General features: G+C 43.6%; 47 protein-coding genes (2 of these 47 cut by a window edge). 2 read left to right on the forward strand and 45 right to left on the reverse strand.

Annotated features, from left to right (window positions below; all coding sequences use genetic code 11):
- Positions 1-1,446 carry the 5' portion of a GspE/PulE family protein gene (locus NSQ91_RS29655; protein ID WP_076303609.1) on the reverse strand. 219 nt of this gene lie to the left of the window's left edge, so the window shows 1,446 of its 1,665 coding nt (coding positions 1-1,446); the start codon lies at positions 1,444-1,446; the stop codon falls past the left edge of the window.
- Between the two features lie 364 nt (positions 1,447-1,810).
- Between NSQ91_RS29655 and NSQ91_RS29660 the strand changes: the two genes are divergently transcribed.
- Positions 1,811-6,433 (forward strand): DUF5057 domain-containing protein, encoded by a 4,623-nt coding sequence (locus NSQ91_RS29660; protein ID WP_076303608.1) that lies wholly within the window; start codon positions 1,811-1,813, stop codon positions 6,431-6,433.
- A 76-nt stretch (positions 6,434-6,509) separates the two neighbouring features.
- Here the strand turns inward: NSQ91_RS29660 and NSQ91_RS29665 are convergent, their stop codons facing one another.
- Genes NSQ91_RS29665 through NSQ91_RS29675 form a run of 3 tightly spaced genes read right to left on the reverse strand, consistent with a single transcriptional unit; the run spans position 6,510 to position 9,328 of the window.
- Positions 6,510-8,240, reverse strand: coding sequence for a hypothetical protein (locus NSQ91_RS29665; RefSeq protein ID WP_143763837.1), 1,731 nt, complete (start codon positions 8,238-8,240; stop codon positions 6,510-6,512).
- A gap of 55 nt (positions 8,241-8,295) precedes the next feature.
- Positions 8,296-8,817 (reverse strand): PulJ/GspJ family protein, encoded by a 522-nt coding sequence (locus NSQ91_RS29670; protein ID WP_076182130.1) that lies wholly within the window; start codon positions 8,815-8,817, stop codon positions 8,296-8,298.
- Positions 8,801-9,328, reverse strand: a complete 528-nt coding sequence (locus NSQ91_RS29675; RefSeq protein WP_076182128.1) for a type IV pilus modification PilV family protein — start codon at positions 9,326-9,328, stop codon at positions 8,801-8,803. The genes NSQ91_RS29670 and NSQ91_RS29675 overlap by 17 nt, the downstream gene beginning before the upstream one ends.
- Before the next feature lie 188 nt (positions 9,329-9,516).
- Between NSQ91_RS29675 and NSQ91_RS29680 the strand changes: the two genes are divergently transcribed.
- A complete protein-coding gene (locus NSQ91_RS29680; protein WP_076123851.1) occupies positions 9,517-10,305 on the forward strand; it encodes an alpha/beta hydrolase in 789 nt (262 codons plus the stop codon).
- Positions 10,306-10,418: 113 nt separating this feature from the next.
- Here the strand turns inward: NSQ91_RS29680 and NSQ91_RS29685 are convergent, their stop codons facing one another.
- From NSQ91_RS29685 to NSQ91_RS29885, 41 genes are all read right to left on the reverse strand, one after another.
- Positions 10,419-11,255, reverse strand: a complete 837-nt coding sequence (locus NSQ91_RS29685; protein WP_038573568.1) for a phosphoenolpyruvate hydrolase family protein — start codon at positions 11,253-11,255, stop codon at positions 10,419-10,421.
- 43 nt (positions 11,256-11,298) lie between these two features.
- The gene (locus NSQ91_RS29690; RefSeq protein WP_076220518.1) at positions 11,299-12,507 is read right to left on the reverse strand and encodes a Tm-1-like ATP-binding domain-containing protein; all 1,209 of its coding nucleotides are present in this window, start codon (positions 12,505-12,507) and stop codon (positions 11,299-11,301) included.
- 149 nt (positions 12,508-12,656) lie between these two features.
- Positions 12,657-13,856, reverse strand: a complete 1,200-nt coding sequence (locus NSQ91_RS29695; RefSeq protein ID WP_076303606.1) for a phosphoenolpyruvate hydrolase family protein — start codon at positions 13,854-13,856, stop codon at positions 12,657-12,659.
- Between the two features lie 138 nt (positions 13,857-13,994).
- Positions 13,995-15,410, reverse strand: coding sequence for an argininosuccinate lyase (gene argH / locus NSQ91_RS29700; RefSeq protein ID WP_036678523.1), 1,416 nt, complete (start codon positions 15,408-15,410; stop codon positions 13,995-13,997).
- Positions 15,411-15,504: 94 nt separating this feature from the next.
- Positions 15,505-16,740 carry an argininosuccinate synthase gene (locus NSQ91_RS29705; RefSeq protein ID WP_076123861.1) on the reverse strand — a complete coding sequence of 412 codons (1,236 nt, stop codon included), beginning with the start codon at positions 16,738-16,740 and terminating at the stop codon, positions 15,505-15,507.
- A 292-nt stretch (positions 16,741-17,032) separates the two neighbouring features.
- Entirely contained in the window at positions 17,033-18,001 is a 969-nt protein-coding gene (gene argF / locus NSQ91_RS29710) for an ornithine carbamoyltransferase (RefSeq protein ID WP_076182119.1), read from the reverse strand.
- The gene (locus tag NSQ91_RS29715; RefSeq protein ID WP_076303605.1) at positions 17,998-19,284 is read right to left on the reverse strand and encodes an aspartate aminotransferase family protein; all 1,287 of its coding nucleotides are present in this window, start codon (positions 19,282-19,284) and stop codon (positions 17,998-18,000) included. Before NSQ91_RS29715 ends, argF begins: the two co-directional genes overlap by 4 nt.
- Positions 19,285-19,353: 69 nt before the next feature.
- A complete protein-coding gene (gene argB / locus NSQ91_RS29720; RefSeq protein ID WP_076282430.1) occupies positions 19,354-20,184 on the reverse strand; it encodes an acetylglutamate kinase in 831 nt (276 codons plus the stop codon).
- A 41-nt stretch (positions 20,185-20,225) separates the two neighbouring features.
- The gene (argJ, locus tag NSQ91_RS29725; RefSeq protein ID WP_076282429.1) at positions 20,226-21,458 is read right to left on the reverse strand and encodes a bifunctional ornithine acetyltransferase/N-acetylglutamate synthase; all 1,233 of its coding nucleotides are present in this window, start codon (positions 21,456-21,458) and stop codon (positions 20,226-20,228) included.
- Positions 21,459-21,478: 20 nt separating this feature from the next.
- Positions 21,479-22,534: an N-acetyl-gamma-glutamyl-phosphate reductase gene (argC, locus tag NSQ91_RS29730; protein WP_038573582.1), complete on the reverse strand. Its 1,056-nt coding sequence runs from the start codon at positions 22,532-22,534 to the stop codon at positions 21,479-21,481.
- A gap of 177 nt (positions 22,535-22,711) precedes the next feature.
- Positions 22,712-23,596, reverse strand: coding sequence for a YitT family protein (locus tag NSQ91_RS29735; protein ID WP_036678511.1), 885 nt, complete (start codon positions 23,594-23,596; stop codon positions 22,712-22,714).
- Positions 23,597-23,698: 102 nt separating this feature from the next.
- Positions 23,699-24,812 (reverse strand): peptide chain release factor 2 gene (gene prfB / locus NSQ91_RS29740; protein ID WP_139330096.1). Its coding sequence is split into 2 segments (ribosomal slippage): positions 23,699-24,739 and positions 24,741-24,812, totalling 1,113 coding nucleotides; the frame shifts between segments, so codons are not numbered across the junction.
- Positions 24,813-25,179: 367 nt separating this feature from the next.
- Positions 25,180-27,687: a preprotein translocase subunit SecA gene (gene secA, locus NSQ91_RS29745; RefSeq protein WP_036678509.1), complete on the reverse strand. Its 2,508-nt coding sequence runs from the start codon at positions 27,685-27,687 to the stop codon at positions 25,180-25,182.
- Between the two features lie 269 nt (positions 27,688-27,956).
- Positions 27,957-28,505, reverse strand: a complete 549-nt coding sequence (hpf, locus tag NSQ91_RS29750; protein ID WP_036678506.1) for a ribosome hibernation-promoting factor, HPF/YfiA family — start codon at positions 28,503-28,505, stop codon at positions 27,957-27,959.
- Positions 28,506-28,734: 229 nt separating this feature from the next.
- Positions 28,735-30,171: an S-layer homology domain-containing protein gene (locus NSQ91_RS29755; protein WP_076303604.1), complete on the reverse strand. Its 1,437-nt coding sequence runs from the start codon at positions 30,169-30,171 to the stop codon at positions 28,735-28,737.
- A 317-nt stretch (positions 30,172-30,488) separates the two neighbouring features.
- Complete coding sequence (locus tag NSQ91_RS29760) at positions 30,489-30,686, reverse strand: cold shock domain-containing protein (RefSeq protein WP_019915069.1); 198 nt, start codon at positions 30,684-30,686, stop codon at positions 30,489-30,491.
- Between the two features lie 234 nt (positions 30,687-30,920).
- Entirely contained in the window at positions 30,921-31,256 is a 336-nt protein-coding gene (locus NSQ91_RS29765; protein ID WP_076303603.1) for a flagellar protein FliT, read from the reverse strand.
- Complete coding sequence (fliS, locus tag NSQ91_RS29770; protein ID WP_076303602.1) at positions 31,249-31,647, reverse strand: flagellar export chaperone FliS; 399 nt, start codon at positions 31,645-31,647, stop codon at positions 31,249-31,251. Before fliS ends, NSQ91_RS29765 begins: the two co-directional genes overlap by 8 nt.
- A gap of 30 nt (positions 31,648-31,677) precedes the next feature.
- Complete coding sequence (fliD, locus tag NSQ91_RS29775; protein WP_081391785.1) at positions 31,678-33,207, reverse strand: flagellar filament capping protein FliD; 1,530 nt, start codon at positions 33,205-33,207, stop codon at positions 31,678-31,680.
- 16 nt (positions 33,208-33,223) lie between these two features.
- On the reverse strand, positions 33,224-33,613 hold the full coding sequence (locus NSQ91_RS29780) for a flagellar protein FlaG (RefSeq protein ID WP_076303601.1): 390 nt from the start codon (positions 33,611-33,613) through the stop codon (positions 33,224-33,226).
- A 345-nt stretch (positions 33,614-33,958) separates the two neighbouring features.
- Positions 33,959-35,191 (reverse strand): flagellin lysine-N-methylase, encoded by a 1,233-nt coding sequence (gene fliB / locus NSQ91_RS29785; protein WP_076303600.1) that lies wholly within the window; start codon positions 35,189-35,191, stop codon positions 33,959-33,961.
- Between the two features lie 76 nt (positions 35,192-35,267).
- Entirely contained in the window at positions 35,268-36,098 is an 831-nt protein-coding gene (gene hag, locus NSQ91_RS29790; RefSeq protein WP_076303599.1) for a flagellin Hag, read from the reverse strand.
- A gap of 243 nt (positions 36,099-36,341) precedes the next feature.
- Positions 36,342-36,584 (reverse strand): carbon storage regulator CsrA, encoded by a 243-nt coding sequence (csrA, locus tag NSQ91_RS29795; protein ID WP_076303648.1) that lies wholly within the window; start codon positions 36,582-36,584, stop codon positions 36,342-36,344.
- A 1-nt stretch (position 36,585) separates the two neighbouring features.
- Positions 36,586-37,032 (reverse strand): flagellar assembly protein FliW, encoded by a 447-nt coding sequence (locus tag NSQ91_RS29800; protein WP_076303598.1) that lies wholly within the window; start codon positions 37,030-37,032, stop codon positions 36,586-36,588.
- A 108-nt stretch (positions 37,033-37,140) separates the two neighbouring features.
- Positions 37,141-37,707 carry a DUF6470 family protein gene (locus NSQ91_RS29805; protein ID WP_076303597.1) on the reverse strand — a complete coding sequence of 189 codons (567 nt, stop codon included), beginning with the start codon at positions 37,705-37,707 and terminating at the stop codon, positions 37,141-37,143.
- 15 nt (positions 37,708-37,722) lie between these two features.
- A complete protein-coding gene (flgL, locus tag NSQ91_RS29810) occupies positions 37,723-38,640 on the reverse strand; it encodes a flagellar hook-associated protein FlgL (protein ID WP_076303596.1) in 918 nt (305 codons plus the stop codon).
- 15 nt (positions 38,641-38,655) lie between these two features.
- A complete protein-coding gene (gene flgK / locus NSQ91_RS29815; RefSeq protein ID WP_076303595.1) occupies positions 38,656-40,239 on the reverse strand; it encodes a flagellar hook-associated protein FlgK in 1,584 nt (527 codons plus the stop codon).
- A gap of 54 nt (positions 40,240-40,293) precedes the next feature.
- On the reverse strand, positions 40,294-40,794 hold the full coding sequence (locus NSQ91_RS29820) for a flagellar protein FlgN (RefSeq protein ID WP_036678457.1): 501 nt from the start codon (positions 40,792-40,794) through the stop codon (positions 40,294-40,296).
- Between the two features lie 12 nt (positions 40,795-40,806).
- Complete coding sequence (gene flgM / locus NSQ91_RS29825; RefSeq protein WP_036678454.1) at positions 40,807-41,094, reverse strand: flagellar biosynthesis anti-sigma factor FlgM; 288 nt, start codon at positions 41,092-41,094, stop codon at positions 40,807-40,809.
- A gap of 103 nt (positions 41,095-41,197) precedes the next feature.
- Positions 41,198-41,608 (reverse strand): TIGR03826 family flagellar region protein, encoded by a 411-nt coding sequence (locus tag NSQ91_RS29830; RefSeq protein ID WP_076124340.1) that lies wholly within the window; start codon positions 41,606-41,608, stop codon positions 41,198-41,200.
- Between the two features lie 169 nt (positions 41,609-41,777).
- The gene (locus tag NSQ91_RS29835; RefSeq protein WP_256716465.1) at positions 41,778-42,632 is read right to left on the reverse strand and encodes a ComF family protein; all 855 of its coding nucleotides are present in this window, start codon (positions 42,630-42,632) and stop codon (positions 41,778-41,780) included.
- Positions 42,629-44,641: a DEAD/DEAH box helicase gene (locus NSQ91_RS29840; RefSeq protein ID WP_076303594.1), complete on the reverse strand. Its 2,013-nt coding sequence runs from the start codon at positions 44,639-44,641 to the stop codon at positions 42,629-42,631. The genes NSQ91_RS29835 and NSQ91_RS29840 overlap by 4 nt, the downstream gene beginning before the upstream one ends.
- A 137-nt stretch (positions 44,642-44,778) precedes the next feature.
- Positions 44,779-45,222, reverse strand: a complete 444-nt coding sequence (locus NSQ91_RS29845; protein WP_076123908.1) for a glycosyltransferase family A protein — start codon at positions 45,220-45,222, stop codon at positions 44,779-44,781.
- Positions 45,223-45,357: 135 nt separating this feature from the next.
- The gene (locus NSQ91_RS29850; RefSeq protein ID WP_036681509.1) at positions 45,358-46,080 is read right to left on the reverse strand and encodes a response regulator transcription factor; all 723 of its coding nucleotides are present in this window, start codon (positions 46,078-46,080) and stop codon (positions 45,358-45,360) included.
- Between the two features lie 4 nt (positions 46,081-46,084).
- Positions 46,085-47,245 (reverse strand): sensor histidine kinase, encoded by a 1,161-nt coding sequence (locus NSQ91_RS29855; protein ID WP_036681511.1) that lies wholly within the window; start codon positions 47,243-47,245, stop codon positions 46,085-46,087.
- Between the two features lie 57 nt (positions 47,246-47,302).
- A complete protein-coding gene (locus tag NSQ91_RS29860; protein ID WP_081391784.1) occupies positions 47,303-50,035 on the reverse strand; it encodes a stalk domain-containing protein in 2,733 nt (910 codons plus the stop codon).
- Between the two features lie 214 nt (positions 50,036-50,249).
- Complete coding sequence (locus tag NSQ91_RS29865) at positions 50,250-54,284, reverse strand: Ig-like domain-containing protein (protein ID WP_076303593.1); 4,035 nt, start codon at positions 54,282-54,284, stop codon at positions 50,250-50,252.
- A 200-nt stretch (positions 54,285-54,484) separates the two neighbouring features.
- Positions 54,485-55,687: a methionine adenosyltransferase gene (metK, locus tag NSQ91_RS29870; protein ID WP_036681514.1), complete on the reverse strand. Its 1,203-nt coding sequence runs from the start codon at positions 55,685-55,687 to the stop codon at positions 54,485-54,487.
- A gap of 339 nt (positions 55,688-56,026) precedes the next feature.
- Entirely contained in the window at positions 56,027-56,296 is a 270-nt protein-coding gene (locus NSQ91_RS29875; RefSeq protein WP_036681516.1) for an alpha/beta-type small acid-soluble spore protein, read from the reverse strand.
- A 153-nt stretch (positions 56,297-56,449) separates the two neighbouring features.
- A complete protein-coding gene (locus NSQ91_RS29880; protein ID WP_076303592.1) occupies positions 56,450-56,989 on the reverse strand; it encodes a hypothetical protein in 540 nt (179 codons plus the stop codon).
- A gap of 87 nt (positions 56,990-57,076) precedes the next feature.
- Positions 57,077-57,671, reverse strand: the 3' end of a protein-coding gene (locus tag NSQ91_RS29885) for an Ig-like domain-containing protein (protein WP_175617272.1). The gene runs 2,150 nt beyond the window's last position; 595 of the gene's 2,745 nt are visible here — the last part of the coding sequence; the start codon falls outside the window, past its right edge; the stop codon is at positions 57,077-57,079.

Genomic DNA, 57,671 nt, shown 5'->3' on the forward strand with positions numbered 1-57,671 from the left:
GCTACCACAGCCGCGTCCACGCTGTAATGCTTCCACAGGTAGTCCTAAGCTACGTAGCATAATTGCTTCCTGTTCAGATGGTTTGTAGGTTTCTTTGCAGTCAGTGCAGATTTTGCGCACCAGCCGCTGTGCTACCACACCAATCAGCGAAGAAGCGATCAAATAAGGTTCTACCCCCATATCCCGCAATCGGGAAACGGAGCTAATCGCATCGTTTGTATGTAAAGTAGACAACACTAGATGACCCGTTAATGAGGCGCGAACAGCAATTTCAGCAGTTTCCGCATCCCGTATTTCACCGACCATTACGATATTCGGATCTTGTCGAAGAATCGAACGCAGCCCAGCTGCAAAGGTTAGTCCAATAGCCGAGTTTACGTGTACTTGATTTACTCCTTCAAGCTGGTATTCCACTGGATCTTCGACTGTGATAATATTTGCGCTTTCTACATTAAGTTGATTTAACGCTGAATATAAAGTTGTTGTTTTTCCGCTGCCTGTAGGTCCCGTGATCAGCAAAATCCCATAAGGACGAGCTATCATCTCCTTAAAAGCTTCTGCATTCCCCTCACTGAATCCCAAAGCATCTACGGATTTGACCCCTGTGCTTAAATCTAGCAGCCGCAGCACAATCTTCTCTCCGTGCATCGTTGGTAATGAAGACACACGAATATCTACCATTTTGTAATCGAACTGCATTTTGATCCGCCCGTCCTGCGGCAAACGCCGTTCTGCGATATTCAGGCGGGCCATTATTTTCAGACGGGCGGTGATAAAGCCCTGCATCTGCTTAGGAATAATCCGCTCTGTCCGTAAGGTTCCGTCAATGCGGTAGCGGATGGTTAAATTATTTTCACCTGGATCCATATGTATATCAGACGCCCGCAGGGCAACTGCCTGCTGAATCATCTGGTTGACCAAACGTACGATCGGAGAGTCCTCATCTGTAATCTCGGTCTCTTCTATTTCTTCCTGTGTCGGGAGTTCTACCAGCATCTGATTCATAGAATCGCGCATGCCATAGTGACGCGCAATCGCCCGCTGCAGCTCATCTCTCGTAGAAATAGCGGGTTCGATCCGGAAGCCAGTACTCATACGTAAATCTTCTATCGCAAAATAATCCAGCGGGTCCGCCATCGCAACCATCAGCTTGCCGCCCTCTTTTAAGAATGGAAGCACCTGATATCGCTTAGCCATACTTTCAGGGATAATCTGCGTGATTGCGGGATCTATCTGGTATTTAAATAAACTGACATGCGGGATGCCGAGTTGAAATTCAAGCACTTCAATCAGCTGCTGCTCCGTGATATAGCCTTGAGAGATTAGCAGATCGCCGAGCTTACGTTTACTCTTACGCTGTTCCGCGAGAGCCTCAAGCAACTGGTCCTGCGAAATAATATTATTTTCTACCAGCAAGTCTCCCAGTCTCTTTTTCGCGATAGCCAAATCTATTCATCTCCGTATGCCGTTATTTATGCCGGCTGAAATAATGGATATTTTTTATAGAAATAGAAATCAAACTCCCAGCAAAATTCACTCAAAAACGAAAGATATAATTACCATAAATATACCTTCCATAAATTTGTCAATTTTGAGTATTTTTCAATCTAACTAGGACTTTAGTTATAATTTAATAGGTATATTTCAATAGATTTATGTTGTCTATCAATGCTGAATGTCCTAGAATGTATATAACATAGATTGGATAATTTTACAACGACACGGAATGAAAAAGGCTGTCGGAATCTAGCATATACGAGACGGAATACGACCATATCTGCCAATAGTTAACAATCAGGGAGAGATGACAATGAAACTTGCCAGTAACAAAAAAGTTTTTATTTTTACAGTAACTACCCTGCTTCTCCTTCTGCTTGTTCTGCCAATCAAAAATCACTTTATGAATGTCGATGCCAGTTCTAATGAATACCAAATTCGTATGCTGGAGGTTACAGAGAGTGGGGTTAGTGAGCTTGCGTCTCTAAAAACGGGAATATCTAACCTTACCATCGACACGATGAGTATGAAGCGCTTTGTGGCGCTGCGGGATGATCTGGACGGGAGATATGATGCGGTATATATCGGGAAGGGGACTTACAGTACAAGTGGGGTCTCCGGAAAAGATCATAATACCAAAGCAGTTATGAATGACATAACTGCCCTGAAAGCCAAAGAAATTACCGACTATTTTATTAATAAAGGACTTTACGTATTACTCAACAAAGAGCCGTTTGATACGCAAACAACTAACCAACGCGGAATATTGTACAACACCTTCAATACCTACCGGACATTAACACCAAAATCAAATGTTAAGTTCGTCGATAACAATGAGTTAAATACATGGATCGAAAATTTGAAAAAAGATCCTTCTGCTCAGAAGGATCTTTTAAAGCAACGCCCTCGTATTCAAATTACTAATAAAGCTAACATTATTGATTACAGCCAGAATCAGGAGCATGTTTATAAACCCGGAAATAATCTTAGTTTTAAATTCAACGTATCAAATGTAAATAATCTCAACGATCGTCCCATTCTAGCTAAATTGTATATCAGTGTAGATAAGTCGATTAAAATGACTGAAAATGACGTCGTAGCTGTACAGACTTTAAATCAAGATCCTAATGGTGAAATTGTATACAAGCTTCCTAATACATACTCCGGGCTTCTATATTGGAAGCTAGAAATCGTAGATAACTTAAATCCGAACAAATTAAAAGACTTGGATAGCGGTACGATTCAATTCCTTGGCAAGAAAACAATCGTTAATATTCTTCAGGTGTTGCCTACTATCGCTGCTAATGAAAGAAGCAGTAGTTTACGCAATCCTGAAAATATGACGCAAAGCTTCCTAAGTAATAGCAGCTACGAGTTAAAAATTACAACCAAGACCATTTCCGAATTCAACACCGATATTGCGGCTCAGTATGCCAAAGATAATAAATATGGATTAAACGGCGTATATGATATGCTCATTTTTGGATTTCGCGATGTTTATAATGACAAAGCCCCGTTAAGTGACCTTGCAACCCAGGCTGTTATTGATTTTACCGAGGTTACTAAACAAAGCGTTATGTTCACACATGATACGGTATATCAAAATAAAAGTAATTGGGTTAAAAATTTCAAAAAAATCACGGGTCAGATCGACCCGGAAACAAACTTAGGTTTAAACGCTCCTAGTCCCTCAACTACAGTCAAACCAATCAATGATGGCTTGCTGACCCAGTACCCTTTCTACTTAAGTACTATCAATGCAAATAATGAGCAGACAAATATTATTCCACCACAAGTAGCAACTACACATAATCAATACTTCACTTTGGATCTGGAGGATGCTTCGGTCATCCCATGGTATAACATAACCGGGAGTTCGCGCGATATCGATGATAGCTGGAACCACTATTACACATACTCAAAAGGAAATGTCACTTACTCAGGTACCGGTCATGTATTCGGAACATCCAGCATTAAATTTCCGGAATGGGAGCAAAAGCTCTTCGTCAATACAATGTATCGCGCGTATATTGGTGCAAATCATGCGCCAGAGATCACTGTATCAACACCTCAGCAAGGTGAAATAAAGCCTTCTTACCAGAATGAACTATTAATAGATTATATTGTCGAAGATCCTGATTTAAAAGATCGTGATTTATTTACAACTATTCGTTTTAAGTCCGGGGATACTTATCTACCTAATACAGGGATGGCAGAGAAGGCAATTCTTTCAGGAGAAACTATTCATCAGGTATTTCCAAACCCTCTGCCGAGCGGTGGTGAACTCACAATAGAAATTACAGCGCGTGATAAGCAAGGCGCTTATGCAGCTCCCAAAAATATTGATATTACCATTTCGGAGGCAAGATCGAATCTTGAATTATCACGGGAATTGTCAACCAATGTTAGCACTAGCGGCGAAGTAGCAAAAAACGAACCTTTTACTATCACTTATATCATTCAAGCCAAGCCTATTCCTTTTGATCAAGTAAGTACTATCGATCAAGCCTACGATCATCAAGTAATTTCTAATATTATTTTCCGTGATACTCTACCAGCGAACATTAAACTTGAAGCATCAGGTTTACCTGATGGGATGACTAATCCTTCTGGTAGTGTAGAAACAGGACTAACATTAGAGAAGCCGCTTAATAACATTACTTATACATTGAAGAACGTGAATGGGATGAAGACGTTCCAACCCGATTCTAATGAACCCATCAAATTCACTATTAATGTATCAGCAAATGTAGCAGCAAGATATATATTCAATAATGCCTTAGTTGACTTCGTAGATATTCATGCTGTTCCTTCTGCATCTCCTACTCCAACGGCGACAGCAGTTGTCACGGCTAGTCCATCACCTAGCGCTACTTCTAATTTTAACCCATCGGTTTCTGCAACTGGCTCCGGGCTTGGAATTGCTGGTGATTATAATGCTTTTATATTTGGAAAAGCCACAGTGACTGCTTCTTTGAGGGGTAATCTGGCAGCTGGGGGTGATGTAACTACTGGCAGTGTAGATATTAACAAAACAAATTATGATAAAGGGATTAAGATTCCTTATGCTGTCATTACAGGTGGAAACCTGAAATTCACAAACGGAAGTGTATATGGAAACATTCTGCATCAAGGTGTTTACAATAAGGTGGATAATGGTAATATCATTGATGGTACACATAACCAAGGCACTCTGATCGATTTTGAAACTGCTCGAAGTTATTATGAGAATTTGTCAAATCAACTAGCATCGGTACCGCAAAATGGAACATACAATTTGGAATATGGAAACTTATATTTAACCGGAACTCAATTAGTAAATATTTTTAGGTTTTCAATAGGTGATAACACAGGGGATTTTCCATCAGGATGGCCAAAATTAACCACACCCGATAATTCTTCTATAATTTATACAATTTTTGGTAATACCATTAATTTCACTAAAGCTTTTGGACTACCAAAGAATACAACAGGAAACAACGTATTATTTAATTTCCCTAATGCAACAACGGTCAATATCTCGGGGGTAGACATTCGAGGTTCAATCCTTGCACCAAACGCGACACTCAACTTTACCAATGGCCAGGTTCATGGCAATGTAATTGCCGCATCCTTGAATGCTTCATCATTAATTGACATCCTGCCCTACATAGGACCAATTCCTGTACCAACACCGACACCAACACCAACACCATCACCAACACCGACACCATCATCAACGCCGACACCGTCGCCGTCTTCTAATCCACTAGTGCGTACGATCATTAAATTTTCTGAGATGACGATTACTGCCATCGACAGAATAACTACTTTAGAGTTAAGTGGAGCACAACTTTTATTAGGAGATAGCCAAATGCTTTCTCTGATTATTAAGCCCTTGGAGAAATTCAATCAACTGATCTGGACATCAAGCAACGATAATATTGTTAGTGTTAGTCCATTAGGCGTCGTGTCTGGTAAAAAGGTTGGCTCTGCTGAAATTACAGTAGCTGCTAACGATGGAAGTAATCTTATTAGTAAGGCTACTGTTACTGTTCTCGATCCACAATTAAATATTGTTGGACCTAACAGTGCTCTTGTAAATGAGAAAATAGATTTCAACGCTACTTACTTAACAAAAGAAACGGGAACCCAATTTTCATGGAGCGTCGTGGATGCAAATGGATTACCAACTAATGATGTAGCTCTTAATAGTGATAACGACCAGGCTCATCTTACAGCAACAAAATCAGGGGTATATACTGTAAAACTTACTGTAACTACTGATTTGAATACAGGTGGCGTTAATACCTTCAAAACAATAACTGTTGGACTTAAGTCCTTAACAATCAAAGGATCTAAGAGTGTTTTCCAGGAAGAAACAATTAATTTAGAGGTAATTACTGATCCTGACAGCGCAAGTAAAGAGCAGTATGAATGGAGTTTGGTTAACCAGAATGATCTTGATTATGCTGGATTTGTCGCAGCGGATAATCCTACTCCTGTCTCAACTATAACAACTTCCACGAAGAACGTTATATTAAAGGGCTTAAGTTCACATGAAAATATCCAGATCCAGGTCAAAGCCGCTGGTACTATCAGTAATATTCATACAATAAGTGTGCCTCTTGATCCTGGACTATTATTCCACCCGGAATCAGGAAAAATCACAGTCGGAGAATCCCTTAATTTGCTACCCTGCTTATGGATAACTCCTTATGGAAATCTACCTGATAGCATTTTACACAAACTACAATGGGAGATAGTAAGTAATAAATCAAGTGAGGATGCTTCTAAGCCAGTTGTTCTGCAAGAACAGAATGGAGTCTATCGTGGGCTCAGTAAAGGAGAAGCTGTTATTAGAGCTTATTATTTTACCCAAAGTAAGAAGACAATTGAAGCGTATTATACGATAACGGTTATTGGAACACAAGATACTATAGAAAATCGCTACTAAATCACATCAAAATCTATATTATGTAAAAGCAGCCGATCAGAAGTTGATCGGCTGCTTTTATAATTCATATTATCCTTTAATTTCCAGAGATTAACAATTCGATGGGACCTACATTAATGTTTATTTGATTCACACGTGGAAGTCCCACATTTTGATCTTCGAATACTTGTTCATTATAATTAACAATAAAACGAGGAGACTCAACCTCCGTCTGGATATCAAAATTAAAGTTTGCGGATCCTGTCTCCTTCTTGACTTTGCCAACAACCGCATTGATTATCAAATCTCCTTTAGCAAAAAAGCCACCATCCAGTGAAAATATAGAGCCCACACCGTACAACTCTGCCGTACTATCCGTATAAAAAAAGGCTCTTAATCTTGTAGCCTCATTTTTAAACTCTTCAACCCGATTAATAAGTATAGCTCCCTTTGAGATCAATACAAGTTCTTTACTTCCGCTACCTGCAGTTGGTATTCCTGATATCGTGGCATCCACAATATCAGTTTTTCCAAGCACAAACATAGTAGAATCAAATTCAGCTTTTCCTCTGATATATAAATTCCCTGTCACCAGAATGTTGCTTTGGACAATGGCCGTTGAATAACTATCTATTGTTAAATCACCGTTTACAATAAGCCAATGAGCCCCTGTGCTTAGATTAAGCTTAGAAGTATCCCTTATCTGATTTAACATTACTCCATCCAACTTTAGATTCCCTATAAAGATCGTGCTTCTCTCCAATCTCTCAAGGTTTTGCTTCAGTGATAGCTTCGCTTCTTCGAAAAGTCTATGTTTCTCCTGCTCTTTCTCTTCATCTGTATCACCAGTTGCAATGTCCTCAAAATCTTCTAACATAGGCATCCATAAGGTGGAAATGCCTCCGGGTTGCTGAAGCGTGTTAATTAATCTTGTTCCTCTAGCAATGGGTTCTTCACTACTATTTGATCCAGTCTCTCCATAATATCTATCGCTGAATACCTTCTTATTTCCAGCCGACCCTGAAGCCTCAGCAACTTTATCTAGGAAGGAATCCTCCACATTCACTTGGACAAACGTCGTTTTCTTTTTGATCTTTGCTTTTTCAACGATCGTCTTCACCCTATTATCTAGTGAAGAATAGTCGGCATCATCAATTGTCGGCACCTTTTCAAAAATATCACCCGTTCTGGAATAAAGCAGATCGTTCATTGATTGAATATGAGCTTCTCCATCGACTAACGGAAATAGACTGCGTTTTTCCAAATCTGCGTTATGTCTATACTTAGCCACTTGGCTAACTTTTAATTGATTTCCAGCATAAATATTCCCCTGAATATAAGGAGCACCATTCAAATAGATCGTTCCCTCAGAACCTAATGAATAATTCAAAAAATCTGGGAATGTCGTAATCACAACCTTTTGTTGCAACGTCCTTAACACGCCGTTTACTGTTGCATTGGCCTTAATCGTAACTACATGCTTACTACTTGTAGAACTGCCATCGAGAGTAATTCCCGTGATTTCATTGCTAGCTCCCTGTAAGCTTGTATCGGTAACAAAAGCTCCTTTATTAGAATTGAGGCCCCTTAAAAATGTCTCTATTTCTTGATCAAACTGTGCCTGAGTAGTATTACTACTAACTTGTATTTTCTGATTTAAATCTGCTGTAATATAGGCAATCGCCTCATCAATCGATTTCTGCGCTAAATGAAGGCTTTGTACATCATTCTCACGAGTTTCGGTACGCCTAGCTCCTCCAATCGTAGCACTAAGCACCGTAACTCCTAAAATAGTGAGCAACAGGACGATAAACATCACAAGTACCAAAGCCGAACCTCGTTCCGATCGAAGGCTTGCCCGCCTCAACATCTCTGTTTTCCTCCTAAAATCCAAATTGGCTTTCCAATTCCATCTTATCCGTTTCATTTCCCTTATACTTTAATACCAACTTAATCTGGATCAGACCAGAATTGCATAGCGAGGCTACATTACATGATCTACCATCTGATGTGGAAGCAGTTATGATAGAACCTGCCATATTCGATTGTACCGCGATAGGAGAACCAGATTCCGCTCCACTTTCCTTACCATTTATAACAATTTCATTTCCTGATACCCGAATCACACGCGGAGAACTCCCGCCTTTTATTAGTTCAATTCCTCCAGATATATTTTGTAGCCGTTCAGGACTATATGTATAGAGTTCAGTAATAATAGAGGACATGATCAGATCCGCTTCGTCCCGTAAAGCGTTCTGAACTGAGATTTTATGATAGCTGCGAAATCCATACATAGTAACTCCAGAGATTAGACCGACTATCATAGCAAATACAGTCAGTGCCGCAATTAATTCCACCAAAGTAAAACCTTGTTCCGACCTAAGTCGTTTAGCGAATTCTTTCATCAGTTATGTATCCCTCCAACATTACGTTATAAGCGGGCTGTTCATTATTTTCTACTCGTCTTACCTCAACTTTAACGGGTATTAAATAATACTTTACAGCTGATTTATCAATCGGAGTAGTGGACGGATGATCGACTAATTCCGGTTGATAGATAATATTGATCTTATAACGGATATCATTAACTGTTGGATTCAGAACATTTGCCAAAGCTGTCATGTTTGAGAATAGATTACTATAGCTGCAATTAACTATGGTGCATTTTTCAGCCTCTATCGCATCTTCCCCTTGCGTAAAAAATTCCTTCATCGCCTCAAAATCCTGCTTCTCCACATAAAACAGCGCGTTTCGCGCCAGATTGACCATAATCGTTTTGTTCTGGTTCGATTTAGAGTAACTCATGGCGTTAGTAAAGTAAGACGTAAGCACCAGAGAAACTATCGATAAAATTACAATAGCGGCCAGAACTTCGATTAACGTAAATCCTTTTTCCTGCTTTAGGCCCGGTTTCATCCTACTTTCCGCCTCTCGCCTATGAAAATACTTTTCGTATTTGCACGTTTTTCCTAAATTTTCTACTTCCATTATATTCTCTCATATCCAGCTACAGCAATCCTCAAAACCCTTATAATTCAGATATTTCTACAATATCTCTCACTTTAGGTCTATGCTATGATTTGGAAAGAGAGGAGATGAATGAAATGGCTTTAATAGAGTGCAAATTTTATTCTGAAGTACTAGGTTTGAATACCTCAATGACTGTAATTTTGCCGCAAAAAACAACTACACAAATCGGGATGAGTAATGTAACAAGAGGTGATCTTCACCCTACTTTGTATTTACTGCATGGCTTGTCTGACGATGATTCGATCTGGCTGCGCCGGACTTCCATAGAAAGGTATGTAGCGGAGATGGGGATAGCTGTGGTAATGCCGAATGTGCACCGCAGTTTCTACACAGATATGGCGATGGGAGGCCGTTATTGGACCTTCATTAGTGAGGAGCTGCCAATGTTGGCGCGCTCATTTTTCCCGCTTTCCGATAAACGCGAGGAGAACTTTGTAGCCGGGTTGTCGATGGGTGGTTATGGAGCAATTAAGCTGGGACTGCGTAAACCCGAGTCTTTTGCAGCGGCAGCGAGTTTGTCTGGAGCACTTGATATGGCGCATAATTTCTTGAACGGGGAAGGTGCTACCACTAAAAGTAAAGAATACGAAATGATCTTCGGAAAAGAAGATACCGCCGGAACGCCGGAAGACCTTCTTTGGCTGCTTGAGGAAGTGAACCGCTCCACGGGACCAAAACCAGCGTTGTATCAATGCTGTGGCACAGAGGATTTCCTATATACCGATAACTTGAGATTCCGCGATGCCTGCCAGGCAACCTCACTTTCTTTAACCTATGAAGAAGGTCCGGGGACACATGAATGGGGATACTGGGATGCCAAAATCCGCGATGTGCTGGCATGGCTACCTTTAAAAAGTAACTAGCTGTACCTAATAGACAACAAAAAGATGCAGCCATAAGCTGCATCTTAATATCTGTTCTACTCAGATTGCCCTCTTCGGAGGGTTCTTTTTAATTATAAGGACGCCGAAGGCAATTATGCTTGTTTGGTGATATTTTTAAATAATCCAGTCTGTTCTGTGATTCCTTTTTCAGCAGCAAATCTTTCAATACTCGATGCACCAAAGAATCCGTCTATGCCTTCTGTCCGTTCAATTACGTACGCCGCATCTTCCGGCTCTGCAATCGGTCCACCGTGACAAATCACCATAATATCTGGATTTACTGCTTTCCCTGCTTTAATAATCGCTTCGATTCTTTCTACACAATCATCCAATGTCAGAGCGGTCTTAGCTCCAATTGTACCTTTGGTAGTCAAGCCCATATGTGCCACCAAAATATCTGCGCCGGCTTCTGCCATGGCTTTTGCTTGCTCAGGATCAAATACATAAGGAGTGGTGAGCATATCCAATTCATGCGCAGCTCTAATCATATCTACTTCTAAACCATATCCCATGCCGGTCTCTTCTAGATTCTGTCTGAACACGCCATCGATCAAACCTACGGTTGGGAAGTTTTGCACGCCGCTAAAACCTTGTTCCTTAAGTTGTTTTAAATAAACTTCCATTACTCTAAAAGGGTCCGTTCCGCATACGCCTGCCAATACAGGGGTGTTTTTAACAACAGGCAATACTTCCGAGCCCATTTCGACTACAATTTGGTTGGCATCCCCATAAGATAATAACCCTGCCAGTGATCCACGGCCTGCCATTCTGTATCTTCCTGAATTATAAACAATCAGCATATCTGCTCCGCCAGCTTCGCTGCTTTTTGCAGTAATTCCAGTGCCGGCTCCCACGCCTAAAAGAATCTTTCCATTTGCCACTTCTTCTCTAAACTTCGCCATGATTTCAGTTCTTGTATTTTTGTTCATGTGTAACGCCTCCATTTAAATATTTATTTATCTTATAAAAGCCTTATTTGCTCATGAGATCTATTAGCTTCTGCGCTGCTGCTTCTGCAAACTCCATATCATTAATGGCACAATCCATTTCGATAACCTCGACAACATTTCTGTTTACACCATTTCTTAAGGTATCAAATAACATTTGATCTTCCTCTACCCCATAAAAAGCTTCCCCTGCAACATCAATGCCGGATATCCCTTTAAGCGGCAGCATTAACACCGTTTTCTCTTTGGCCATATTTAATTTCTCGACAAGCTTTTTGCCGATAGCTTCATTTTCTTCTACTGTTGTTCTCATCAGAGTAACTGTTGGATTGTGTTTATAAAACTTATGCCCAGCAAATTTCGCTGGTACCGTATCATAAGGACCAAAGTTGCACATATCAAGCGCGCCTACCGAGACAACCTGTGGAATATGATGTTTTCCAGCAGCTTCTAACCGATGAGGTCCAGCATTTAGCACACCACCAATAATTTCGTCCGCCCATTCTGTTGTGGTCAGATCCAATACACCTTCAATAAAACCAGCCTCGATTAGCGCTTCCATGGACTGGCCACCTACACCTGTTGCATGGAATACAAGCACTTCATATCCTCTAGCTTCAAGATAGTTACGGGCTGCCGTCACACAGGGGGTTGTTACCCCAAACATCGTTGTAGCTATTAATGGTTTTTTCTCTATCACTTGTTTATTCTCAAATTTAAGCATACCGGCGATGGCGAAAGCTGCATTGGTAAAAATCTTTGTTGAAATAGAGTTTAGTCCGGCAACATCCACTACGGATGGCATCATGACAATATCACTAGTGCCTACATATGGAGCAGTATTCCCTGAAGCTACGGTCGAAACCATCACTTTAGGTACACCAATAGGTAATGCCCGCATACCCGGGGTTACAAGTGAAGTGCCTCCAGTGCCCCCAAAGGAGATAATTCCATCAAATTTGCCTTGCTTATATAATTCAGGTACTAATTTTTCCATACCTTTGGCTAATAATTCTGTTGCTAGTGCTCTATCTTTTTTGGCAACGAGCTCATCTATACTTACACCCGCGGCTGCTGCTACTTCTCTATTAGAGATATCCGGTGTAAAAGTGGGCTCAAACACACCCGTATGAATCGTAAACGTGCCTAACTCCAAGCTTTCCAGTAAATTTTTAATGTAGAGATATTCTTCACCCTTGGTGTCAAAAGTTCCGGCAATAGCAATCGTCTTCATTTCTTCAACCTCCTCTTCAAATATCTACAACAAGAAATATAAGGATAATGTATAATGTGAAACTTATACTTTCTTATATTAAAAAAAGCATGATCAACTTATGAGTTAATCATACTTCTTTGATTTATGGATGAAAACGCTTTTATGTCTTATGTTTTTGTGTTTATGTTAGATTTATATTGTTTTGGAGAGAACCCTTTATACTTCTTGAACATTTTGCTAAACTGCGCATAATCCTGGTATCCAACTAATGGCGCTAGCTCAGATAACTGGATAGGGTCTCTATGTAATATTTCCGCCGCCTTATCCATCCGAAATTGCACGAGATACGTTTGGAAGCTGCAGCCTACTTTTTTGGTGAACAAACTACTCAAGTAACTTCGGGATACATGTGCCACCTTAGCTAAATCTGCAAACAAGATCTCATTCCTATAATTTTGAGCTACGTATTCTTTTACAAATTCAACATAATCATAGTGCTTTGTGATGCCGTCTAACATTTTGACCATAAAATCATCTTCATCCAGCGTCCCCGACACTTTAAAAGCTTTGGTTATATTCGTAATGGACTTCTCCGAGGGAATTCTTTCAAAAGCAGAGCCCCCGATATACCCCATCAAGTTTTGATTATTGCTGTACATATATTGCACATCAATTGGCGTTTTCACCGGACCACCGTAAACCAGCTTAATTAAATCTGGCTTTAGCTCATTGCATGTATTAAATATCTTGTCCGCTTTAGCCTTGGCAGCTTCCAGAGAGAATACTTTTTTAGCGCCTAATAACCCGCCTTCTGTTAGACCTAGATGTGCACAAATAATATCCGCTCCAGCCTCGATCATCTGTGCTGCCTGGATTTCGTCAAATACAAAAGCAATGGTAAACAAATCCTTCTCATGGGCTATTCTTATGGCTTCTACTTCAAGTAGATAACCATTCCCCTCTTCTTCGAGCGCTTCTCCAAATTGACCATCTATTAAACCCACCGTGGGGTAATTATTAATGCCGGCAAAGCCTCTATTCTTTATTTCACTTATATAGGATTCCATATCTTTGGTCGGATCAGTTGCATTGAGGCCAAAAATAATAGGGATATCTCTGACCAACGGTATGATCTCTCTAGATGCAAAGTCCATCACCATATCATTGCTATTACAAAATGGTAAAATACCAGCGAGAGAGCTCCTCCCCATCTGGCGAAATTTACCCGAGTTTAACATCAGAATGAAATCAGCTCCACCCTGCTTCGCATACTTTGCCGTTATACCAGCACCGGTGGCTACTCCAATAATATGATTGCCTACTTTTAATTCCGATCTAAGCTCGTCTAGGATTTGCTCTCTGTTCATACCTACGAACCCTCCTATCCCTAACCTAAGGATAACCGTAAAGAACACTGCTAATCCAGTCATAGTTCATTTAGATAATAAAAAAAATCCCGCCTGACACCTATAAAGGTCTGAGGCGAGATTTGATATTGATACGGTTTACAATATAGCGTCTCCGTGTTGTACAACCCATTCATTAGCTTCGTGCAATGCCAGCTCTGCCCGTTCAATTGCAGCCTTCACCTGAACGGTGGCTGTGCCGCCATAAACGTTACGAGCGTTAACTACAGCTTCCGGTTGAAGAACAGCATAGATATTCTCGTCGAAGAGCGGTGAGAATTGCTTGAACTCTTCCAGCGTCAAATCCAACAGGAACTTGCCTTCATTGATACAGTAGAGTACCGTTTTCCCGATTACTTCATGCGCTTGGCGGAAAGGAAGCCCCTTGCCTACCAAGAAGTCGGCGATATCCGTTGCATTCGAGAAATCCGTGTTCACAGCTTCACGCATACGACCTTTGTTCACCTTCATAGTGGAGATCATCGGCGCGAACAATTGCAGTGCACCAGTCAGCGTAGTAACCGTATCGAACATGCCTTCTTTGTCTTCCTGCATATCCTTGTTGTAAGCCAGTGGCAATGATTTCAGCACCGTCAGCAAGCCAATCAGGTTGCCGTAAACGCGGCCTGTTTTGCCCCGTACCAGTTCTGGTACGTCAGGGTTCTTCTTCTGCGGCATAATGCTGCTGCCTGTGCAGAAAGCATCATCCAGTTCTACAAAGCTGAACTCCGTGCTGCTCCACAGCACCAGTTCCTCACTGAGTCTGGATAGATGTGTCATGATAAGGGAAGCATTCGCCAAGAACTCCACGATGAAATCGCGGTCGCTGACAGCATCCAGACTGTTCTCATACACACTGTCAAAACCCAGTTGTTCCGCTACAAAGTGACGGTCAATCGGGAAGGTCGTTCCCGCAAGGGCTCCTGCTCCGAGTGGCAGCACGTTGATCCGTTTGTAGCTGTCCGTCAGACGTTCTGCATCGCGGCGGAACATCGATACGTAAGCCAGCAAGTGATGAGCAAACAGGATCGGCTGTGCCCGTTGCAAATGCGTATAACCAGGGATGATAGTCTCCACATTGTCTTTTGCTTGTTCGATCAAAGCTTCCTGCAGCTCATGCAGCAAACTAACTAGCTCAACTACACGTCCACGTAAATAAAGGTGCATGTCCGTCGCCACTTGATCGTTACGACTACGTCCTGTGTGCAGCTTACCACCAACTGGACCGATTTCCTCGATCAGATGTTTTTCAATATTCATATGGATGTCTTCATCCGATACTGAGAAAACAACCTCTCCAGCATTGACCTTGTCCAGCACTTTGTTCAGACCTTGTTTGATTGTTTCCACGTCTTCTTGTGGAAGGATTCCGCATTTGCCCAACATTGTGACATGCGCCAGACTGCCTTGCACATCCTCTTTGGCCAAAGCCTTATCAAAGCCAATGGAAGCCGTATATTCCTCTACCAGCTTGTTTGTTCCTTTAGTAAACCGTCCGCCCCAAAGCTTGCTCACCTGTAGTTTCCTCCTCTTGGACGCCAGAGGGCCGCTCCTATCCTGACGGGAGGAACGGCCTTCGGGGTTGCCCGTTTAAGTTTATGTTATCGTACTATTTAGAAGCTCCATTTACACCTGTAGAAACTTTAAGGCGCAATGCGTTCAAGTGAATAAAACCAGTGGCATCCCCTTGATCATAAGCTTGTGTAGGATCAGCTTCCATCGTTGCAATCTCAGGATTGTACAGGCTGACTGGGCTCTTCACTCCAGCGCCGATGATGTTGCCTTTGTACAGTTTAAGACGAACAGTACCCGTTACATTTTGTTGGCTCTGTGTTACAAGAGCTTGCAGTGCGATACGCTCTGGAGCGAACCAGAAACCGTTATACACCAAAGTGCTGTAACGAGTGATCAGGCTGTCACGCAGGTTCATCACTTCACGGTCCATCGTGATGGATTCCATTTTGCGATGAGCGACGAACAGGATTGTTCCACCTGGAGTCTCATACACGCCGCGGCTCTTCATGCCGACAAAGCGGTTCTCAACCATATCCACACGCCCGATACCGTGTTTACCACCTAGCTCATTCAGTGTCTCCATAACTTGAAGTGGGGATAAGGATTCACCATTCAGGGCTACACAGTCTCCCTTAACGAATTCGAGCTCCAAATATTCCGCTTCATCCGGAGCATCCTCAGGAGCGTTGCTCAGCAGGAACATTCCTTTGTTCTCTGGTGCACTTGGATCGAACCAAGGATCTTCCAGTACGCCGCTCTCATAGCTGATGTGCAGCAGGTTACGGTCCATCGAATACGGCTTCGCCGCAGAGGCTTGTACCGGAATATCATTAGCTTCCGCATAAGCGATCATTTCCGCACGACCTGGGAATTGATTGCGGAACTCTTCTAGACGCCAAGGTGCAATCACCTTAATGTTCGGAGCCAATGCAGCTACACCAAGCTCGAAACGGACTTGGTCGTTCCCTTTGCCTGTCGCGCCGTGCGCGATAGCCGTTGCTCCTTCAGCGATGGCGATATCTACCATGCGCTTGGCGATCAATGGACGAGCAATACTAGTTCCGAGCAAGTATTGGCCTTCATAAAGGGCGCCAGATTGGAACATTGGATAGATGAAATCGCTAGCGAACTCATCGCGCAGGTCGTCGATGTATACTTTCGATGCGCCGGTAGCGAGTGCTTTTTCCTCCAAACCGTCGAGCTCTTCTTTTTGGCCGATATCGGCTGTGAAGGCGATGATCTCCGCGTCATAAGTTTCTTTAAGCCATTTCAAAATAACGGATGTATCCAATCCGCCGGAATAGGCGAGTACAATTTTTTCTTTAGCCATGGTGTGGCAACTTCCTTTCGTGTGGGCTATATAAATTAAAATAAACGTGCCTTTGCCAGCACTCTGACGATAATTCGCAATTACACTGAATATTTGGACTTCCGGTCGCTGTTATCATCAGATTTCTTTTATTTCAAACCGCATTGTGCGGATAAAATCTGATGATAAAGGCGAACGCTACGCTCCTACAGTTCCAAAAATTCCGCTCCATTACTCCATCGTCCAAAGTCTAACTTCGCCCAACATTAATTCAATTTATATAGTGATTTATATTTTATATTTTTTAAATTCCTTAACTCATCAACGCAGCCATTAAAGCTTTTTGCGCATGCAGGCGGTTCTCAGCCTGATCAAAGATCACCGAGTTAGGGCCGTCAATCACGCCTGTGCTGACCTCTTCCTCACGGTGGGCTGGCAGGCAGTGCAGGAAGAGATAGTCGCTCTTAGCGCCTTTTACAAGCTCCTCATTAACCTGATAGTCCTTGAATGCCGCTTCACGTGCCTTTTGCTCCTCCTCGAAGCCCATACTCGCCCATACGTCTGTATAGATGACGTCAGCGTCTTGTACAGCTTCTTGCGGGCTGCGAGTGACCACAATCTTCGCTCCGGTTTCTTTAGCGATCTCACGAGCTTCTGCGACAACCGCTGCATCTGGCTCATAACCTTCCGGTCCGGCGATAGATACGTCCACGCCCAGCTTAGCTCCGCCAATCATTAAGGAATGCGCCATATTGTTGCCATCGCCGATGTAAGCCAGCTTCAGGCCCTTGAGCTTTCCTTTGTGCTCATAAATCGTTTGATAATCGGCCAGCACTTGGCAAGGATGTGCCAGGTCACTAAGACCGTTGATTACGGGAATAGAAGCATAACGAGCGAGATCTTCAACCTTGTCATGACCGAAGGTACGGATCATAATTCCATCGAGATAACGCGACATTACTTGCGCTGTATCTCCAACAGTTTCTCCGCGTCCAAGCTGGATATCATTTTTGCTCAAGAAAAGGGCATGCCCTCCCAGCTGATACATTCCAACTTCAAACGACACACGTGTACGTGTAGAGGATTTTTCAAAAATAAGTCCAATCGTCTTTCCCTTCAGCGGCTGAAATTCTTCGCCATTTTTCTGCTTCTTCTTCAGCTCAATCGCCGAATCAATCAGATACGTAATTTCCTCCGGGCTGTAGTCGTTCAGCTCCAGTAAATCACGGCCTTTCAGTTGCTGCGCAATGTTGTGCTTGTTACTCTGTACGCCCTGACTCATGAGCTTACCTCCCCGTTTGCTTGTTTAGCATAAGTATGAATGAGTTCGCATAGGATGTCCACCGCTTGGTCGATCTCCTCTTTGCTTACATATAGATTAGGCAGCAGACGAAGGACATTAGGACCGGCTGTCACGAACAACAGGCCTTTCTTTTGTCCAGCCAGTACAATATCGCCCACTGGGGATTGACATTCAATCCCGATCAACAGCCCTTTACCACGGATATCCTTCACAAAAGAACAGTCCGCCAGCTTCTCTTTCAAAAGACCTGTCAGGTACTTGCCCATATCTTCGGCGCGCTGTGGAAGCTCATCTTCCAGCATCGTCTCAATCGTCGCTGCCATAACAGCTGTTGCTAGCGGTGTTCCCCCGAAGGTGGACGCATGGCTGCCCGCTGAGAAGGCTTCACGCAAATACCCTTTGCCAAGCATTAAACCTGCCGGGAACCCGCTAGCTATCCCCTTAGCCAAGGTGAAAATATCCGGTTCAATTCCATAATGCTGATGAGCGAACAGCTTGCCTGTACGTCCCATACCTGTCTGTACTTCATCTACAATCAGAAGCAATCCGTGGTTCTTACACAAGGCCACTACAGCGTTCAAGAACTCAGGTTCTACCTCAAGCACGCCACCCTCTGCAAGTACCATCTCCAGCATGATAGCAGCTGTATGATCTCCGATAGCAGCTTCTAACGCTGGGAGATCATGCAAGGGTACGGTCTTGAAACCTGCTGGAAGTGGCAGGAACCCTTCTTTCACCTTTTGCTGGCCTGTAGCTGTTAGTGTGGCCAGTGTACGTCCATGGAAGGATTGTTCGAATGTGATAACCTCATAACGGTCGACACCCTTAATCTTCTGATGGTAACGGCGGGCCAGCTTAATAGCAGCCTCATTCGCTTCTGCCCCGCTATTGCAGAAAAAGACTTGATCAGCGCAGCTATTCTCTGTCAGAAGGTTGGCAACTTTATCTTGTCCCGGAATATGGAACAGATTCGAGACATGCCAGAGCGTATCAATCTGATCCTTCAGCTTAGCGCCGACTTTTTCAGGAGCATGACCTAGACTGGTCACAGCCAATCCACTGGTGAAATCCAGATACTTATTGCCTTTATCATCCCATACCCAGGTACCCTTGCCTTTAACTAAGCTGAGATCATATCTGGCGTAAGAAGGGAACACTGCACTCAGCTTGCTTGTTGCAACATCCGGTGTACCTGATCCTACTGTATCGGTCTGCTGTGCCCCTGCTTGCGAACCCAACTCCGCTTGTGTAAGCTTGCTCATTCTAAGTCACTCTCCCATCGGCTGCTCCTGTGAACAGGCTGCGCCTCTAATTTGTATTCATCTATGATTCTACGAACGAATAATACGTGTACCTATCGCTTCACCTTGCAGTACTCGACTAAGCACCCGTGGTTCTTTTCCATCCACAATGATAACCTCTGATACGCTGCCCTGAATGCAATCTATAGCTGCCCGCACTTTAGGGATCATGCCACCGTAGATTTCCCCACTTTCGATCAAGGCTTCGATTTCCTGTACAGTAACGGAGGGAAGCACAACCTTTTCACCTTCCACTGTACTCATGATGCCTGGAACATCTGTGACGACGATCATTTTGGGAGACTCCACATAGGAAGCAACTGCCCCTGCTGCCGTATCTGCGTTAATATTGTAGCGCTGACCTGCTGTATCTACTCCGATAGGTGCAATGACAGGAATATAACCCATCCCAACAATACCAGTTACGATCTCAGCCTTAACTTCTGTTACTTCTCCTACCAAACCTACTTCGTCGCTGTTCGCCACTGGTTTAGCAATAATCATATTTCCATCGATGCCCGAAAGCCCCAGAGCTAGACCGCCGCTCCCTTGAATTCGCCGGACAATCGCCTTGTTTATACTTCCTGCCAGCGTCATCTCTACAACATCTAGTACTTCCTCGGTGGTTACTCGCAGGCCATTCACAAAGCTGCTTTCAATGCCCAGTTTCGCTAGATTCTCGGAAATGGCTGGCCCTCCACCATGAACAATTACTGGCTGAATGCCCTCCTCCTGCAAATCTCGCAAATCCTCAAAAAAAGAATCAGGTAGAGCCGCAAGCGTACTGCCGCCGCATTTCATTACAAACAATCCACTACCATCTAAAGCATCTATAAGTTCAAGCTCGCTATTTAGCGTCATATAATCGGTATCCTTCCCTTATGGGCTTAACACGCCATAAATTAAGTGCGATATGCGGCGTTAATACGCACATAATCGTAAGTTAGGTCACAGCCCCAAGCCGTTGCTTTCCCGCTTCCATCATGCAGATCTACAGTGATCAGCACAGTTTCACTTTTTTGCAAATAGGCCAAAGCCTTTTCCTCGTCAAAAGCAACTGGCTTCGAGTGCAAAAGCACCTCAATATCCCCTAACGAAATGTTCACACGCTCCGGAGATACCGGAACACCCGCGCGTCCAACCGCAGCAATAATCCGTCCCCAGTTCGCATCCGCTCCAAAAATAGCAGATTTCACTAGACTAGAACCAACCACTGTTTTGGCAATCGCTGCCGCCGCCTCATCATGAACAGCACCATTCACTTGAACCTCAATCAGGTGAGTTGCACCTTCGCCATCTCGAGCAATCGCTTTGGCAAGCGTCTGGCACACATACGTGAATCCAGCAGCAAAAGCGTCCCAATCCGGATGCAGTCGTGTCAGCTTCTCATTACCGGCAAGCCCACTCGCCATCGACACTAACATATCATTGGTACTAGTATCTCCATCGACTGTAATCATATTAAAAGTAACATTCGTAGCTGAACGCAGAAGACTAAGTAAATCCTCCGCTGCAATATCAGCATCCGTGGTCATAAAGCCAAGCATGGTAGCCATGTTAGGATGGATCATCCCTGAGCCCTTTGCAGCTCCGGCAATTGTAACTTCTACACCGCCAACGAGCACCTTCACGGCGATCTCTTTTTTAACTAAATCAGTGGTAAGTATAGCTTGGCAGAATTCCTCCGCGCCAATAGCTCCTCCATCCAGCTTCTCTGGTATTGCAGTAATTCCGGTACGTACGCAGTCCATCTTCAACAGTTCACCGATAACTCCAGTCGAAGCAACAGCCACATCATTAACGGCCACACCTAAATGCTGAGCCGCAGCAGCGCGCATCTCATAAGCATCTGCTTCACCTTGTTCGCCTGTGCAGGCATTGGCATTCCCGCTGTTCACGATAACCGCCTGCAATACTCCGTTCGAAAGGCTTTCCCGAGTCACTTTCAGCGGGGCCGCCTGAAAAACATTCGTAGTATACACGGCCGCAGCCGTTGCCGGAACTTCACACAGAATCACTCCGAGATCGTTGCGATCTGTTTTTTTCAATCCACAATGCAATCCTCCGGACCTAAAACCCTTAGGTGAAGTGATGCTTCCACCCTCCAAGGTGGTAAATAACTCAATCTCGCTCATATTATTTGTACCGCTGATCCTTATGGATACACAGGTGTGTAGCCGAGGCCAAGGGTTTCCTCCCATCCCATCATCAAATTAAGGTTCTGTATTGCCTGCCCTGCCGCACCTTTTACAACATTATCAATGACGGAGACTATGGTCACCCGCCCTGTACGAGCATCTGTTGCAAATCCGATATCACAATAATTAGAGCCGCTAACTTCTTTTGTCGCCGGAATCACACCTACATCACGCACCCGCACATATGGCCGGCCCGCATAATATTCACGGTATAAATTCACAAAATCCTGTTCCGTATAATTGTCCGTCATCCCTGCATACATCGTACTCATAATTCCCCGGCTCATCGGCACGAGATGTGTGGTGAACGTTACCGTTACCTTTTCTCCAGCAATCTCTGTGAGCGTCTGCTCAATTTCCGGTATATGTTGATGCTTATTGATTTTATAAGCTTTAAAGTTCTCATTAATCTCTGCATAATGTACCATCAGGCTTGTTCCGCGTCCTGCTCCAGTAACTCCTGATTTCGCATCAATAATAATACTGTCGTGCTTAATCCAACCTGCCTGAATTGCAGGAATTAGTCCAAGAAGTGTAGCTGTAGGATAACAGCCTGGATTAGATATAAAATCAACCCCTGCCGCACGCTCTCCAAACACCTCGCAAAGTCCGTATACAGCCTGCTCTAGATATTCATCAGCCGGAGCGGGATGTTTATACCAGTGCTCATACTCTGCACCATCCTTCAATCGGAAATCACCGGACAGATCCACGACCTTAAGTCCAGCTTCCAGCAGCTGCGGCACCAGCTTTGCGCTCACACCCGACGGCGTTGCCGTAAATACCACATCCGCCCGCTCAGCCATTTGAGCCGGGTCAACGCCATCCAGCCTTCGATCAATGATGCCCGTCAAATGCGGAAAACCTTCCTCTATAGCATCCCCTGCGCTTGATGAGGAAATTACCGAAGTAATCTCTACCTTAGGATGACTTTGTAGCAGCCGAATCAGCTCTACGCCCCCATAACCCGTTGATCCAACAATCGCCGCTCTCAGCTTGCCCTCCACTGTCATCCCCACTTCCTGCTTATCATGAATTATAATAAATAATATAATGCATACCGTCTTAGAAATATGTATTATTATACGACTCAATTAATATAAATACAACACATAGTGTTAACTTTCTTTATTCCTAAATATAATTCTATTTACAAAAAAAGAGAAGCGTAGCTTCTCCTTTCGGAGAAATTACACTTCTCTTTTAAAGCCTTCACCCAGCACCTCATGCGCCTCAGTGATAATCACAAAAGCACTAGTATCTACCGATTGAACAATCGCTTTTAATCTGGAAACCTCATTCTGACCTACTACAACCATTAGCACCGTACGCTCATCACCAGTATAACCGCCATGTGCATCCAGCTTCGTCAGACCCCGATCCAGATCATTCAAAATCGCCTCAGATATTTCTTCCGTCTTGTCCGAGATTATGTAAGCCACCTTTGTATAACGGAAGCCTACCTCTATCGCATTAATGGCCTTACCTGTAACAAACAGACCGATCAGTGCATACAGTGCTTGTTCCATACCGAGTATAAAAGCAGCCAGCACAATGACCGTCCCGTCCAGCAGCACTACAGAAATCGAGAAGCTGAGACCGGATATCTTTTGAATAATCTGCGCCAAAATAGTAAGTCCACCTGTCGAGCCCCGTCCGCGGAACACAAGACCTAACCCCACCCCCACACAGATACCGCCATAAATGGAGGCTAAGAGTGGATTGGTGGTAGGTGCAGGCAAATCTTTTGTCAACAAGATAAAGAGCGGCAACACAAAGCTCCCAAGGAGCGAGCGAACTCCGTATTGTTTACCCAAGAAGATTACCCCGAGTACAAACAACGGAATATTAAGCGCCCATTGCGTAAATGCCGGCTCAGCCCCAAACCAAGCTTCAGCCAATACCGACAGACCGGATACACCACCAGAAGCAATATGATTAGGCAGAAAAAAAAGATTAAACCCCAGCGCTGTAACTAGCGATCCGAGCAAAATTAACATCGTATCCACCACATGTCGGAGTGGCCCATTCAGAGGAATCAGTGGGGGTTTATTACGTGAATTGACTTTTTGCATTTCAAAGGCTCTCCTTAAAGTGTCATCTTGCTCTACGAAAGAAGAAACGGCCATCCCATCCTAATCCATGAATGGTATCCGTTTCCCCCGAAACTCTCTCTTTTATTCTGCCTCAATCTTGATCTGGCTACGCAGGTAACCATCAATGAATACATCAATATCTCCGTCCATAACAGAACCCACATTCCCCGTTTCCACGGAAGTACGGTGATCCTTAACCATGTTATACGGATGGAATACATAGGAACGGATCTGACTGCCCCAAGCAATATCGGATTGCTCACCGCGAATCTCATCCAAATGCTGCTGCTGCTCTTGCAGTTTGCGCTCATACAACTTGGAACGCAGCATTTTCATCGCTTGTTCGCGGTTTTTGATCTGTGAACGTTCGTTCTGACAGGTTACCACCACACCCGTAGGTAAGTGAGTAATCCGCACCGCAGAGTCTGTGGTATTGATATGCTGTCCACCGGCGCCGCTCGCCCGATACGTATCGATCTTCAAATCCTCAGTACGAATTTCAACTTCTACATCATCGGCAATTTCCGGAACGACATCACAGGATACAAAAGAGGTATGCCGTCTGCCCGAAGAGTCAAACGGAGAAATCCGTACTAGCCGATGTACACCTTTTTCAGCTTTCAGATATCCGTAGGCGTTGAAGCCTTTAATAAGTAATGTGACACTCTTGATTCCCGCTTCATCACCCGGTAAGTAGTCCAACACCTCAACCTTGAATCCACGTTTTTCAGCCCAACGGGTATACATCCGCAGCAGCATCTGGCCCCAGTCTTGGGATTCCGTACCGCCTGCACCCGGATGGAGCTCAAGAATAGCATTCAGCTTGTCATACGGCTGGTTAAGTAGCAATTGCAGCTCGAATTCATCCACTTTGCTGCCTAAACTGCTGATCGTCTCCCCAATCTCTGCTGCAAGACCTTCATCGCCCTCTTCATCCGCAAGCTCCGCCATCATCGCAGCATCGTCGTATTCTTGTTGCAGCTTCTCGTATTGATCCACGGACGATTTCACGGCATTCATCTCGCCGATTACGCTCTGTGCCTGCTCTGGATTATCCCAGAAGCCTGGAGCAGCCATTTTTTCTTCAAAGTTCGAGATCATCTCTTGCTTAAGATCTAAGTCAAAGAGACCCCCTAAGGTCAGTTAGTTTCTTGCCTATTTCACGCAGATCCTGCTTTACATTAGCTTCAATCATATGGTCACTTCACCTTTCAAAATAGGTTGTTACGGTCGTCGTTATTGGAAAGTTAGTAATGAGTGAATGTTCAGCCATTCCGAGAAGGATTGGACTTCCGATCGCTGTTGTTTCCAGATTCCTTGAATTGATAACCGCATAGCGGCTGGAATCCCGAAACACAGGCGAACACTCCGTTTCTCCAGTTCCAAACCTTCTCTCCATTCCACATTCACTCAAAGTGCTAAATATCCAAAAAAAGCGACTGGGCCGTAAACGGGGGATACCCCCGGGCCCAGCCGCTCTTTATGGTTAGTATACCCATAGAGATCAGGGCTAAAGACTTACATCTTCAACACCTGAATATGAGCGCTACTAAACGTTTGTCTTATGCGTTTTGACCGTGGCAGTTCTTGTACTTCTTGCCGCTTCCGCAAGGGCAAAGATCATTACGACCAGCTGCCGCCTCAACATGTACCGGACGTTTTTCAGCAGGTTCGCTGTTAGTGGAAATTTTATTTTCCTCTACAACGGATTGACGCTCCTGATTTGTCTCGATGTGAGCCTTCATAATATAAGTAGCTACTTCTTCTTGAATCGTAGCCGTCATAGTATTAAACATTTCGAATCCTTCGAATTGATACTCGCGAAGTGGATCTGTACCACCGTAAGCACGCAGATGAATCCCTTGACGCAATTGATCCATCGCATCGATATGATCCATCCACTTGCTGTCCACGGAGCGCAGCACAATTACCTTCTCGAATTCACGTACCAATTCTGAACCCAGGCGTTCTTCACGAGCAGCATATTTCTCAAGTACACGTTCGAAGATGTACTCAATGATCTCTTCTGCTTCTTTGCCCCACAGAATATCGCGAGTCAAAGCACCTTCTTCAAGCAGCTTGCTGTTTACGTAATCAGCAACTTCTTGCAGCTCCCAGTTCTCAGGAATATCGTCACTGCAGTGTGCGTGAACAATACGTTCAATAACCGGCTTGATCATTTCAAGTACGATATCTTTAATATTTTCAGACTCCAGAATCTCACGGCGTTGTTTATAAATAATTTCACGCTGTTGATTCATAACGTCATCATATTGCAATACGACTTTACGAATATCAAAGTTATTACCTTCAACACGTTTCTGAGCAGATTCCACAGCACGCGTAATCATGCGGCTCTCAATCGGCTGATCTTCCTCAAAGCCAAGGCGATCCATCATACTCAAAACGTTGTCAGCGCCAAAACGCTTCATCAACTCATCCCCAAGGGACAAGTAAAATTGTGTAGAACCTGGGTCCCCTTGACGCCCCGCACGACCACGCAGCTGGTTATCAATCCGGCGCGATTCATGACGCTCTGTACCAATGATATGCAGACCTCCAAGATCTGTCACACCTTCACCTAGAACGATATCTGTTCCCCGACCAGCCATGTTGGTAGCAATCGTAACTGTACCTGGCTGACCTGCATGTGTAATGATTTCAGCTTCCGCAGCATGATGCTTCGCGTTAAGTACTTGGTGTCTAACGCCTTTGCGCTTCAGCATTTCAGATACGAGCTCTGAATTCTCAATTGACACTGTACCCACAAGTACAGGTTGGTTCTTTTTGTGACGTTCTACAATTTCTGCCACTACAGCGTTGAACTTACCGTTCTCACTCTTGTAGACAACATCCGGCATATCTATGCGCTGATTCGGTTTATTCGTAGGGACTTGAAGAACTTCAAGACCATAAATCTTCTTGAACTCTTCTTCCTCAGTTTTAGCTGTACCTGTCATACCGCCCAATTTGCGGTACATACGGAAATAGTTCTGGAAAGTAATCGTAGCAAGCGTCATGCTCTCATTCTGTACTTCGATTTCTTCCTTCGCTTCAATCGCTTGGTGTAAACCGTCACTATAACGACGGCCTGACATTAAACGTCCTGTAAATTCATCAACAATAACGACCTCACCCTCGTTAACAACGTAGTCTACGTCACGACGCATAATTACGTTTGCTTTCAGGGCTTGGACGATATGGTGATTCAAGGTTACATGACTGTGATCATACAAGTTCTCAATACCAAAAGCGCGTTCAGCAGTAGCTACACCTTTTTCAGTCAAGGCTACGGACTTCACTTTGATATCAACTGTGTAGTCTTCTTCAGCTTTAAGCTTTTTCACAAAACGGTCTGCTGCAAAGTACAATTCAGTAGACTTCTCAGCTTGTCCGGAAATGATAAGAGGTGTACGTGCTTCATCAATAAGAATGGAGTCCACTTCATCAATAATACAGAAATAAAGAGGGCGCTGAACCATTTGTTCTTTATAAAGCACCATGTTGTCACGCAAATAATCGAAACCAAATTCGTTGTTCGTGCCATACGTAATATCGCAGGCGTAAGCATCTTGTTTATCAGCATGGTCCATACCGCTTAGGTTAACCCCAACCGTCATGCCCAGGAAGTTATAGATTTGTGCCATTTGTGCGCTGTCGCGCTGAGCCAAATAGTCATTGACCGTTACTACGTGTACGCCTTTACCAAGCAAAGCATTTAAGTACACTGGCAATGTTCCTACTAGAGTCTTACCTTCACCAGTCTTCATCTCGGAGATTCGGCCTTCATGCAGGGCCATACCACCAATTAACTGTACATCAAAATGCCGCATGCCAAGCGTCCGTTTGGAAGCTTCACGTACGGTTGCAAACGCCTCAGGAAGAATTTCTTCCAAGGTTTCGCCTTTCTCAATACGGGCGCGGAACTCTTCCGTCTTAGCTTTTAAAGCTTCATCGGATAGTGCTACAAATTCCGGCTCCAATCCATTAATTACATCGACTGTCTTCATGAGACGTTTAACGTCACGATCGTTTGTGTCTCCGAATATTTTCTTTACAAGTCCTAGCATGGTTAACCCCTTTCATGCAACACAGATGGTGGAACCGAGCCCATCCTCACAAAATTGAAAGGGCCATTTATAAATTCGATTCCGCTGCTTCATAAATTGTAACAGTTTGTAAGAGATGCCGCAATACAAGGTGTAACAGCCACATTTTTCATATATACGCACAAGAGCCCTATTCGCTATAAGCGAATAGGGGCTCGGTTTAAATTTCCTAGGTTCTGACTAACTCTCGAGGCCCTTTATACTTAGAGCATAACTGGCATCATTGTATCTTAGCCCTGTTCAATCAGTCCATATTTACCATCATCACGTTTGTAAACTACGCTAACTTCCGAGGTGTCGATATTGGAAAACACAAAGAAATTATGTCCTACCATGTTCATTTGCAGAATCGCTTCTTCCACATCCATCGGCTTCATCGTAAAGCGTTTGTTCCTAACCACTTCTAAATCATCATAATCTTGTTCTTCTACAGCAACAGCGGCACTAGCTCCATCCACAAACAGCGTCTTGAGTCCCTCTTGACGGAACTTACGGTTCAGCTTCGTTTTGTGTTTGCGAATTTGGCGTTCCAGCTTGTCCACAACGGCGTCTATGGAAGCATACATGTCATCGCTGCGATCTTCCGCACGAAGCGTCACGCCAGCAAGCGGAATGGTTACTTCCACCGTATGAAGGCCGCGAACTACGCCAAGCGTCACAGACCCTTCAGAGGTAGGGGGTGCTTCGAAATACTTCTCAAGTTTGCTGAGCTTCTTATCAACATACTCTCTCAAAGCGTCGGTCACGTCAATTTGTTGACCTCGAATGGTGAATTGCATGGCCACTCCTCCTTTAGTTACACCTTCATTATACCAAATTGTAAGCGCTAAGTAAAAAGCAATTCCTTACAGCCCTTACATTTAGATAACAAATGTTGTCATAGCGTTCACAAATAAAACAAGTCCGGTGAGAGCAACCAATCGCCCTACCGGACCAAAAGTAAACCTGTCGTTATTATAGTACGGATTCCACTCTTATATTCTCCGAATGAAATCACATAAGGTCAGGCTATTTGGTATGAATTTGAATGATTTCTACAGGAGACCATTGAGAACCCGATCCTGCAATAACATATACCTTATAGGCAGTATTTGCTGCTAAACCAGTTAAAGTCTGTGTATGCTTTACACCAGGAGCAAACGTAAGCGTGTTAGTCCATGGAGCAGCCAATGCAGTACCGCTACCATTTTGACCTAAAGCAATCTGCGCTGCAGTAGGTGCCTTATCATTTGCTGGCAATACTACATATCTAACTGGGGTTGTAGTGCCACCTGTCACACCATATTTAACATATACATCTGCTGTAACTGTACTAACTTGTCCCGGCTCAAAAAGCGAAATCGAGCTAGCAGTAGCTTGAGCAGTAGTCAACCGAACTGTCGTTACAGTAGACAAGTTACCAGCTGCATCCGCCAGCGTGATATATGTTGCATATTCTGTACCAGGATTCAATCCGTAAACAGAGAATGTAACCGTTGTTTTAGCTACAGTCGCAACACTACCATGGATACCACTTGCAGTCCCGTTACTAGTTTGTCCTTTTTCCACCTGCAATGCAGTTGGAGCAGTTACATCAGCATTGTAAGGAGCTACAACATAGTATACTGCACCAGTTACGGAAGGTGTCAGGTATACATCCGCTGTGACCGAACCAACATTACCGTAGGTTGCCCCACTTACTGTTGGCGCTGTGCTACTTTCGCCGCCACCGTTACCACCACCAGAACCTCCGCCAGTACTGCCACCTGGAGCAGCAGTTGGGGTTGGTGTAGCTGTTGGTGTCGGAGTAGCCGTTGGAGTTGGTGTAGGTGTTACACCACCACTTGTGCCACTACCAGGATAATAGATAGCTGAAGTATTGATAATACCTACAGCCTCGGCACGTGTTAACGATCTCTTAGGACCAAAGGTTCCATCTGGATAACCGTTAACAATCTTCTTTTCCACTGCGGCTGCTACAGCACCTTTTGCCCATGCTGCAATTTGTGCATTGTCTTTAAATTTGTTCGAAGTTGTATTGGTGCTCAATTTAAGTAATTTTGCAGTAATTACAGCTGCTTCTTCTCTTGTAAGCGGATTATTAGGACGGAACGTATTATCCTCGTATCCTCCGATATATCCAGCTTCCACAGCTTTAGCCACTTCACTGTAATTCCAGTTTGTGCTCTTCATGTCTTTGAAAGTTACTGTTGCTTTAGTTGTAAAACCTAACAGGCGATTTACCATAGTCACATACTCACCACGCGTAATTGCTTTGTTTGGTTTCACCGTTCCATCTGGGTAGCCTCCAAGGTAACCTCTATCTAGCCATTCCTGCAGCTGACCTTGTGCCCAGTGGCCTTGAATATCCTTAGGTACAGTTGCAGCAGATACGCTGCCGAGAGACCCCAATAACATACTAGTACCTAATATTCCGGTCATAAGACCGCGCCACATCTTCTTCATCCTGCTAATCACCCTCCTAATTGTTTTGATAGCTTAGGCTATATTGAATTTCTTCGTGAATGTAGTAACCTAGGCTAACATAGTGTGTGTCGAGGTAAGATAAACAGCTCAACGTATATCTATTACCCACCTTTTGCAGAGTTCTAACATTTTCCATAAAATGAATTTACAAAATAGGCTATTTTCTCTACTAGGATTGGCTATACTAGACACATATGAACGCACAAAAAAAGGATCTTGGAAGATTCCAAGATCCCTGCTAGCGCTGTCTAAATTGCTAACCATCTACTTATATGTAGTTCGGCTTCGCCGGATGATTATAATTTGATTACGTTAGCTGCTTGTGGTCCACGTGCACCTTCAACGATATCGAATTCTACGGATTGACCTTCATCCAATGTCTTGAAACCATCAGTTTGAATCGCGGAAAAGTGTACGAATACGTCGCCACCGTCTGCAGTCTCGATAAAACCATAACCTTTTTCTGCGTTAAACCATTTTACTTTACCTTCCATTGATTAAACATTCCCTTCGTCATCAGATGAACGTGAGTCTTGCTCACAATTCGACTATACCACCGTAACTTCTTTATTGTCAATTGGAAAAGAAAATGTTTACATTCAATAATTTACCACGTAAAATAAACTATTAAATTTTCCATAAACAAGAAATAGATTCGGTACAATGATCAAAAAAAGGAGCAGACGGTATTTAATACCCGTCTACTCCTATAGTGAAACACTGATAAATTATTTTTTGCGATCCATAAGGAAACTGTCTGGGGTGTAGGCGGCCTCGTAGGCGTTGCGTTGGGCTTTGGCCTGATTCCGCTTCTGCAGCCAATCTTGAGCTTCGAAGCGAAGAGCGTTCATTCTATCTAAGATCACATTATCATGTTCCAAAATTTGATTAATTTCTTGCTTCTGTGCAGGCGTCGCTCGACAAATTTCGGCTTTTTCTGCAATAGAATCGACAAGTTTCTGACGCTCGTCCACAAAAACTTCCAACTCCTCATAGGTGGCCTCTTGTAGACGCTCTTCGATCTCCCGGGTGAGTTGATCCAAACTCCGGATTAATTCATCCATGAGCACTATCAGCCTGTCCCTGACCCACAGCAATCTTCGATGCTTGTTGCCAAGTTTCCCGAAGGTCGGTTAGATAAACAAGAGCCTCTTCAGCTTTATCTGGACTTTTACGAATGTTTGCTTCAACTAAAAGATAATTTGTATATTCATAAAGTGAATAGAGGTTGTTAGATATCTCATATGAATAATCTAATGTACTCATTAACTCACTTACTATAGATTGTGCTTTGCCAAAATTAAGACTTGTCTTCTCATAGTCCTGTTTACTGAGACCGTCAATCGCTGTTCTTACAAAACGAATTGCACCGTCATACAACATAATGACCAACTGCACAGGGGTAGAGGTTTGGACAGAAGACTGGCGGTATTTCTCATATGGAGATGTAATCAATAATCTCACCCTCTATATTTTATAATTATCCTAGCTGGAGAAGAGACTGGAAGACTGCGTCTGTAGCTTGTTCATTGCTGTTTCCATCGCTGCGAACTGCTTATAGTAACGTGTTTCATAGTTATCCAACTTTTTCACCATGCTACTTATCCGAGTGTTATAGTCTTTAAGTCTCTTTCCCATAACGCTATCTTCTTTAAAGGCACTACTAATGTCAGTGGTATACTTATTAGTACCAGCGCGTTTTGAGATAGTTTCTAATGGTGTTGCTAGTTGTTTCCCCAATTTGCTGAATAGTCCCTCACTTGATGCACCTGCAGCTCCTTGAAATAGATCTATAACACTTTGGGGATTATCATTAATCGCCTGCTTGAGCTTGGATTCATTTAGAATTAACTTTCCTCCCTCTAAATAAGTACCTGTTGTGATACCCATTGCACTTAAACCACCCAATTTTTCTGTGATGATCGTACGCATGGAGGTTATTGTAGATTTCAGAATGTCATCATTTTTCAAAAGACCACTTTTGGCTTTTGCTGTCCAGGCCAAGATTTCGCTTTCCTTCATATCACTCTTTTGCGCATCCGTCAAAGGAGCATAATCGCTGTATTTAGCTTCATTAACTTTGTTATTTAATAACTGCAATAAACTATTATAGTCTTCAACAAAACTTTTAATTGTTTCGAGTGCCTTATTTGGATCAGATTCGCTGCTGATCTTTGTCGTTCCATTCCCATCCGTCTTTGCAAGCAACGTTAGTTGCACTCCGTTTATAGTGAAGGTATTACTCTTTTGACTTAAGCCCTGACCGTTAATTCTGACAAGAGCATCTACACCCATAGCTATATCATCATTAACGTCAATGTCATTTCCGCCATTAAAAAGCGACAGTATAGAGTTTTGGCCTCCAAGTTCTATTTTACCATTCATACTTGTTGAATCTGGATCTGTACTCGGAGCCCCGCTTGCCTTGGAGCGAATAATGAGCTTTCCTGTTGCCTCATCGAAGCTAGCGATTACATTCGCTTTACTGTCAGCATTAACAGTTGAAATAAAAGAAGCGACCGTAGTGGCCCCTGTGAATAAAGATTTAGTTACACCAGCTTCATCTGTTTTAGTAAAATTGACACCATTAATGTTTAAACTATACTCTTTGTCAGTATCTGCATCTGCAGCCAATTCTGCTAATGTAATTTTACTAGACTTATTTGCTCCTACACCAGATGTCGTTAATGTAGTCGTTGTAGCCAAATTCATAACTTCAACTTCCATATCTACTCTGTTTGCGGCGGCTGTAGCTTCAGCCTTCACTGCACCTGTATAACCGGTAACAACGGATTTATTTGCGTTTAACGCAGATGACACATTATATTTATCTGATAACTTATTAATTCTAAAATCATATAGCTTACTACTGATTTCACGGTAGCTATCTCTAGTCCAATTTAAAGTCTCTTTTTGTTGGTATAGTTTATCCAAGGGAGCACGCTTGACAGCCATCATACTCTTAACCATACTATCAATGTCCATACCTGAGAATCCATTTACTCTTGTTACCAAAACAGCACCTCCTATACTAAATTCTCTCGTCTATGAGTATACCTGCAATCTCCATCATTTTAGCCACTAAATCTAGAGTCTTTTCTGGAGGAACTTCACGAATAAGTTCTCCTGTATCCTTATTGAGCACCTTGACCATAATGTCATGCGTTTTCTCGTGGATGCTAATTGATAGCGTGGTTTGGGGGCCCTGTAAAGATTTAACTGCTCGCTCGATGGTACGAATTAGCTGTTCTTCAGCAACTGATACGTTTTTATCCTGCTTCTCTTTCTGACTGATTTCCTTAGCATATCGAGTAGGATCTGCTTTACTTTCGATATTTTCGGGCTCAGCTCCAGACGTTACTTCAGATCTGCTTGATCCAACCGTCATAGAACTAGCAGAAAGGGAAAACTGTACATTCATATACCCCGACCTCCAACAACGCTCAAATTTATACTTTATATATCGGTTAGTTTTAGGGATAATTTAGGATTCACTTAAGAAAAGTATAGTTGACCAGAGTCTCTAGAGGGCTTCAGCGCTAGTTCATAGAATAGAAATATAAAAAATTGATTTTTTCCGTAGAGAGGGACATCTTTATCTGTTTAATTAATGTCCTAGTGTATTTGAGTCCAGAACATTCCACGAACTGAAAGTGATATGGCATAGATAAAAATAACCTAGATAATCGAAGATTTCTTATTCACTTATTAATATTACATAGCAGTTCTGTAGGCCTTCTTCCTAGGTTTGGAAAATATAACTCTACTAATGTTTTATCAAAATGGACATATATGTTAACTTCATAAAATCGTTATCTTTTATTAATTTCATTATTCTTCTAAAATATAGCTTATTGTGTTCAAATGTCTTTGAGAGGGATTGTACAAGTTTAACTACCAAGTCCTCGGTTAAGGTTTGATGATAATTTGCCATTCCAATTAGATGGATCTTGATTAAAGAATAATGCAAGATCATACGAGTATAACTCTCAAATAAAGAATCACTATCAAGAGGCATTATATTTTTAAACACGTAATTGACAAGGTAATTTTCAAGCATGTATTCATGCTGAAGCATAAAAGGTGCGTAGTATTTTTCATAAGAAGATGCATAATTCTCAAGGATCTCTTCGTCTGAAGCATCTTTTTCAATATGTAAACCAGACATCATCTCTCCTGAGCACTCTAAATATCTAGATGAAGTAATTTCGTATTGCAAACGTAATACGACAAGTTCCCTGCTTAATCGAAGTTGAATGTCTAATCGATTTGGTATATTTTCAAATGCTCCTTGGAGAGCGTTATTTTCTACACTTGTAATATATTGCCCAAAGATGTCGGGAATCTCATTTATTCGATCGTTATCCACGCATTCTTGTAGTTCGTTATAAAGTAGACCTAGAACGAGCAAACGTTCTTCCAGCGTATAATTTTTGTTCTGCAGTATGGAAATAGTCACGTAACGATATTCATTGAAATAGTCCTTCCAATCAGAAGCTACTTCTTTATTCGTATGAATGGTTGCTCTTGTTACATCCCTTGTAGAGGGGGATTCTTTGAATTGATCGAAGCTAATTCCATCTTTACTCAACAAGACTAACCTAGCTGCTTCAGGACAAGATACAGTTAATGAACGTTCAACAACACCGTTTACATTATGAACTATTCTAGGATAAACAGCACAGGTATTGCACAAATTTTCTTCTCCTAAGGTCAATTGAATGTCACATAAATTTTCCTCATTTAAGAATGAACACCTTGAGTTATTCATTTTCATTTTCGCTACGTTATTCTTTGTAGGGTTTGAACGATTGCGAATCACATATTCATCTAGTTGTGACTTGATCTTATAATTTTTAACTTTTTTATATTTCTTGTATGTTTGCTCGTCCACAGTTACTTGCCATCCTGCACAGCACGTATCTTCACAGGCCGAACCAATACAAGTAAATTCTTTGACATATTGAGGAGTTAGCGTTTCAACTAATTTCGATGTCATTTATGATTAACCCCTTATAGACTAGTTTATATAAAAAAAGGAATGGGAATCCCATTCCTTTTCTTATCGTTAAAGATTAACGAAGCAATTGAAGCACACCTTGTGGTTGTTGGTTAGCTTGAGCCAACATAGCTTGAGCAGCTTGAGCAAGAATGGAGTTTTTAGTTTGATCCATCATTTCTTTCGCCATATCAACATCACGAACACGGGATTCAGCTGCAGTCAGGTTTTCAGAAGCATTGTTAAGGTTGTTAATAGTATGTTCTAGACGATTTTGGTTTGCACCAAGTTTAGAACGGGAAGCAGAAACCAATTTAATTGCATCATCTACAAGTTTAACGTCAGTATCAAATTTAGCAGTTGTACCATCAGGAGCTAGCGCGTTGACACCTAAATCAGTCGCACTGAAACCTTTACCAGTTGCTCCTTCAATTTTCAAATTAAGTGATTGTGCTGCATTAGCACCAATTTGGAAATCTTCGTCAAATTTACCATCCAACAATTTTTTACCGTTGAATTCTGTACGTTCGGAAATACCTGTTAATTCATTGTTTAATTCTGCAATTTCATCTTTGATAGCTGTCAGATCTTCTGTTGCTAATGTTCCTCCGTTACCTGCTTGAACAATAAGTTCACGTTGACGTTGCAGGATAGAATGAGTTTCGCCAAGAGCACCTTCAGCTGTTTGAATCAAGGAAATCGCGTCTTGTGAGTTACGGGATGCTTGGTCTAAACCGCGGATTTGACCGCGCATTTTTTCGGAGATCGAAAGACCTGCAGCGTCGTCCCCTGCACGGTTAATGCGAAGACCTGAAGACAATTTCTCGATGTTCTTGCTAGTTGCTGCAGTGTTTGCACCCAATTGACGGTGAGTATTCAAAGCTGTAACATTGTGGTTAATAATCATTTGATATTTCCTCCCTGAAATTAAATTAGTTCCACATCCATGTGGTAAACGCCGAACCATTAAGGTCGGCCGCCCTGCCGATTCAGCGTCTACTTCATATATCGACGGCAAGTACCAAAGTGTTTAGAGTAATTCGAAGTTTTTTTGAATTTTTTTTTGGAGAAATCTCTCAAACTAAATAAAAAACCTGAATCTGCATTTGTGCAGTCTCAGGTTTTGGATTCCTTATATGCGATATGTTGATTAGTTATTATTACTCTCACTACGAAGGCTATGGATTAATGCACTCAGATCAGACTGCTGCGGAGCAACAGATTCGCGATTGGCTTCTTGAATCGATAGGTACACTTCTTTGCGAAAAACATCTACATGTTTTGGGGCAGAGATACCAACCTTCACCGTATCACCGTCTACACTTAAAATTGTCAGCTCTATCTGATCTTGGATAATAATAGACTCACCTTTTTTACGGGTTAGTACGAGCATATTATCCACCATCCTTTCCCTCTATAACTGACTTCTCCTGCACCAAACTATGTTTCGTATGATAAGGAGTCCTATGTAAAACGATTTGTTTACCGGAATGTCCTAAAGGATTCATAACAATTGGAGCCAGAAGATTGATCGTCGACTGATCGACTGATTCCTTCAGCGTAATAATGCAACGGACGATCAACTCTGTATCGATCCCTAACTCTTCAGCCTCATCATCAGGCAGTTCGAATTCATAGGACGGATAAAAAGAAAACGGATCTCCTAACAGAAAGGATAATCCTTTTTCTCTTATAGACTGTAAATACCCAAAAGGCGTCTCAGGTATCGTGATTAAGACGAAGTCCGTTTCCTCATCAAATCCAGGTATACCTTTGGAGAAATGATATATCTGCTCCTCATCCACTTCTAGTTTACCCCAAGATAGTGTTTCTATAATCAAGTTGCCCACTCCTCAAAAGTTTCGCTCACGAAACTGGTATCCATTAAGATTATTATTTATAACACAAAAGCTATAGAGGCGCTTTCTGGCACGTCTATAGCTTAAGAGCTACGTTTGAAGATTTACTTCCGGTGGAATAAACTTTATGGAAGCATATTGCTGCATATAAATATTTAACTTGCCACGGGTATATTCAATTTCAGGATCATGTCTTACCACTTGAATATTCACTTTTGCGGCTCGAAAATCGATTTGTGGTGCTCTCGTTTCTATATGAATATCTACATTGTCAAATGATGCCGGACCACGAATCTCTGGAAATGAATTTGGTTCGGTATCTGTTCCATAGACTTCGGCAATGGTATTTCCGGGCTTAAAAAACTGGGCCATCCGATTGCCTTGCTCGACCTTTTTTGCAATACCCTGAAGATATAACTGTTGAATACCTGAATATATTCGTTTGTTCATATCGAACATATTACCACCATTATAGGCTGCCCAAGCTCGGGACTGATCTATGGTAAGCTCTGGCCTAAAAGATTGAACCGTAAGTTTCCCTGGAGTGGTTGTTATTTTGACCTCAGGTTTAGGCTGAGTAATCGAAAATGTTCCCTGCTCATTATCAATTCCAATCAAAGCAGGAGTCTGACGAATTTGCAATATCGGCTGCAGCAACGAGAACCACCTCTGTTATCTAATAAAATCTACTAGAGTTGTAGATATAATCTTAGCGCCTACAGAAAGGGAAGCATTATAAATATTCTCTTGAATCTTCGACTCCATAATCAAACCTTCGTAATCTGCATCTTCTGTCTTAGCTTGAAGTTCCGTCAAATTAATATTTAAATCACTTAGCCGATCCTGCATCAATTCAACGCGGTTAGTCTTAGCCCCTATCTCGGAACGTGCTGATAGAATAGTCTCTACACGTGTATCGATTTTATCAAGTTGACCAGATACTGTACTAAGATTACCAGATTTTAACCCAGCAGAAATAGTATTAATAATACTGAACAGATTATCCGCATCCCCAGTATAACCAAATAAATCATTACCGGTAGTACTAATTGGCATACGCACATCTTCACCTACAATAAACTGAATCTGCCCAGTATCCGTAGTAATCGGTTTAGATACATCGTATGTACCGTCTGCACCTTTAGTAAAATCATATGGTTTGGTGGTGTATTGTTCGCCATTAAAGATATATTTACCATTTAGTGTACTGTTAGCAATGTCCACAAGCTGTTCTTTTAGCTGCAGAACCTCTTCATTGATACTATCGAGTGCAGACTGCGGATTGCTTCCACTCGCTGCCTGTACTGTCAATTCGCGAATCTTCTGAACAACATCTCCAGCCTGACCGAGTACCGTATCATTATAATCAAGCCATGAAATGGCACTATCCACATTCTTGGTGTACTGCTCGTTAGATGAAAGCTCAGCACGATAGCGGAGAGAATAAGTAATACCCACTGGATCATCGGAAGCTTTGTTGATCTTACGTCCTGTGGCAAGCTGTAGCTGTGTGTCGTTCATTGTACGTGCATTACGGTTTAAGTTAAGCAGAAGCTGTGAATTCATCATGTTAGAGGTTACTCTCAACATACGCTATATCTCCTTTTATCTGCCGACTGTGCCGGTGGAATTAATCAATTTGTCGAGCAGTTCATCAAAAGTAGTCATAAAACGTGCTGCCGCACTATAAGCATGCTGGAACACTAGCATATTCGACATTTCTTCATCCAGAGAAACGCCGCTGACTGATTGACGACGGGAGTTAACTTGCTCTACGAGATAATCTGAGTTATCCGTCTGACGCGCAGCCTCTTGGGATTGAATACCCAGCTGACCAACCATAGAGCTAAAAAGCCCTCCCACAGTGTTGCTTACACTACCGTCTGGCTTAGTAAATTTACTATCCTTCAGGCTAGTCAATAAGAGTGCCAACGTATTATTTCCTTTAACGACTTGCGTATTTCCATTCGCATCAACAGTTGTACGTAACGAAGTTGCGAATAAATTCACATCCGCAGCAATTTCCGGATTTAGCTTAATCGTTCCAGCCTCGCCTGATGTTACAAAGAAATCGCGTCCGACGCTTCCATCCATCGCGTAACCTAACTTGTGAAGTCCGTTAAACCCTTTGACAATGGTCTTGGCGTCCTCATACATTGTTGCGCCCTTAGGCATGGCCTGACCAGCGGTCAAAGTAACTACGGTACCGTCAGCTTGTGTAATCTTGGCATCACTTGTCAACACTGTGCCCTCAGGAAGATTGGAGCCAGCTGGCACTGTAATTTCAACGTCACCTGTAGCAATAGTACTGGCCAAATCATTGAGCTGTTTCTTGTAATCGGCAACATAGGTATTATTGGAGAAAATCATACCGTATGCCTCGCCGCCCTTCAAGGTTCCGGAGGTATAAGCATTATTAAGAAATGCACTATCTACGGTTGCGGTAACTTCTCCACCCTCTACGAGAGGTTGTCCACCCAGAGAAATGTTATAACCCTCTTCCGTCTCTACAACAGTAATATTAGCAATTTTGGAGAGCTTGTCCGCCATCAGATCGCGTTGATCACGTAGATCGTTTGCATGATCCCCCATACCCTCAATCTTATAGATTGATTTGTTTAGATCTGCGATAGCAGTCAGGTAATTTTGAGCTTCTTTTGCCTTAACATCTATATTAGTGGTTAGATCCCGCTCCAGATTATTCAGTTGCGTGCTCATGTAGTTCATAGCATCTGTCAAAGATTGTGCAGTTTGCACTACAATCTTACGGGCTGTTGGATCTTCAGGGTTCTTACTTAGATCCGACCACGATTTCCAGAAGTTATCCAAAACTGTACGAATGCCTGTATCCGATGGCTCATTAACGATAGCTTCCAGCTTAGAGAGCGTATCTGCTTGAAGACTCCAGTTGCCGAAAGCAGCGTTCTCACCACGGTACTGATCATCCAGAAACATTTCTCGAATCCGATCGATAGATGAGAATTCCACCCCTGTACCCATTTGACCTGGAACGGTAGATTTTAACAATCCGTACGCTTCAATAGGTAAAGAGGCTTGCATATTAACACGTTGACGAGTATAACCTTCGGTATTCGCATTAGCGATATTGTGTCCAGTTGTATTAAGAGCTGCGGTCTGAGTAAAAAGGCTGCGTCTCGCCGTCTCTATCGAGTGAAATGTGGATGTCATGCTTCTTACTCCTCCTTATGTTCTGCTCCGGCAGAACACTTCATCAGTACAATTCTAACCTCGTGCATCAAAAATCCCCGACCGATTTACGTTGTTACCTTTGTCGGACGGACGATGATAAGTGATATCCTGATTTGGTCTTCCGACCAACAGATCCAAAGAATAATCTATAAATGTAAGCGACTGCTCTATCAGCTTCTGATTTAGGTCATTGGCTTCTTTCAGGCGATGCAAAGTGCCCGAAAGCTTCTGCTGAATATGCAGCAGTCGTGCCTTGTCTTCAGGGTCAAATATAAGCCTGGACAGCTCCGTTAGGTTCAGGTTCAGGTTGGAACGAATACCCACACCTTGCAAAACGGTATATGCGGCTAATATTCGCTCTTCCTCGAGCTGCCCAATTACCTTCATTAGCTTGGATTCACGGTTAAGGATGTCGATTAACGCATCCACCTTGTTATCCATAATTGTCTGTTTCTTTTCAGCGGCCAGATCCAGCATTTGAACATGCACTCCATCTAGCCGCTCCAATAGTTCTATTAATGTCGTCAATGCCATGGATGTTTTCACCTAATTCTCGGAGGATTGCTTAAAGTAAGGGGCGAGTTTCTCTGCTAGCTTAGATGCATCAACTTGATAGGTACCTGCGGAGACCTGCTGCTTTAGATTGTCGATCTTAAGTGCGCGTTCTGGATCATTCTTGCCAGTGTTTTGTGCTTGCAAGAGTTGAATCGCTTCATCAGAGATCGAAACCTCATCCTTGCGTGTGCTTTTCTTCATTTGTTCCTGCCTTTGCGCTTCCGCGCTGCGTTGATACGGATTAATCGCGTTAATTCGTCCGGTCTCGTTAATTTTCATAACTTCCACCTTCCTTCTAATATAAAAAAGCCGATAATCTTTACTAAGTTTATCGGCGTAGACTGAAACATTCTTTATAGCTGCAAACGTTTTTTTGCAGATTTTATAGGTCACGCAGCTTATCTATGGCACGATATGCACCATCAGATGTCTTTTTAGTAGTATCCTCAGCAGAATTTTCCTTGACAGCATTCGTGAGATCTTTCCTGAGCCGGCTACGACAGCTGTCACACATATGGCCATCCCGAATCAGTGTACCACACACTTCGCAAGGGTACATCATATTGGGTGCATTAGCTATAGAAATCCGGCCTTCGCGAATAAAGCGGGTAATCTCTTTAATAGAAATCCCCGTAGCATCGGAGAGCTCCTGAATGTTGGTTCCTTTGTTTTCCCGTAAATAATTCACGCAGATCTCATATTCATGCTCCAGCTCTTTGATACAGGCCGAGCACAACCCCATAAGATTCTTGACAAACAACCGGCCGCACCTTGGACAATTGTCTAGATTCATAACAAGCAGCCGCTCCTCTCCGTACATTCTGTGCAATGCATAATATTCTTATGCTCCTAGATTACATGATTGCAAGGAATTCGTCTATGGGACAGAAGAAACGCTACCAACCGCAACTAATCCTTAATGGAATGGATATAGCTGTTCACAATCATGCATTTTTCGCGTTTTAGGAACGCGCCCAGGTTAGGCTATAGATTTCTGCAGCATAATCATAGTTAGAAACCATTTGTTTTAGAATTTCGGCACAAGCACGAATCGTGCTTCCGGTTGTATAGATATCATCAACAATAATAATTCGAATAGGACGGCTTATAGGTGAGTTATCTTTCAGCCAATCCTTAAATAGTGTGGAGACTGCCGGATTTGCTCCAAAAGCATTCTTCATATCTGCCAGTCTCTCCGCACGTCCTTTAAAGCTCTGCTTACCTGTATGATGTGTACGAATTAGTAGCGGTAGCTGTGGAATCTTTCTATGCCGAGATAGGACATCGGCCAATCTTTCCGCTTGATTAAAGCCCCGTTCTAGAAGCCTGGTATCACTGACAGGTACCGGAACTAATAAATCAGCTGACCAAAGGCTGTTTTTTATGTACCTTTTATGTTGAATAAGATGAAAAAAAGATGCTTTCTGAGATAAAAGAGCCCCCTGCTGCTTTTCCTCCTTTAGGGTTAAATATGCCCTATCCAGCATGAGTCCAAGCAGAGGGGCATATCGTTCATTCCCGCGATATTTATATTGACCGAGCCATTCTCTCATCTCATTAGTGTAGGCTACCGCACTCCGGTTACATACAATGGGTGAGGGCTCAGCGCTGCGAGTGCAGTCTGGACAGCCTACATGCCGCCCACATATCAAGCAACGTGGAGCGCGTATCCAAGGAATGGATTCCGCACAATTCTTACAGATACCAGGCAGCTGTGAGGACTGTGGGCTGTGCTTCCCGCAGGTTAGACATTGAGGCACGGAGGGGGTAAGGAGGAAAGACAGGGATTTTCGGAACCTTGTAAGCTTGGTATTCATATAGCCCCACCTTTACGAATATATCCTTGGCGGCGAGCAATGATATTCATAGTACGAATCTGAGCAATCGCTCCACGCTGGGATCGGCTCCACTGAGGGGAGGCAAATACAACATGGCCATCAGGATCATCTTTAGAACGACCAGCACGGCCTGCCATCTGTACCAAAGAGGCTTCGTCAAAAAGACCACTGTCTGCATCCAAAATAAATACGTCACTGCGTGGCACGGTAACTCCCCGTTCCAGGATCGTAGTAGTCACTAACAAAGAGATGATACGGTTGCGAAAAGCAGTTACCTTTTCTGCCCGAAATGAATCCTTGGACGAGGTGCCTTCAATAACCACGCCGGGAAAGCTACGACGAAGTAGGATCAGCAATCCTTCGATATGAGCTATTCGAGACACAAATAGAAAAATTTGTGCTTTTCGCTCCAGTGACTTTTGAAGATTTTGTATAAGCGATCTTGGCAAACTTCCACGCTTTAGACAGGTCAGAACCGAGGGTATACTCAAATGCTGCGGGATAGGCAAGGGATGACCATGGAAGCGGACAGGCACTCTGGCATGTGGAAGCTTGCCTAACCGGACCAAACGCTGCATTTCTTGTGGTGGAGTAGCTGATAAATAGATGAAAGAGCCGTCCACTTTACAGGCTTGTTCAGCGGCATAGGCCAACATAGGATCATTGTGGTAAGGATACGCATCCAGCTCGTCGATGATTACGAGATCAAAACCTTGATGGAAGCGCAGGAGCTGATGGGTGGTCGAGAGCGTTAAGCGACCGCTCACCCAGCGATCTGCGCTGCCGCCATAGAGTACGGCGATAACCTCCGCCGGAAAAGCCCGGGCGAGCCGCGGCACGAGCTCAAGTACGACGTCGCGTCGCGGCGTCGCTACCAGCGCCCGCCCTCCGGCGGCGAGCACTGCCTCTAGGAGCGGGAAGGTCATCTCCGTCTTCCCCGCTCCCGTTACCGCCCAGAGCAGAAACCGCTCTGGGCATGAAGTGGCGGAGCGCTTGCGCGGCTCCGCCAGAAAACCCAGCGCAGCGCCAGCGGCTCCCGCCTGCGCTGGGCTCAGCCCCCACCGGCCTGCGGCCGCGGCGGGGTCAAGGGCGGCCGTGCATCGCACGGCCGGAAGTGCTGCGCTGCGCAGCAGCAGCGCACAAGCCCGGCTGCGCCCAAGCGCGAGGCAGGCCTCGCAATAGGCGCAGCCCATAAGCCCGCACGCGGCGCATGCCGTGCGGCCGGTGGGCACGCTGCCGCAACGCAGGCAGCGCGAAACCGCGCGGCGAGCGACAGCGCCGCGCCGCAATACGTGCGGCAGCTTAGCCGCCGCACGCATCATAACGCCAGCACCCGCAGGGAGCTGGCGGGCCCGCGCCCCTTGCGCAGCCGGGGTCGCACTGCCTACGGCGGCTGTAAGCAACAGCCGCCCCTGCAGATACGCCAGTTGTGCCGCCTGGCGCCAGCAACCCCCTAGCTCTGGCAATTCTTCTGCCAGCAGCGCTTCTACTTCCGGCTCCAATAAAGAGCGCCCGGCCACAGCCCGCAATAATTGTTCTGAATCCGATTCTAGTAATCCAGATTCAAAATCCTCTTTTTCACACCAATCGTATCTTTCGTTCTTCTTATTGTCCTGATCTATTCCGAAACTTGATTCATTAGGCTTCCATATGAATATTCCATCATTCAACCACTGAGCCTCCCACAGTCCCCCTGCCTCTTTCTCCTCTCTCAACTCAGCCTCAAGCATACTATTAATATATTGCCCCCACTCCTTAATCCCCCAGGTGCTCATTGCGCTTCTTTGTTTAAAGTTGTCCCGGAGCTTCACAGCCCACCCTAGCGGTAACGCAGAAGAAAGCAGAACCAAACTATTCGCCGCTAAGGAACTCCCAGCTTTCTTCTCCGGTCTAGCTACAGACCACCACCATCTATCCACGCTAAGATCTAATGAAATTCCAACCCTCCAGCTCCCCTTGCATTCCACAGCATATACAGCGACTTGCATAAAATCCCTCCTACCTTTCGCTTGTACTTAGCAACTCCATATTTGATCCCAAATTCACGACTCCGTCTCCCCAAATGCAAAAAGCACACTCCCCCAGTTCTTGGAGAGTGTGCTTCACCCGTTACTTACATATTTACTTAAGATCTGTTGCGCTTTGATTCGCATCCCCTACTTCCTGCCATCCCCATAAAAGGCAGCGATACAGACTGCCCTGACAGCCGCAAGTCTACTACAATTCCTTCATGCTGCAATTCTTCACTCATCTGAAGAGAGTACATAGATGTTGCAAGATCGATAGAGCAGCCGCTAGCGGCCATTTTGGAAACTATCCCAAGTGTTCCATCGCTCGAACCATCATCCATGAACGTTACTCGCAATCGTTTTCCGGTTAGAAGAGCTTGAAATGTCAGTGCCCGAATGTACCATTCCACAACAGATTCATGATTGCGGGTAATAAAAATATAATGAATCCATTTTCCGGACTGCGGTGTTTTACGCACCTTCTGCCGGTTATGCAACATATGAATCATCACTGCAGCGGATACATAAACAACCGCAATCCATATCAACTGGGCTACCATGGAGATGCACCTCCTCTGTATACCAACACTATATGCCGGCATTAAAAGGTCGGTGACTGCCTAGAACACCCATCAGGGAAGCAAGCTGTGTCTACTTAATTTCTTTCCTATATGTAACGTATTACCGTGAAGCTTCTACAAGGTTACCCAGCCATATTTAATCGAATTAATAACGGCTTGAGTCCGATCATCCACTTCCATTTTTTGCAAAATACTGCTAACATGGTTTTTAACTGTTTTTTCACTAATGAATAAATATTCACCAATCATTTTGTTGCTCTTACCTTCAGCCATTAGACGCAGCACTTCTGCTTCACGACGGGTCAGAGGATTGTTGTCGCCAGCAATAAATTTAACACCAGCTTCCTTCACCACTGTATCTGTAGTTACACCAGTCTCGTTAAGGTAAGTCATACGCCGCAATTGATTGATAAGCTTTCCAGTAACCTTTGGATGGATAAAGGCATGTCCTTCACAGACCGAACGAATGGCATTAATAAGGGATTCGGCCTCCATATCCTTCAATAAATAACCATTGGCGCCCTTACGAAGGGTCTCAAATACATAACTCTCATCATCATGAATGGATAAAATAATTACCTTAACCTCCGGGAACATTTCCCGAAGTTTTTGAGTGGCTTCTACGCCATTCTCAACAGGCATATTGATGTCCATCAATACGATGTCCGGTTTAGTACCGTTACAAAACTCTAATACCTGAATACCGTCGCCGCACTCCCCTATGACCTCGATATCCTCCTCCATATTCAAAATGCGTTTCAGCCCTTCACGAAAAAGCTGATGATCATCCGCCAAAAGAACCTTAATGGGCGTTTTACTAGAGTTTAAGTTCTCCATCACACTACTCCTTCCCCTTCTCCACATTCGTCGGAATATGGATCACGATTGTTGTCCCCTGATTCTCGGCTGATACAATTTCCATTCTTCCTTCAAGCAGTTCTACACGTTCCCGCATACCTACTAGCCCGAAGCTTTCCCGATTACCTTGCTGATTTTTTAACTTTTGTACATTAAAGCCTAATCCGTTATCTTTAATCACAATCTTAATTAACTGCGCTTGGTATGTAATCTCCACCAATACGAAGCTTGGGTAGGCATGTTTTGCTGCATTAGACAATGCTTCCTGAACCAGACGGTATACCGCCGCCTCCATCGCTGAAGATAGTCGGTGTTCCTGTCCCCGGGTTTCCAAAGTCGTCCGCAGTTTCGTCTTCTCTTCAAAATCATGCACATATTTCCGCAAAGTCGGAATCAAGCCCAAATCATCGAGAGCCATCGGTCGTAAATTAAAAATAACCTTACGCATTTCTTCCAGGCTGTTACGAACCTGCCCTTTTAAATCTACTACTTCGTCCTGCACCAGCCCAAATTCCTGCTTTACCAGCATTCTTTCTACAATTTCCGTCCTAAGGACTAGATTTGCCAGCATTTGAGCGGGACCATCATGAATTTCCCGGGCAATTCTCTTCCGTTCTTCTTCTTGAGCCAGGATAATTTTGAGTCCGATCATCTGTCTGTTCTTCGCAGATTCGACAATTCTCGTCACTTGGCCTAGTTCTCCCGACAAATATTCGAGCACTACGCTCATTTGCGAACCAATTGACTCTGCACGCTCTACAGAATTTTCGACACTGCGCACTCGCATTTGTAATTCATCACGTCTGCTTCGAAGATAGACCTCTCGCTCACGCGTCATCATGAGTTCGAGCTGAAGCTCCGTAGCCTTCTCATAAGCAATACGGATATCCTTCTCTGAGTAGCGGACAAAGTCCCGGCTGACCTCTGTCAGCCGGATTCTGGAGCGGTGATACTGCAGCTCCAGCTTGTCTACCTTTTTCAACGTTTCATCCGTTTCGTCCATGACCCGCTGCAGTTCCTTGTTGAGTGCAGCAAGTTCATCACGTGCAACCTGCAATATTTCAAAAATCTGATACTTGCTGCTCTCCATCACGTCGATGGTATTTTTAATAACGCGATCAATCGCATCGGCTTGAAATTCCACGGATGCTTGCCCCTTTTCTATCGGATCGTATTAAGGTTTTCCTTATATATTAACATATCACGATTCGATAGTTACGGTCTTCGTTTTCTGTTCCCATTTTACAGTTAATCCTAACTGTTCAGAAACTAGTCTCAGAGGTACTAAAGTCCTACCCTGTAAAATAATAGGTGCTACTTCAGCACTTTGTCGCTTACCATTTAACAGGTATTCCTTTTTATTTACCGTCAGATCCAGTGCCTTGGCTCCACGCAACACCATGATCTTCTTATTCACCTGATCCCAGGTAGCATTCCCTCCAAAAGCATCCAGCACATAACGGATCGGCACATAAGTACTGCCGTCTTTCACAATTGGAGCTACATCAATAGCCTTCTTATTTCCGTTTACGGTCATTGCTTTGGAGCCGATGCTCATCGAAGCTGTACCCTTTGGTAACCCTGCATCACTGGAAAGTGAAGGCATTGTGAAGGTGATATTATCAAAAGCAACGTTACCTGTCTTCGCCCGTTCATCTTGGCCTTCCTCTACGTTGACTACATAAAGTCTCTTCAGCGTAGCCGGGAATTTAATCCCTGATCCTGACAAGTCGATGTTTATGTTCTTCCAACCGTTCCAATCGATAATCTTCGCAAGATCTACATAGGCTGTAGCTCCACTATTGTCGACAAACTCAGCACGCAGCCAGTTTAAGCTCATATCGCCCATCACATCAACTGACATCGAAGTTGCAAGCGCTGGAACGGCTTTTCCACTTGTGCCGTTAAGTTGAGCATAAGCGTACATTTTACCGCTGCCAGCCGTCATATCATAACTGAGTGACAGCACCTTGGAGCCTACTCTTTCAGCCGAGCCGTCTACTATTGTTGCAGTCCCCTGTACCGCTGGCACATTGGTAGTAAAGTTAACTGGATAACTTACCTTCTCGAAATCTTCCCATGTTGTAGCTGCTGCTGTCGATAATACAACCGCTGTGCTAAATCCATCATAACGAGCAATAGCGTAACCTGTAGTAGCCCCTGCATCCACAGAGTTTACAGTAAGCTTGCCATTTTGCACGACTCCCTTAAAGCCTACAAACTCCCACTTCAGCGCTGAATCTGGAACGCTTATGGTTGCTCCACTCTTCGTAGAGGCCTTTACAGGGACAGATACAGTTGTCCCAGCTGTCAGTGGCGCTGTAGCAGTGCCTACACTCATGCTGGATAGATCATCTCCACCCAAGACTGTAAGGGTTGTAGAAGCGCTTGCTACGCCGCTTTTAGCCGTTAAGGTAACGGTGCCTGGCTTCACTGCCGTTACTTCTCCTGCACTTACAGTTGCGCTTCCTCCGCTTGATGTCCAAGTAGGATTGCCTGCTGCTACATCTATAGGGTTATAGTAAGTGTCATAACCTTTTAACGAATAAGTAGCCTTTTGTCCAACTAATAGCGAAGTGCTTCCGCTAATTTTAATTCCTTTTACTTCACCTTGTGGTGCGTTAGTATACACACCAAGCGCGTTAACAATGCTGCGCTGCTCTGTGCCATACTCTGTATTAAAGGTTAGTGTGGCTGAGCTTTCACCAAGAGGCCGGTCTACCATCGTTGTAGAGCCGCCTCCGTCTAAGTTAAGCCCTTTCCAGACTCCAATATTGGTCATAAAAGATTGCAGCTCGGTCAATGACATTCCGGAGCTGTTGCCATTTTTTTCAGTAGCTATAATATAAACATAACGTCCATCCTGAGAGTATCCTAAAGCCGTACGTGCACGATAACCGCCAATACTGCTAGTCGAGCGAGAGAACGTTGCTGCTTTTCCGTTATTCACAAGAATCGTATGTCCACCAATCATTGTTTGCAGATTAGCAGGATCTAGCGATTGCTGTGTAGTCTTGGATTTCAGGGAGTACACACTTGTTACCGGTTGTCCTACAGTCAGATGGGCAGTAACATACCGTGCGGCTAAGCCATGGGCCCGCAAAATATAAGCTCCCTTTGGAACCGCTGTAGGAAGCGCAGCATTTTCAGATATTTGAGTAACTACGCCGTTCTCAACGAGCACCTCTGTCGGTGTGGTTGAGCTGTTTTTGGGACGATCGAGTGCGGTCCATACATCCGTATAGATATACATTGCATTAGCATGGCTGTAAGTCGAGCTTCCACCTTCAGGGCTATAAGCACCTTTATTGATACCGGATATCTCAAACTGTGCGCCGTCAGGTGCGGTTATCATTCCTTCAAAGCTGAACTCATCAATAAGAGGCTTGCGGTCCTTAGTCACTGCAAAGGCATACATTCCATCCAATTGCGAAGGGGTGGATACCAATACTCCACTGGATACTTGTCCACCAATCGGAGCGCCTTCCCCGCCTGTATTAAAATAATCTCCGTTTACTGCAGCCACGGCTCCAGTTTCCTTAGCCATCCCGCCAGTACTTTGACGTGTTGTCAGGTTTCCACCTTTACCTGTCATAACATCTAATGAAACATATGGATTGTTGAGGTCAACGCGAATAACATCCGCCAAGCCAGAAGCACTCGCTCCTGAACGTGTAGCCGTATATTTGTATTTCATCATAATGGCGCCCGAAGTAATTACTTCTTCTCCCAGCTTGCTTACTTTAAAATTAGATGTGGCTGCGGCAGCAATTGGTGTGGAACTATGACCAAACATTGCTAAGCCTTCACTGCCAATTACCGGCATAATCCACAACACACCTGCTAATGAAGCGGCAACCCATTTTTTAGTAGATGATAATTTTATTCCCCGAACAACTTCTCTACTCTTCTTCTCCATGAAAACTTCATTCATTTCGACGTAACTCTCCCATCTCTTTTTTACTCTTCAAGTCCGTTATCAAAAGTCTGGAAACTGGTTCCTATTTTTCTAGTACTCTTTTAATAGACTGAAAATAAGCGAAAAAGTTGCGAAATTGAGAGATTTCAAGCTTAATAGAGTCTCGTAACACAAACTATTAACATAAAAAAAGCCCAGCAGAATGCCAGGCTTTACCAATCTATTTATTCTACAAATAATCTGTTTGCTTCAGCATCCGATGCAACATCACAGCAGCTTGTGCACGAGTGGCATTACCCTGAGGTTGGAACTCACTTGTGGTCATTCCCAAAATAATCCCCGATTGCACAGCTTTAGCTACGAATTCTGCACTTTGATTCTGAATTTTGGACTTATCCTTAAAGCGAGCCAGTGTTGAGGCAGAAGTGCCGCTTAATGTAATAGGATGTTTGGTGTATTCCATTGCCCGAATCATCATGATTGCCATCTGCTCACGAGTGATATTATCGTTAGGCCGGAAGGAGCCATCCGTGTTCCCTGTAATAATACCAGCCTTAGCTGCTGCACCAATATAGTCTCCAGTTTGTGTAGAAGGCTGCACATCCCGGAAGCGCTGTGCGGTCTCTCGATCGCCTAGCAAACCGAGTCCCCGGCTAAGCATTACTGCAAACTCTGCACGGGTAATCTTTTTTTCTGGACTAAATGTAGTCCCATAACTGCTATCGATAATAGTTTTTGCACTAAGCTCTGCTACGATCGAATTACTCCAATGCTTACTCATATCTGAGAAGGCCCGGGTTGATATAAAAGTTCCTAACACCTGATTACCCTCCGTACGAGCACGAATAATCGTATAGCTACCTACCGTACTTACTTTTGTTGGCAGATAGGCTGCATCGTAATAGGAAAGATCCAGTCTAGCAGCAGATGTCTGCGCATTGTTCAATGAAGAAGTTGTACGCACAGTGTATTCTCCAGGTACCGATAATGCCTTAGCATTAGAATAATTGCTGCTTACTATCGCAGTCACCCGGACATCCATAAGACTAGTAACGCTCTGCATCCCCATAGTTTTTAGCTTTTGCTCAAATGGGGAGAACGTACCTGCCGGAACCTTTTCTAAGCGGAACACCAGCGAGATATTTTTACTGTCTGCAATCAAGTTAGTCGCTAGTCCGTTCATATCGATATCGTCTAGTCCTACGCTATATAAGTGATCGCCATAACGTATCATAAATTTTGTGGTTTTACTACGATTTACAGCATCAAGCAAAGGCTTTAAAGGAACAGTCACATAGGCCGATTGTTCTGTAGCAGGCACCTCAAAAGCTAATGTATCACTACTTGCCTTATACAGATATTCATAACTGGCCGTCAGGCGATCTGTGTTTAAGGTATATCTTTTTACAGATTGATTGTATAACGAACGGTCATCCACGATTTGTGAAGAGTCACTCTTCAGCAGTGCGTATTCTTTTCCAAACTCACTTGTTGCAAGCGTCCCTAGATAGGATGGACGATTTCCCGTTCCGGTGCTCACGCCGGTTAGGTTCTTAACAGAGAGAGAAGAGAATGAGGACAGTATATTACCGTTCAAATCCTTGATCGTACCTGAACCTGACATATAGGACAAATCGATAGTTTGCCCGGTCTTTACTACTGAGGATGTTGTTATTTTCAAAATATCCCCTGACAAAGTGTAGTTTTGTACACCCATACTGCTCCCATCTGCTCTAACTCCGAACTGATTAGCGTAGAGGGAACCAGATGCCTGCATGTTTTTACTGAATGTAACCGTAAGCTCGTCGCCATTGATGGTGGCAGAACTAATCTCAGGTATGCTAGTTCCGCTGTTTTCCGAGATGGACACAGGCTGCAGGTTAATATAAGCTGCACGGTTTCCATTTAAATCGCTTATTCCGGTAGTCCCCGGAACATAGGATACAGTAACATTCTGATTCACCGTCAAAGCACTCTGGAGCGTTAGCGTGACCTGTGAGCCACTGACCGATACATTCGTAACATAGTTAGGAGTGGTGCCAACAAGCACAGAGAACTGGCTGTTCATCGGGAGGTTTGTCGTTGACAAGCCTTCATTGTAATTCAGAAGGATTTTATTGCCACCTCCGGTTGCACTTTGGAACACGGGTGGAATTGTATCATTGCTGTTGCGAATGTAGAAATCCGTGAAATCCGCAATATTTTGTCCAAAAGAATTCTGCAAAGGATAAGAGCCTGCATAATAGGAGACACGAACGGTCTGGCCATTAGAAGCATCGCTATTTAACCCTAAATATACAGTGTTCCCGCTGGAGCTTATGGAGTTGACCCCTAGGGATCCCCCATCTGAAGTCACTAGAAACTGACTATGTGCGTAAGAGGAAACTGCCTTTAAGGAGTCATTGAAATTCAACGCTACCGTTCTACCCGTGATCCGTCCATCTTTGGGTGTAGGCATGGAGGACTCGATAGTGTTAGTAACCTGCTTTGAGCTAAAGGTGCTGGCTGCATTTCCGCTTGGATCTTGAATGGTCCGCAGACCCCCTGTATAGCTAACCTTCACATTCTGTCCAACCGCTACCCCTGTACTGAGTACCACATAGGCGCTGTCTCCCTGGATATAGACACTTTCAATTGTACGACTCTCATCATTCACCGTAGCACTAAAACTGGAGATCAACAGTGCAATGGAAGAGTTGAGGCTCTCATTGTATTTTAAACGAATGGTCCGATTGTTCTCGAGTGATGCAGATGTGAGCTGTGGAGCTGTTTTGTCCTGAGACAAGGTCCGGAAGCTCCATGAATTTTTTCCGCTTAGTCCATCATAGATAACATTAGCATCAATAGCGTCTACAAAAGCTCCTTTAGCAATATCAATATAATAGGTTGAGTCGCTATCTAAAGCTGTTTTAGGTGTAATTACATATTCGTTTGCAGCAGTTGTACTCCGGTTAACAGTAACCGGAACCTGTGCGCCGCCACTTTTATAAAGTGCTACGCCATTTTCCACAGCACTGTTATAATTCACATTACGATTGAATGTGACAGAAAATGATCTGTTGTTAGCTATGGATTCACTCCGGTCAGCTGGATTTAGCGCACTTACGTTAAGTCCTGTCAAAGAAGCCGTTGTAAATGTCCAGGTATACGCACCCGAAGCCGGAAATACATTTCCGTCTTGATCGTAAAAAGCTCCCTGCGGTATCGTCACCGTATACTGCGTACTGTTTAGCAAGGGTGATGCTGCTGATGCTGGAAGCAATGTTATAGTTCTGCTGCTTCCTCCTGTAACGGCTGGAGAGTTTACATTAAGCCATCTCGTTCTAGCATCGTTAGCTGCACCTGGAGATACTGTTATGGTTCCAGCTGCAGGCATCATAGGACGATCAAATGTAAGCTGTAGGGCTCCAGTGGTAGATACCCCACCTGATCCGTTTGCCGGTGCAGGAGTCACTGGAATCTCTGCCACACCTTTAGTAGAAAAGCTCCACACATCACCGCTTGAAATCCCGGAATACGTTCGATTATCAACATCCTTAAAAGCATAAGAATCTATAAGAACATAATAGTTACTTCCGGAGGCCAATGTTTTATCCAATGTTAGTTTAACTGTAGTAGAGTTAGTATCAGTCTGAACGTTGACTCTAGTGTCATCATCCTTAATTTTGAACTCTTGTACGGTTGCATTATCTGCAGACGACAAAATTCGAATGGAACCTCCACCTTTTATCAGGTTTTTATTTAAGGTTAGACTTAGCTCCTTAAGGGCTCCTGCATCCACTCTTGTATTATTAGCAGGTGAAAAGTTGCCTGCCGTAATCGCTGTATTACTCTCAGGCGCAGTGGTAAATGCCCATGAAGTAACACCTGACTCATTACCATCATTATCCTTGAACAACCCCTTAGGGATTGTCACTGTATAAGTCTTGTTTGAAGTAAACTGTTGATTTAGCTTAAGCTCGTAATCTTTTGAACTCCCAATTAGACCATAACTACCAATAGGAATCGTTAAAAAAGGTGAGCTATCACCTTGACCCGTGATAGTAATTTCACCTGACTGGGGGTTTACTTGACGATCAAAGCTCAGTCTAAGGGATGATCCGATATTTACATAACTTGCTCCAGGCGCTGGTGAGACTGTTATACCAAACTCTGATGCAGCGTACACTGCTGAATTCCCTATTCCAATAGCAGGATAACCCGAACCAAGTACTAACTCTCCCGCTAGAATAAGTGCCGTCCATATTGAAATTTTTCTTTTCATTCCGTGATAGACTCCTCTCAAGCCATACTATCGTCTTTATGTATATTCTTATATTTCGGCTAAAAGGCTGGCAAAGTTTAGTAGTCTACTTCTCTATGGTTAGATTCACTAGCCTTGCTCGTTTTCGCACGCAAAATAACCCGCAGAGCTGACACCATGGCCAACTTGCGGGTTAACATATTATAAGACCGTATGATGAATTACAACCCTGCTTGATCTCTTAGCAATTCTGCTTTATCTACGCGTTCCCATGGAAGATCAACATCAGTACGTCCGAAATGACCGTAAGCTGCAGTTTGTCTATAAATCGGTTTACGCAAATCAAGCATAGAAATGATGCCCGCAGGGCGAAGATCAAAGTTGTTGCTGATCAGTTGAACCATTTTCTCTTCACTGATTTTACCTGTTCCGTATGTATCCACATTTATCGAGACAGGAGTAGCTACACCGATGGCATAGGCAAGTTGGATCTCACATTTGTCGGCCAAACCAGCAGCTACAAGATTCTTAGCTACATAACGAGCCGCGTAAGCCGCAGAACGGTCCACTTTAGTTGGATCCTTACCTGAGAATGCTCCGCCGCCATGACGAGCATAACCGCCGTATGTATCGACGATAATCTTACGGCCAGTTAGACCAGCATCCCCTTGAGGGCCACCAATAACAAAACGTCCGGTTGGGTTAATAAAGTATTTGGTTTCTGCATCAAGCAGTTCCGCAGGAACAACAGGCAAAATAACATGTTCTTTAATATCCGCCTGAATTTGTTCAAGAGAAATTTCCTCTGCATGTTGTGTAGATACTACGATAGCGTCTACGCGTACAGGTTTTTCATCTTGATACTCAATCGTAACTTGTGTTTTGCCGTCTGGACGAAGATAGTCTAAGGTTCCGTTCTTACGAACTTCAGATAAACGACGTGCAATACGATGTGATAAAGCAATCGGCAGTGGCATCAGTTCAGGTGTCTCGTTCGTAGCAAACCCAAACATGAGCCCTTGATCGCCTGCACCAATATTAGCTGTTTCTTCAGCTACTTGAGCAGGATCACGGTGTTCTAAAGCAGAGTTAACACCTTGGGCAATATCAGCGGACTGCTCGTTAAGAGAACTCAACACAGCACATGTATTATAGTCGAAACCATATTTTGCACGTGTGTATCCAATTTCTTTGATGGTATTGCGTACGATGGCAGGAATATCAACATACTCTGATTTGGTACTGATTTCCCCGATCACCAGTACAAGACCTGTTGCTACTGCTACTTCGCAGGCTACACGTGCATTAGGATCATTAACTAAAAATGCATCCAATACCGCGTCGGAAATCTGGTCACAGATTTTATCCGGATGCCCTTCCGTAACGGACTCAGAAGTAAACAAATGACGCCCTTTAATAGACAAGTATAACAACCTCCCATATGGTTAGTCTGACACTGTATAAGGGATTCCTTAATGATAACAGGCCAAATAATAAAACTAAATAATATAAATAATTCAGGTTTGCCTGATTTCTTTTTATGAAGGATTTTTGCAAAATTTGATGCCTACATTCACTAAACTCTTCAAAAAATGAACCTTTTCCATATGGAAAAGGTTTAAGGCTTTCCTCAAAAGTCATATTATCTTATTTAGGGGGTGGTGTCAATTAAACACAGAGCCCCCCGTGAGAGTATGAATATTGATTTCACGCTATAAAAAAGCAATATCAGATAAGGAATAAGGGCATCCTAACCCCTGATATTATTGAAAAAGAGACTGTTCAGCTTGCTTAATGAGTCTCTTCGTGATTTCTCCTCCAACAGACCCATTATCCCTTGAACTCAGATGCCCAAGGTACTGACTACGGCCAGAACCACTACCTCCGACTGCTCCTAACTCAGAAGCAAACTCCGTGTCTGCCCCGCCTCCATAATGAGCCCCATATAAACCAAATTCAGCTGCAATTTCATATTGCATTTGTTTCAGCATTGTCCGACTTTCAGGTACGACTGTACGATTATTACGTGCCATGTTACAGCACCTCCTGTGAATTTGTAAGATTACAGGAATATTGTGCGTCCATCACTTAATCTTCAATCGCGCCAATGATTTGTAACTTTGGAAAACAGTTTGAAGGTATGATTATGTCCGTTTACGGGCATTATGAATATATATCATTACACATTATTTCAAGGTATATCCACCACGAACCATCACAACAAGACCAAGCGTTTGACCCTCTTGAACAGCTATTCCACGACCATCACGAGGGAAGGACAATAAGTGGTTAGATGGTGCAGCTAGTCCGTTTGTAAGATCTTTACCGTCTGTTAAATCGGCCACACCATTGGCATCTTGTGAAACGATTACTGCTTTACCCGCGCGAACGATAAATTCAGCGCCTGCAGAAGCAATTAAAGTTTGGCCGGGCTTCACATCAACAATCACAGATTCATTACTGCTATTTTGACCAGGCGTAGCTACTGGCGCTGTGGTTGCACTAGGCGCAGGTGTAGCACTCGCTACCGGAGTCGTCACTGTACCACCTGATAGTGCTTTCTGAATTTGCTGATCTACGTAGCTTTTCGTAACTACAGGATCATCCGTTGTGCCAGGCTGAGAACCAACACCAGCACCTTCAGCAGTAATGTTTAGCAGAGATCCAGCCCATACACCACCAGCCAGCAATACGGCTGCGGTTGTTACTTTCCATACCGGTTTCAAAGAAGTTCCTCCTCATTATTGGGGATAAAAACCTATAAAAAAAGAATAGCCTCCGAAGAGGCTATTCTGTGCTTCGGTAATCGGAGATTACTTAGCGGAGATTTCTGTTTCGCCTTTGATCTTGTTGCCATCAGCATCGAAGATTGCAGCGTCTTTCTTAACTTTAACAATGATTCTGTTAACACCGTTGGCGTTAAGATCAAGTTCTTCTTTAGCACCAGCAGCGGAATCAATGATTTTCTTGGAGAATTTAACAGACCATTTTCCTTTATCAGATCCGTATTTAATCGGAGTGATAGAAAGAATGTTATCTGATGAAATTTTGTTGCTAGAATTAACATCAGTGTTGATGTAGAATTCCAGGTTCGCTTTCAAGTCAGCTTCAGTTGTAGCTTCATTCAGGTCTTTGGAGAATCCGAGAATCAGTTCAGTTGAACCTCCGCTGGATACTACAGCTGAATCAAACGCGGGGCTAATTCTGCTAGTCAGCTTACCTTTTTGTTGTGCAACTGTACCATCGATTACGTTACCAGCAGTATCAGTAACACCATTCACAGCAAAGACATAGTCTTTAGTTTCTGTGATGCTGGAGCTAGGGATATATACATATGCACGAGCACGAGTTGGGTTAGTAGCAGATGATACTTCTTCGCCTTTTTCGTTCAATGTTTTAATTGTAACG

Origin of the sequence: Paenibacillus sp. FSL R7-0048, from assembly GCF_038004505.1 — a bacterium.
Classification (GTDB): Bacteria; Bacillota; Bacilli; order Paenibacillales; family Paenibacillaceae; genus Paenibacillus_AQ; species Paenibacillus_AQ odorifer.

Coding starts and splice junctions, on each gene's coding strand:
- NSQ91_RS29735 (WP_036678511.1), bottom strand. CDS start 23,596: ATGCAAAAAGTCAATTCACGTAATAAACCCCCACTGATTCCTCTGAAT.
- argJ (WP_076282429.1), bottom strand. CDS start 21,458: ATGAGCGAGATTGAGTTATTTACCACCTTGGAGGGTGGAAGCATCACT.
- NSQ91_RS29675 (WP_076182128.1), bottom strand. CDS start 9,328: ATGAAACCGGGCCTAAAGCAGGAAAAAGGATTTACGTTAATCGAAGTT.
- NSQ91_RS29865 (WP_076303593.1), bottom strand. CDS start 54,284: ATGAAAAGAAAAATTTCAATATGGACGGCACTTATTCTAGCGGGAGAG.
- fliB (WP_076303600.1), bottom strand. CDS start 35,191: ATGACATCGAAATTAGTTGAAACGCTAACTCCTCAATATGTCAAAGAA.
- NSQ91_RS29765 (WP_076303603.1), bottom strand. CDS start 31,256: ATGGATGAATTAATCCGGAGTTTGGATCAACTCACCCGGGAGATCGAA.
- NSQ91_RS29670 (WP_076182130.1), bottom strand. CDS start 8,817: ATGAAAGAATTCGCTAAACGACTTAGGTCGGAACAAGGTTTTACTTTG.
- NSQ91_RS29705 (WP_076123861.1), bottom strand. CDS start 16,740: ATGGCTAAAGAAAAAATTGTACTCGCCTATTCCGGCGGATTGGATACA.
- NSQ91_RS29760 (WP_019915069.1), bottom strand. CDS start 30,686: ATGGAAGGTAAAGTAAAATGGTTTAACGCAGAAAAAGGTTATGGTTTT.
- hag (WP_076303599.1), bottom strand. CDS start 36,098: ATGATTATTAACCACAATGTTACAGCTTTGAATACTCACCGTCAATTG.
- flgM (WP_036678454.1), bottom strand. CDS start 41,094: ATGAAAATTAACGAGACCGGACGAATTAACGCGATTAATCCGTATCAA.
- NSQ91_RS29755 (WP_076303604.1), bottom strand. CDS start 30,171: ATGAAGAAGATGTGGCGCGGTCTTATGACCGGAATATTAGGTACTAGT.
- NSQ91_RS29715 (WP_076303605.1), bottom strand. CDS start 19,284: ATGAGCAAGCTTACACAAGCGGAGTTGGGTTCGCAAGCAGGGGCACAG.
- NSQ91_RS29680 (WP_076123851.1), top strand. CDS start 9,517: ATGGCTTTAATAGAGTGCAAATTTTATTCTGAAGTACTAGGTTTGAAT.
- NSQ91_RS29860 (WP_081391784.1), bottom strand. CDS start 50,035: ATGAATGAAGTTTTCATGGAGAAGAAGAGTAGAGAAGTTGTTCGGGGA.
- NSQ91_RS29835 (WP_256716465.1), bottom strand. CDS start 42,632: ATGAATACCAAGCTTACAAGGTTCCGAAAATCCCTGTCTTTCCTCCTT.
- NSQ91_RS29690 (WP_076220518.1), bottom strand. CDS start 12,507: ATGAAGACGATTGCTATTGCCGGAACTTTTGACACCAAGGGTGAAGAA.
- NSQ91_RS29695 (WP_076303606.1), bottom strand. CDS start 13,856: ATGAACAGAGAGCAAATCCTAGACGAGCTTAGATCGGAATTAAAAGTA.
- flgL (WP_076303596.1), bottom strand. CDS start 38,640: ATGTTGAGAGTAACCTCTAACATGATGAATTCACAGCTTCTGCTTAAC.
- argF (WP_076182119.1), bottom strand. CDS start 18,001: ATGAGTCAGGGCGTACAGAGTAACAAGCACAACATTGCGCAGCAACTG.
- argC (WP_038573582.1), bottom strand. CDS start 22,534: ATGACAGTGGAGGGCAAGCTGAGAGCGGCGATTGTTGGATCAACGGGT.
- hpf (WP_036678506.1), bottom strand. CDS start 28,505: ATGCAATTCACCATTCGAGGTCAACAAATTGACGTGACCGACGCTTTG.
- NSQ91_RS29780 (WP_076303601.1), bottom strand. CDS start 33,613: ATGAATGTACAGTTTTCCCTTTCTGCTAGTTCTATGACGGTTGGATCA.
- NSQ91_RS29875 (WP_036681516.1), bottom strand. CDS start 56,296: ATGGCACGTAATAATCGTACAGTCGTACCTGAAAGTCGGACAATGCTG.
- NSQ91_RS29830 (WP_076124340.1), bottom strand. CDS start 41,608: ATGAATCTAGACAATTGTCCAAGGTGCGGCCGGTTGTTTGTCAAGAAT.
- NSQ91_RS29660 (WP_076303608.1), top strand. CDS start 1,811: ATGAAACTTGCCAGTAACAAAAAAGTTTTTATTTTTACAGTAACTACC.
- NSQ91_RS29685 (WP_038573568.1), bottom strand. CDS start 11,255: ATGAACAAAAATACAAGAACTGAAATCATGGCGAAGTTTAGAGAAGAA.
- secA (WP_036678509.1), bottom strand. CDS start 27,687: ATGCTAGGACTTGTAAAGAAAATATTCGGAGACACAAACGATCGTGAC.
- NSQ91_RS29820 (WP_036678457.1), bottom strand. CDS start 40,794: ATGGCATTGACGACATTAATAGAACTATTGGAGCGGCTAGATGGAGTG.
- NSQ91_RS29845 (WP_076123908.1), bottom strand. CDS start 45,222: ATGGTAGCCCAGTTGATATGGATTGCGGTTGTTTATGTATCCGCTGCA.
- argB (WP_076282430.1), bottom strand. CDS start 20,184: ATGACGCTAAATAGCGAGCTTGAACTTATAGATGCTTTAGATGGTAGT.
- flgK (WP_076303595.1), bottom strand. CDS start 40,239: ATGACATCCACATTTCACTCGATAGAGACGGCGAGACGCAGCCTTTTT.
- NSQ91_RS29850 (WP_036681509.1), bottom strand. CDS start 46,080: ATGGAGAACTTAAACTCTAGTAAAACGCCCATTAAGGTTCTTTTGGCG.
- csrA (WP_076303648.1), bottom strand. CDS start 36,584: ATGCTCGTACTAACCCGTAAAAAAGGTGAGTCTATTATTATCCAAGAT.
- NSQ91_RS29840 (WP_076303594.1), bottom strand. CDS start 44,641: ATGCAAGTCGCTGTATATGCTGTGGAATGCAAGGGGAGCTGGAGGGTT.